Origin of the sequence: Kutzneria sp. NPDC052558 (genome assembly GCF_044547355.1) — a bacterium.
In the GTDB taxonomy this organism is placed as follows: domain Bacteria; phylum Actinomycetota; class Actinomycetes; order Mycobacteriales; family Pseudonocardiaceae; genus Kutzneria.
The window spans coordinates 1-57671 of record NZ_JBIUAG010000006.1 but is presented as its reverse complement, the minus strand read 5'-3'; the positions used below and the strand labels follow the sequence as shown (position 1 = coordinate 57671).

General features: G+C 67.8%; 47 protein-coding genes and 4 pseudogenes (1 of these 51 running past the window's edge). 32 read left to right on the top strand and 19 right to left on the bottom strand.

Translation table 11 applies throughout. The features are described 5' to 3' along the window. The 4 genes from ACIG5F_RS13025 to ACIG5F_RS13010 all read left to right on the top strand — a co-directional run. Positions 1 to 866, top strand: partial view of a PA14 domain-containing protein gene (locus ACIG5F_RS13025; protein ID WP_396517834.1) — the 3' portion only. 5302 nt of this gene lie to the left of the window's left edge; the window shows 866 of its 6168 coding nt (coding positions 5303–6168); its start codon lies beyond the left edge, outside the window; its stop codon occupies positions 864 to 866. Positions 867 to 941: 75 nt separating this feature from the next. Beyond that, positions 942 to 1775, top strand: a complete 834-nt coding sequence (locus ACIG5F_RS13020; RefSeq protein WP_396517833.1) for a tetratricopeptide repeat protein — start codon at positions 942 to 944, stop codon at positions 1773 to 1775. A gap of 791 nt (positions 1776 to 2566) precedes the next feature. Further along, positions 2567 to 2914: a hypothetical protein gene (locus ACIG5F_RS13015; protein WP_396517832.1), complete on the top strand. Its 348-nt coding sequence runs from the start codon at positions 2567 to 2569 to the stop codon at positions 2912 to 2914. Positions 2915 to 3219: 305 nt separating this feature from the next. Beyond that, a protein-coding gene (locus ACIG5F_RS13010; protein WP_396518101.1) for an IS5 family transposase occupies positions 3220 to 4004 on the top strand; the annotation gives its coding sequence in 2 pieces (ribosomal slippage) (positions 3220 to 3550 and positions 3550 to 4004; 786 coding nt in all). Here the strand turns inward: ACIG5F_RS13010 and ACIG5F_RS13005 are convergent. Beyond that, positions 3964 to 4569 carry a hypothetical protein gene (locus ACIG5F_RS13005; RefSeq protein ID WP_396517831.1) on the bottom strand — a complete coding sequence of 202 codons (606 nt, stop codon included), beginning with the start codon at positions 4567 to 4569 and terminating at the stop codon, positions 3964 to 3966. The genes ACIG5F_RS13010 and ACIG5F_RS13005 overlap by 41 nt on opposite strands. 249 nt (positions 4570 to 4818) lie before the next feature. Here ACIG5F_RS13005 and ACIG5F_RS13000 point away from each other — a divergent pair, with 249 nt between their 5' ends. The 7 genes from ACIG5F_RS13000 to cas6e all read left to right on the top strand — a co-directional run bounded on the left by ACIG5F_RS13000 (position 4819) and on the right by cas6e (position 13154). Continuing rightward, entirely contained in the window at positions 4819 to 5037 is a 219-nt protein-coding gene (locus ACIG5F_RS13000; RefSeq protein WP_396517830.1) for a hypothetical protein, read from the top strand. Positions 5038 to 5652: 615 nt separating this feature from the next. Further along, entirely contained in the window at positions 5653 to 8022 is a 2370-nt protein-coding gene (gene cas3, locus ACIG5F_RS12995; protein ID WP_396518100.1) for a CRISPR-associated helicase Cas3', read from the top strand. Then, a complete protein-coding gene (casA, locus tag ACIG5F_RS12990) occupies positions 8019 to 10040 on the top strand; it encodes a type I-E CRISPR-associated protein Cse1/CasA (protein ID WP_396517829.1) in 2022 nt (673 codons plus the stop codon). Before cas3 ends, casA begins: the two co-directional genes overlap by 4 nt. Next, complete coding sequence (gene casB, locus ACIG5F_RS12985; RefSeq protein WP_396517827.1) at positions 10037 to 10639, top strand: type I-E CRISPR-associated protein Cse2/CasB; 603 nt, start codon at positions 10037 to 10039, stop codon at positions 10637 to 10639. Before casA ends, casB begins: the two co-directional genes overlap by 4 nt. Further along, positions 10636 to 11760 carry a type I-E CRISPR-associated protein Cas7/Cse4/CasC gene (gene cas7e, locus ACIG5F_RS12980; protein WP_396517826.1) on the top strand — a complete coding sequence of 375 codons (1125 nt, stop codon included), beginning with the start codon at positions 10636 to 10638 and terminating at the stop codon, positions 11758 to 11760. The genes casB and cas7e overlap by 4 nt, the downstream gene beginning before the upstream one ends. 15 nt (positions 11761 to 11775) lie before the next feature. After that, complete coding sequence (gene cas5e, locus ACIG5F_RS12975; RefSeq protein WP_396517825.1) at positions 11776 to 12501, top strand: type I-E CRISPR-associated protein Cas5/CasD; 726 nt, start codon at positions 11776 to 11778, stop codon at positions 12499 to 12501. After that, on the top strand, positions 12492 to 13154 hold the full coding sequence (gene cas6e, locus ACIG5F_RS12970) for a type I-E CRISPR-associated protein Cas6/Cse3/CasE (RefSeq protein ID WP_396517824.1): 663 nt from the start codon (positions 12492 to 12494) through the stop codon (positions 13152 to 13154). Before cas5e ends, cas6e begins: the two co-directional genes overlap by 10 nt. A gap of 335 nt (positions 13155 to 13489) precedes the next feature. Here the strand turns inward: cas6e and ACIG5F_RS12965 are convergent, their stop codons facing one another. The 3 genes from ACIG5F_RS12965 to ACIG5F_RS12955 are packed head-to-tail and all read right to left on the bottom strand — an operon-like array spanning position 13490 to position 18371. Beyond that, complete coding sequence (locus tag ACIG5F_RS12965) at positions 13490 to 15610, bottom strand: hypothetical protein (protein WP_396517823.1); 2121 nt, start codon at positions 15608 to 15610, stop codon at positions 13490 to 13492. A 35-nt stretch (positions 15611 to 15645) separates the two neighbouring features. Continuing rightward, positions 15646 to 17826, bottom strand: coding sequence for a hypothetical protein (locus tag ACIG5F_RS12960; protein WP_396517822.1), 2181 nt, complete (start codon positions 17824 to 17826; stop codon positions 15646 to 15648). Further along, entirely contained in the window at positions 17823 to 18371 is a 549-nt protein-coding gene (locus ACIG5F_RS12955) for a hypothetical protein (protein ID WP_396517821.1), read from the bottom strand. Before ACIG5F_RS12955 ends, ACIG5F_RS12960 begins: the two co-directional genes overlap by 4 nt. A gap of 678 nt (positions 18372 to 19049) precedes the next feature. Here ACIG5F_RS12955 and ACIG5F_RS12950 point away from each other — a divergent pair. After that, positions 19050 to 19556 carry a hypothetical protein gene (locus ACIG5F_RS12950; RefSeq protein WP_396517820.1) on the top strand — a complete coding sequence of 169 codons (507 nt, stop codon included), beginning with the start codon at positions 19050 to 19052 and terminating at the stop codon, positions 19554 to 19556. A 430-nt stretch (positions 19557 to 19986) separates the two neighbouring features. Continuing rightward, positions 19987 to 21084 carry a ThiF family adenylyltransferase gene (locus ACIG5F_RS12945; protein WP_396517819.1) on the top strand — a complete coding sequence of 366 codons (1098 nt, stop codon included), beginning with the start codon at positions 19987 to 19989 and terminating at the stop codon, positions 21082 to 21084. Between the two features lie 3 nt (positions 21085 to 21087). On the opposite strand, the gene ACIG5F_RS12940 is transcribed toward ACIG5F_RS12945, so the two are convergent. Then, on the bottom strand, positions 21088 to 23223 hold the full coding sequence (locus ACIG5F_RS12940; RefSeq protein WP_396517818.1) for an ATP-binding protein: 2136 nt from the start codon (positions 23221 to 23223) through the stop codon (positions 21088 to 21090). 187 nt (positions 23224 to 23410) lie between these two features. On the opposite strand from ACIG5F_RS12940, the gene ACIG5F_RS12935 reads away from it, so the two are divergent. Continuing rightward, positions 23411 to 28120, top strand: a complete 4710-nt coding sequence (locus ACIG5F_RS12935; protein ID WP_396517817.1) for a tetratricopeptide repeat protein — start codon at positions 23411 to 23413, stop codon at positions 28118 to 28120. A 243-nt stretch (positions 28121 to 28363) separates the two neighbouring features. On the opposite strand, the gene ACIG5F_RS12930 is transcribed toward ACIG5F_RS12935, so the two are convergent. Beyond that, positions 28364 to 28618, bottom strand: a complete 255-nt coding sequence (locus ACIG5F_RS12930; protein ID WP_396517816.1) for a hypothetical protein — start codon at positions 28616 to 28618, stop codon at positions 28364 to 28366. 460 nt (positions 28619 to 29078) lie between these two features. On the opposite strand from ACIG5F_RS12930, the gene ACIG5F_RS12925 reads away from it, so the two are divergent. After that, entirely contained in the window at positions 29079 to 32030 is a 2952-nt protein-coding gene (locus tag ACIG5F_RS12925) for an NACHT domain-containing protein (protein ID WP_396517815.1), read from the top strand. A gap of 127 nt (positions 32031 to 32157) precedes the next feature. Here the strand turns inward: ACIG5F_RS12925 and ACIG5F_RS12920 are convergent. Further along, a pseudogene (locus ACIG5F_RS12920) lies at positions 32158 to 32935 on the bottom strand (transposase family protein). 735 nt (positions 32936 to 33670) lie between these two features. Between ACIG5F_RS12920 and ACIG5F_RS12915 the strand changes: the two are divergent. Continuing rightward, positions 33671 to 33865, top strand: a complete 195-nt coding sequence (locus ACIG5F_RS12915) for a hypothetical protein (RefSeq protein ID WP_396517813.1) — start codon at positions 33671 to 33673, stop codon at positions 33863 to 33865. Between the two features lie 125 nt (positions 33866 to 33990). Here the strand turns inward: ACIG5F_RS12915 and ACIG5F_RS12910 are convergent, their stop codons facing one another. Then, complete coding sequence (locus ACIG5F_RS12910) at positions 33991 to 35064, bottom strand: hypothetical protein (protein WP_396517812.1); 1074 nt, start codon at positions 35062 to 35064, stop codon at positions 33991 to 33993. Positions 35065 to 35092: 28 nt separating this feature from the next. On the opposite strand from ACIG5F_RS12910, the gene ACIG5F_RS12905 reads away from it, so the two are divergent. Then, complete coding sequence (locus ACIG5F_RS12905) at positions 35093 to 35572, top strand: hypothetical protein (RefSeq protein WP_396517811.1); 480 nt, start codon at positions 35093 to 35095, stop codon at positions 35570 to 35572. Here ACIG5F_RS12905 and ACIG5F_RS12900 read toward each other — a convergent pair. Next, the gene (locus ACIG5F_RS12900) at positions 35544 to 36002 is read right to left on the bottom strand and encodes an NUDIX domain-containing protein (RefSeq protein WP_396517810.1); all 459 of its coding nucleotides are present in this window, start codon (positions 36000 to 36002) and stop codon (positions 35544 to 35546) included. The genes ACIG5F_RS12905 and ACIG5F_RS12900 overlap by 29 nt on opposite strands. Before the next feature lie 123 nt (positions 36003 to 36125). Here ACIG5F_RS12900 and ACIG5F_RS12895 point away from each other — a divergent pair, with 123 nt between their 5' ends. Next, positions 36126 to 36560, top strand: a complete 435-nt coding sequence (locus tag ACIG5F_RS12895; protein ID WP_396517809.1) for a hypothetical protein — start codon at positions 36126 to 36128, stop codon at positions 36558 to 36560. A gap of 89 nt (positions 36561 to 36649) precedes the next feature. Further along, positions 36650 to 37315, top strand: coding sequence for a hypothetical protein (locus ACIG5F_RS12890; protein ID WP_396517808.1), 666 nt, complete (start codon positions 36650 to 36652; stop codon positions 37313 to 37315). Between the two features lie 169 nt (positions 37316 to 37484). Here ACIG5F_RS12890 and ACIG5F_RS12885 read toward each other — a convergent pair whose 3' ends face one another. Beyond that, positions 37485 to 39464 carry a HEAT repeat domain-containing protein gene (locus ACIG5F_RS12885; protein ID WP_396517807.1) on the bottom strand — a complete coding sequence of 660 codons (1980 nt, stop codon included), beginning with the start codon at positions 39462 to 39464 and terminating at the stop codon, positions 37485 to 37487. Positions 39465 to 39595: 131 nt separating this feature from the next. Between ACIG5F_RS12885 and ACIG5F_RS12880 the strand changes: the two genes are divergently transcribed. Next, positions 39596 to 41035 (top strand): HEAT repeat domain-containing protein, encoded by a 1440-nt coding sequence (locus ACIG5F_RS12880; protein WP_396517806.1) that lies wholly within the window; start codon positions 39596 to 39598, stop codon positions 41033 to 41035. 307 nt (positions 41036 to 41342) lie between these two features. Here the strand turns inward: ACIG5F_RS12880 and ACIG5F_RS12875 are convergent, their stop codons facing one another. After that, complete coding sequence (locus tag ACIG5F_RS12875; RefSeq protein WP_396517805.1) at positions 41343 to 41564, bottom strand: hypothetical protein; 222 nt, start codon at positions 41562 to 41564, stop codon at positions 41343 to 41345. A gap of 262 nt (positions 41565 to 41826) precedes the next feature. Here ACIG5F_RS12875 and ACIG5F_RS12870 point away from each other — a divergent pair, with 262 nt between their 5' ends. Beyond that, the gene (locus ACIG5F_RS12870) at positions 41827 to 42123 is read left to right on the top strand and encodes a response regulator transcription factor (protein ID WP_396517804.1); all 297 of its coding nucleotides are present in this window, start codon (positions 41827 to 41829) and stop codon (positions 42121 to 42123) included. Between the two features lie 164 nt (positions 42124 to 42287). After that, positions 42288 to 43400 carry a GDSL-type esterase/lipase family protein gene (locus ACIG5F_RS12865; protein ID WP_396517803.1) on the top strand — a complete coding sequence of 371 codons (1113 nt, stop codon included), beginning with the start codon at positions 42288 to 42290 and terminating at the stop codon, positions 43398 to 43400. Positions 43401 to 43453: 53 nt separating this feature from the next. On the opposite strand, the gene ACIG5F_RS12860 is transcribed toward ACIG5F_RS12865, so the two are convergent. Beyond that, a complete protein-coding gene (locus ACIG5F_RS12860) occupies positions 43454 to 43879 on the bottom strand; it encodes an ester cyclase (RefSeq protein WP_396517802.1) in 426 nt (141 codons plus the stop codon). A gap of 137 nt (positions 43880 to 44016) precedes the next feature. Further along, positions 44017 to 44754: a hypothetical protein gene (locus ACIG5F_RS12855; protein ID WP_396517801.1), complete on the bottom strand. Its 738-nt coding sequence runs from the start codon at positions 44752 to 44754 to the stop codon at positions 44017 to 44019. A gap of 226 nt (positions 44755 to 44980) precedes the next feature. Here ACIG5F_RS12855 and ACIG5F_RS12850 point away from each other — a divergent pair, with 226 nt between their 5' ends. Next, a complete protein-coding gene (locus tag ACIG5F_RS12850; protein ID WP_396517800.1) occupies positions 44981 to 45703 on the top strand; it encodes a hypothetical protein in 723 nt (240 codons plus the stop codon). Positions 45704 to 45760: 57 nt separating this feature from the next. Then, positions 45761 to 46678 carry a catalase family peroxidase gene (locus ACIG5F_RS12845; protein ID WP_396517799.1) on the top strand — a complete coding sequence of 306 codons (918 nt, stop codon included), beginning with the start codon at positions 45761 to 45763 and terminating at the stop codon, positions 46676 to 46678. A gap of 485 nt (positions 46679 to 47163) precedes the next feature. Here the strand turns inward: ACIG5F_RS12845 and ACIG5F_RS12840 are convergent. Further along, a pseudogene (locus ACIG5F_RS12840) lies at positions 47164 to 47337 on the bottom strand (LuxR C-terminal-related transcriptional regulator); the annotation flags it as partial. A 70-nt stretch (positions 47338 to 47407) separates the two neighbouring features. On the opposite strand from ACIG5F_RS12840, the gene ACIG5F_RS12835 reads away from it, so the two are divergent. The 3 genes from ACIG5F_RS12835 to ACIG5F_RS12825 all read left to right on the top strand — a co-directional run bounded on the left by ACIG5F_RS12835 (position 47408) and on the right by ACIG5F_RS12825 (position 49611). Further along, a complete protein-coding gene (locus ACIG5F_RS12835) occupies positions 47408 to 47812 on the top strand; it encodes a hypothetical protein (protein ID WP_396517798.1) in 405 nt (134 codons plus the stop codon). 615 nt (positions 47813 to 48427) lie between these two features. After that, complete coding sequence (locus ACIG5F_RS12830) at positions 48428 to 48964, top strand: VOC family protein (protein WP_396517797.1); 537 nt, start codon at positions 48428 to 48430, stop codon at positions 48962 to 48964. Continuing rightward, on the top strand, positions 48961 to 49611 hold the full coding sequence (locus ACIG5F_RS12825) for an alpha/beta hydrolase (RefSeq protein WP_396517796.1): 651 nt from the start codon (positions 48961 to 48963) through the stop codon (positions 49609 to 49611). Before ACIG5F_RS12830 ends, ACIG5F_RS12825 begins: the two co-directional genes overlap by 4 nt. A gap of 14 nt (positions 49612 to 49625) precedes the next feature. Here the strand turns inward: ACIG5F_RS12825 and ACIG5F_RS12820 are convergent, their stop codons facing one another. Next, positions 49626 to 50192 (bottom strand): SDR family oxidoreductase, encoded by a 567-nt coding sequence (locus ACIG5F_RS12820; protein WP_396517795.1) that lies wholly within the window; start codon positions 50190 to 50192, stop codon positions 49626 to 49628. 156 nt (positions 50193 to 50348) lie between these two features. Here ACIG5F_RS12820 and ACIG5F_RS12815 point away from each other — a divergent pair, with 156 nt between their 5' ends. After that, positions 50349 to 51191, top strand: a complete 843-nt coding sequence (locus ACIG5F_RS12815; protein ID WP_396517794.1) for an alpha/beta fold hydrolase — start codon at positions 50349 to 50351, stop codon at positions 51189 to 51191. A 78-nt stretch (positions 51192 to 51269) separates the two neighbouring features. Here ACIG5F_RS12815 and ACIG5F_RS12810 read toward each other — a convergent pair whose 3' ends face one another. Further along, positions 51270 to 52061, bottom strand: a complete 792-nt coding sequence (locus ACIG5F_RS12810) for a VOC family protein (protein WP_396517793.1) — start codon at positions 52059 to 52061, stop codon at positions 51270 to 51272. A gap of 358 nt (positions 52062 to 52419) precedes the next feature. Here ACIG5F_RS12810 and ACIG5F_RS12805 point away from each other — a divergent pair, with 358 nt between their 5' ends. Both ACIG5F_RS12805 and ACIG5F_RS12800 read left to right on the top strand, forming a co-directional pair. Further along, complete coding sequence (locus ACIG5F_RS12805; RefSeq protein WP_396517792.1) at positions 52420 to 53313, top strand: MBL fold metallo-hydrolase; 894 nt, start codon at positions 52420 to 52422, stop codon at positions 53311 to 53313. 303 nt (positions 53314 to 53616) lie between these two features. Continuing rightward, a pseudogene (locus ACIG5F_RS12800) lies at positions 53617 to 53781 on the top strand (IS701 family transposase); the annotation flags it as partial. Positions 53782 to 54363: 582 nt separating this feature from the next. Here ACIG5F_RS12800 and ACIG5F_RS12795 read toward each other — a convergent pair. Continuing rightward, positions 54364 to 54546, bottom strand: a pseudogene (locus ACIG5F_RS12795) (helix-turn-helix domain-containing protein); the annotation flags it as partial. Positions 54547 to 54680: 134 nt separating this feature from the next. Continuing rightward, positions 54681 to 55154, bottom strand: a complete 474-nt coding sequence (locus ACIG5F_RS12790) for a hypothetical protein (RefSeq protein ID WP_396517790.1) — start codon at positions 55152 to 55154, stop codon at positions 54681 to 54683. Between the two features lie 975 nt (positions 55155 to 56129). Here ACIG5F_RS12790 and ACIG5F_RS12785 point away from each other — a divergent pair. Then, a complete protein-coding gene (locus ACIG5F_RS12785) occupies positions 56130 to 56702 on the top strand; it encodes an HhH-GPD-type base excision DNA repair protein (protein WP_396517789.1) in 573 nt (190 codons plus the stop codon). Between the two features lie 131 nt (positions 56703 to 56833). On the opposite strand, the gene ACIG5F_RS12780 is transcribed toward ACIG5F_RS12785, so the two are convergent. Continuing rightward, the gene (locus ACIG5F_RS12780) at positions 56834 to 57088 is read right to left on the bottom strand and encodes a histone-like nucleoid-structuring protein Lsr2 (RefSeq protein ID WP_396517788.1); all 255 of its coding nucleotides are present in this window, start codon (positions 57086 to 57088) and stop codon (positions 56834 to 56836) included. Positions 57089 to 57178: 90 nt separating this feature from the next. Here ACIG5F_RS12780 and ACIG5F_RS12775 point away from each other — a divergent pair. Then, a partial coding sequence (locus ACIG5F_RS12775; protein WP_396517787.1) for a transposase family protein occupies positions 57179 to 57671 on the top strand: 493 nt, incomplete at its 3' end.

Sequence of the window (57671 nt, the reverse complement as noted above, 5' to 3'; positions counted from 1 at the left end):
CGTTGTCGCTGCCCGGCGGGGTGTTGTACAACACCACCTCGACCGGCGCGACGTTCGACCACCCATCGGTGCGCGGCGATCTGGTGCTGACCACCGACGCCGCTGGGCACCAGGTCGGCGACCTGCGCACGTTCGACCCGTTCGGCCAGCCGCTGGTCGGCGTGCCGGACAACTCGCCGGGGTCGATGGACTACGGCTGGCTGGGCCAGTACCAGCGCCCCTACGAGCACGGCGGCTCGCTGTCGCTGGTGCAGATGGGCGCGCGGCCCTACAGCCCGCTGCTGGGCCGTTTCCTCGCCGTCGACCCGGTCGAAGGCGGCTCCGCCAACGACTACGACTACGTCTCCGGCGATCCGATCAACGCGCTGGATCTGGACGGGCACTCGTGGTTCAGCTCGCTGGTGTCGGTCGTGACCAAGGTCGCGCAGGTCGTGTCGTGGGTGCCCGGTCCGATCGGCGCGGTGGCCAGCGGTGTCGCCGCGGTCGGCAACGCAATCCAGGGCAACTGGGGCGCGGCCGCGATGTACGCCGCCGGGGCCGTCACGATGGGCGCGGCCAAGTACGTGGCCGCCGCTGTGTGTATCGCGAAGGTCGTCACCCGGGTGGGTCGGGTGGCGAGTCGGGTCGCGCCCAAGCTGGCCGGCCGCGCCAGGCAGGCCATCGGCCCGCTGCGCATGGCCTTCGCCAAGAAGAAGAGGGATCTGCCGCTCAACCAGGCGGGGCGTAAACCGCACGAGAGCGGCAAGAGTAAGGCGACTGAGGGCAAACACCAGAAGGCGGCCTCGCACGGTGGGCGGCGGAATATTCCACTGAACCCGAACAAGCGCCACAATCAGGGGCAGATCCGCTACGGCTGGGCCTGGTAGGAATCGTTGACTGGAGGTGGGTCGGCGACATGCTGGCCCACCTCTTGTTAGCATCGCGGGGAATCAAGAGGTTGGATGACCACTGTGTACGAGGACGAGCCGCTGACCGGACGCGCGGCCGCATTGCGCGACGAGGACCGGCACGACGAGGCCATCGCCCTGCTGCGCGACGCAGTCGCAGCCGGAGAGCCCTCGGCGCCCGAGGTGCTGGCGTACGCGTTGATGGGCAGTGATCGACCCCGCGATGCGCTCAAGGTTCTGAAGAAGGTGATCAAGCGCGGCCGGACCGATCTGTTCAGCCTCCTCGGGTCCTTGGCCTCGGAGCTCGGGGCAGCCAGGACCGCTGACCGCGCCTATCGGGAAGCGATTGCCAACGGGGACCTCTCAGCGCTTAACGACTACGGGCTTTTCCTTAGGCTTGAAGGGCGTTTCGCTGAAGCCATCAGCGTGCTGTCTCGGTCGGCCGAGTTTGGGGACGACTTGGCTCCCGGCAACCTGATGGCCTTGTATCTCGACAAACTCGACGATCCCCGCGCGGCGCTGGAGATCGGCGAGAAGTACCTGGACCCGGACAAGCCCGCCATCTATCCCGCGCTCGCCGACGTGTACGCCACCTTGGGCCGGCTTGACGACGCCGAGGAGCTCTTCCATCGGGGCGTCGAACTGGATGCGCCTCGCATCCACCAGCAGTACGCCTGGTTCCTGTGGCTGCATCGCCACGACCTCGCCGCAGCCGAGCGCGAGTTCTGGGCGGCCTGGGACAACGACGAGTCCGGGTGGGGTTACGCCCTGGGCTACTTCCTCCTCGACCAGGGGCGCACCGAGGAAGCCAAGGCCATCCTGGAGCGCGGTGCAACCTGGGGCGACCTCAACGCCCGCCAACTATTGGAAGAGCTGGATAGGAAATAGCAGCCGCTGTCGGGTGTCCAAGGGATATTTGACCGTTCAGGGGCTCGATCGGACGATACTGCATCGCCTTGTCCACGATCTGCTCATCGGTGAGACTCTCGTTGTCCATGACGGGAGAGAAGGTCAGATTGCCGGTATGGAGGCTGGCAGTGACTGCTCCAGCCGGGGGATCCACTCGCTGACTTCCGCGGAGGACGACGAACGCATGGGGGAAGCCCAGCAGGATGCCGAGGAACAGCCCCGCCTGCGCGGGGACGACGGGTCGGGGTGGATGCCGAGCATCTTGGCCAGGACGGCGGCGGGCAGGTCTGTAGCCAGTTGGAACAGGGCTGTGGATCGTGCTTGTCCTGGTTGCAGTCCGAGTTGGCGGAGTCGATGGCCCAGTTGGTAGGAGCTGATGGGTCGGCCAGGTTGGCCGCCGGGGAACAGCCAGGGCGAGGCTCCTTTGTCGCCGATCGCGGCGTGACCGCGACGGGAAGCGACGAGCTGCAGAGTGAGTCCGGCAAGGGGCTCGGGCAGCACGACTGGTTCACGGCCGAGCTGCAACCGCACTTCGTGTCCTCGTGTTCGACGTGTTCCAGGGTGAGGCGACTTATGGCCGACGGCCACTGGGCGTAGAGCAAGATCAGCAGACCGGCTACACGGTCTTCCGGTTCGACGGAGCGGTCGTTCAACAACCAGCGGGCCTGTTCCCGGCGCGTTTCGGTGTCGATGACGCGTGCCGGTCCGCCCAATCTGACTGCGGGATAGGTTAGCCGGGTCAGCTTCTGCGCCTTGGCCCATCGGACGAAATGCCCGGCCTCGTCCCGGTGTGTGGCGTTATCGTCGGTGAGCCAGCGATCGAGATCGGGTTGCCCGCAGGTAGCAAGCGTCAGATCGTGCAAGGCCAGCCAGTCGAGGAAGACCATCGCGCCGCGAAGGTGCTGACGAGCCGTTGCAAGCTGGTTGTGGGTGGTATCGGTGCCCCTGACTCGGTGGCGCAGCCGTCGGAGCAGGTGCCAGATTCCGTAGCTGCGCAGCAGTTGCTGCTGGACGGGGTCCGAGCGCTCGGCGACGGCCTGGGTGATACAGCGCTCGAGCCGGGACATCTGCTCATTACGGTGAGGAAGCGCGCCGGCCGCGACCAGCACGCTGCGTAGGTGCTCCAGCGGTTTGCCGGGTGGCAGACCGTCCAGCGCCTCGTGGCTAAGGTCGGCGAGCGAGCGCAACTCCCGAAGGATTGCAGGTGTCGTCCTTCTATTGAGCCAGCTTTCCACTGTGGACGGACGAACTGTGGCGGTCACGGTCCGATAGAACACCTGCAGGTGCTCGGGTATCTGTCCGTCGTCAGTAGCGAGGAGATCCCGCAGCCGACGACTTAGAACACCTAACAAAATCGATCATGGAATAGCTCGATCATCTGGGTTGTTGATCAGGACGTGAGGAAGGGCGGCAGCCACCGTGGATCGTGTCCGACGAGTTGTGGGCACGTATCGAGCCGCTGCTGGTCGTCCAGCACGATCCCCGACACCCCGGTCGTCCTCGACTGGATGACCGCAACGTCCTGTGCGGCATCCTGTTCGTGCTGTACACGGCCATCCCGTGGGAGTTTCTGCCCCAGGAGTTGGGCTTCGGCTCGGGCATGACCTGCTGGCGGCGCTTGCGGGACTGGAACGAGGCCGGGGTCTGGCAGCGGCTGCACGAGTCGCTGCTGGCCGAGTTGAACGCTGCCGGTGAGCTGGACTGGTCCAAGGCGGTGATCGACGGCTCACACCTGCGGGCCATGAAGGGCGGCCCAAAACAGGACCGAGCCCGGTCGACCGTGCCCGAACTGGCTCCAAGCATCATCTGATCACCGAAGGGCGCGGCATTCCGCTGGCGGTCTCGCTGACCGGCGGCAATCGGCACGATGTCACCCAGTTGATGCCGTTGATCGAGAAGGTGCCGCCGGTCCGCGGCCTGCGCCGGCGACCGGACGAGCTGTATGCCGACCGGGCGTATGACTACGACAAGTACCGCGATCTGGTGCGGGCCAAGGGGATCGTCCCTGTCATCGCCCGCAAGGGCGTCCAGCACGGCTTCGGGTTGGGCGTGCACCGGTGGGTGGTCGAGCAGACCATCGCGCTGCTGCATTGGTTCCGCAGGCTGCGCGTCCGTTGGGAGGTCCGTGACGACATCCATGAGGCGTTCCTCCGCTTGGCGTGCGGCATCATCTGCTTCCGCCGACTGGTCCACCTGCAACTGTGTTAGGAGCTCTTATAGTGCACCGGGCGCAGCGGCCGGCGTGGATCCGGCCAGGTTGCCCGCAGACCGGGCGGCTGCGCCAGAAGTCGGCGTCCGGACGGGTGCAGGTCGAACACAGTGGTTCCGCGAGCGTCCCGCCGCGAAGCTGAGCGGTCTCACCGCAACCGGCGGAGGTGATCCACCGCTGCTTGCAGGATCGGCACCATGGCTTGCCCGTGGTCTTGGAGATGAGCCCAGGACCTTTGCGTCCGCAGATCTCGCAAGTCACGGTCTTCCAGGGACGGCAGCTCTCGCAGAGCGGTCCCTCCGGGGTCCGGATGCCGACACGTCGCCGCCGACCGCATCCCATGCAGTCCTGGAGATTGGCGGGTTCACTGACGTAGCAGGTCGGACACAACGGGCGTCCGTCTTCATCACGGGCAGCCGGCTCGCGAACATCCCCGCAGCGGGCGCAGGGGTGCGCGCGGGTGAAGTCTTGGCGATCGATCCAGGCACGGCGTTCGACGAGGTCGCGTTGCATGTAGCCGACGGTGGCGATCGGGCCGTCGAACCCGATGGCGCCCAGCCGCAAGAAATACCCCGCGCACGCAGCAGGCGCACGGCGTCGGTCTGGCCGTGCGGCACACAATCGATAGCCGGCAGGACCGCGCGTAAAGGTCGCCGTCGCGGACGACCCAAATCGGCACCGAGCGACGCCGGATTCCGTCGCCGCGCTGGGGCGCGATCTCCAGTTCGCACCATCGCCCGGGTGCGGAACGGCTCCAGCGGCACCATCGGATGCGCAAACTGCGCCTGGACCACGACGAACGTGGCCAACGCGATGACGGCGAGCACGAAGGCCACCAGCATCTCGGGGTCGGTGAACCCGGCCCGGCTGGCTTCGATCGCCCCGAACACCAGCGCGGCCATCGCGAGCGCCCCGGTGATCTGCCCAGTCCAGTGGAGCGGCACGCGACGCCGCGCCGACGGCGAGGTCCGCGCCAGCAGGAGCATCATCACCGCCGCCCCTGGGCGATGTAGAAGTAGGGCAACTGTCTAGCTGTAGGCGCACCGCCCCTGCCAGCTGCCACCTTTGTTGCGCAGCTCACAGATGGTAGTCTCCTGGCGTGCTCCGCAGGCTCATCGTGAACGGTGGTAACGCGGAGATGACCCATGTCTCGCTGCGGAGATGGGATTTGCCCCGGCTTTCCGGGGAGCGCGAGTCACCGAGTTGGTGATCCGCGGTGAAGGGTGGGGGCGACCGGGTCGTCCGTCCAGATGGCGGGCGGCCCCCCACTGCACGGGAGGCCGCCCCTGCTTCCAGGCGTACACACGACCTAGAAAGCGATGTACATGGTAAACGATCCTGGAAACGGGTGCATTGGCCCTCGGCCGCTCTCCGTTCGCAGCATTGTGATCTTCTTGGTGTCCTCGGTGGCCGCCGTGTGCGCCGCCGAGAGCGTCCAGGCGGCGATCGGACATGTGCTGACAAGCGTGGGCGGCCCCGCGGCACCTGAGGTGGCCGGTTTCGTTTCGGCGGGACCGGTGTTCTATTTCTGTGCCGAGTTCCTGCGACGGCTTATTCGGTGAGGCTGCTGGTGGCGCACCTCATTGGTGCGCCACCAGCGCCACAGAATGCTGTCGTGTGGCGGCGAGGGAGTTGGGTGTGGAGGCCATGGTTCCTCCGGTCGCAGCGGCGTGGGCGAAGGCCCGTGGCCGGGATCTGCTTCACCCGTTGGTCTGTCATGTTCTGGATACGGCGGCGGTGGCCGAGCGGCTGTGGCCGTTCATGCTCGGCCCGGCGGCGCGGAACGAGATCGAGGCGGGTCTGCAACCACTCGGCGCGGTGGTTGAGTGGTCGTCCGTTTTGATCGGTCTGCACGATCTGGGAAAGTATGCGCCGGCCTTCCAAGCTCTTCGAGCTGATCTTGCGGCGTCGCGGTTGGGGGCGACGGCAGAGGCGGACCTACGTTACGTGCAGCGGGAAACGGGGGTACGGCGACTGGACACACCCCATGGTGTGGTCACGGCGATCGAGTTGAAGCGGTTGCTGTCCTCCTGGGGTGCGCTGCCTGTGGTGGCGGATCTGCTTGCCGTTGCGGTGGGCGGCCACCACGGGTATTTCCCTGGGGCGCAGGAGCTTCGGCAGGCCCGTGCGGCGCTTAACGATCACGGTCGGTCCGTCTGGGAGGCGTGGCGGGAGGATCTGGTCCAACAGGTGGTGGCGGCGCGGGGTTTGCCGGAGCCGAGCAGCCTGCCCTGGGGCGAGGTGCATCTGAGTGTCGCGTCGGCGCTACAACTGGCCGGATTGGCGTCGGTGAGCGATTGGATAGCGTCGGACGTCACGAGTTTCCCGCCGGTTGGTGAAGTGGCGGATGTTGCTCGATACGCGAGGGAGAGTGCCGTCTTAGCGCGCTCGGCAGTGGACAGGGTCGGGTTCGCGGGGTGGGAGCCGCCTGCCGACACCGGGTTCAGCACGCTGTTTCCCGCTATCGGCGTGCCGCGGGGGGTGCAGTCGGTGGTTGAGGATGTTCTCGCCGACCGGACGGGGCCGACGTTGCTGGTGGTGGAAGCACCTACGGGCGAGGGCAAGACGAAGGCCGCGTTGCAGGCGGCCGCGGCGTTGGCCAAGACGCTGGGGGCAGCGGGACTGTATGTGGCCATGCCGACCCGCGCGACGAGCAATCAGATGTTCGACGAGATCGCGGCGTTGCTGGCCGACCAGGAGTCTACGGTTGTGCCGCGCCGCAATTACAGTGGCGCGGCGGACATCCAGGATGTGCGGGTGGTTCCCTCCGGAGTCGGGGAAGACGAAATGGAGGACGGCGACGTTGCCGCGCAGGACTGGTTCGTGAGCAAACGCAGCCTGCTGGCCAGCATCGGTGTCGGCACCGTCGACCAGTTGCTGAAATCAGGAATTAGGTCCGGCCATGTGTTCGTGCGGCTGGCCGCGCTAGGTAACAAGATTGTCGTCATTGACGAGGTGCACGCCTACGACACGTATATGTCCGGGTTGTTGGATCGTTTGCTGATGTGGTTGGGGCGGACCGGCGTGTCTGTGGTGATGTTGTCCGCGACCTTGCCCGCGAAGCGTCGGCAGGACCTGGTCGCGGCGTGGCAGTCGGGCCAGATGCGTTGCCTGCCACGGGAATTGCCGAATCCTCCGATGGTTGAGTGCTATCCGCGGGTCACGGTCGTGGGCCAGGGGACGGTGGTGGTGCGGGCGGCGGATGTGTCGGAGGTGAACCGCGACCGCACCATTGTTCTGGAACGGGTGTCCGACGATGAGGTGGTCGACTGGGTGCTAGGGCGGGTGCGTGATGGTGGTTCGGTCGCGGTGGTGCACAACCTAGTGCGGCGCGCGGTGTGGACGGCGACCGAACTGGAAAAGCGAATCGCGGCGTTGCCCGAGGATCAGCGTCCGGAGCTGATCATGATCAATGGCCAGCTGTCGTCGGAGCGCCGCCGGGGGATTGAGGAGGAGCTGCGAGGCAAGTTCGGCCCGGGGGGAACACGGCCTCGGGCGATCGTCGTGGGCACCCAGGTGCTGGAGCACAGCCTCGACCTGGATTTTGACGCGATGCTCAGCGACGTGGCGCCCGTGGATTCGCTGATTCAGCGTGCCGGACGGCTCCATCGCCATCGTCGCGGTCCGGACCGCGGGGTACCGGTCCTAGGGCTTACCGGGGTCGTCGAGGAACCGGGCGGTCCACGGTTCTCGCAGTACCTACACACGGTGTACTCGACGTGGGTCTTGTTGCGGACCTGGGCGTTGCTGCGTGACCGCGCGGTGCTGGCCCTGCCGCAGCAGGCTCCGGCGCTGGTGGACGCCGTCTACGGGCCACCCGCGGCGGTGCCCTGCCCGGCAGGCTGGGAAGAGGCGTGGGACTCAGCGCAAGCCGTACACCAAAGCGCGGTGGAGAAGATCGAGCACGAGGCTCGGCTGCTGCACCTGCCGATGCCGACCGCAGTCAGCCAACTCGCCGAGTTGACCGTGCGGCCGAAAGATCCGCGTCGCACGCGGCGGGGTGGACGGCGGTCGTGACAGTGTTCAACGGGGAGCCGACCGGGCCCGTGGAGCAGTCGCTCGAGGTCGTGGTGCTGCGACGGCTGCCGGATGGCCGCTACGTCACCCTAGACGGTGAGACCGTCGTGCTGCTGACGGATCAGGCGCCGCCGCCCCGGGCCGTCCTGGACGGTCTCCTGGCCTCGCGGCGCACGCTGTGGGCACCCAGCGACGTGCCCGCAGAGGTTGTCGCGGTAGTCGAGGAGAGTCCGGTTCCGGCAGTGTTCCATTCGGTTCCCGGTCTGTACGAGCACCGGGTCCTGGTGTTCGACGGCGATCGGTGTCGCCTAGCGGGCCGTAACCTGCGTCTGCATCCGGTGCTGGGGATCTACGCCGAAGCCGCGCCCGGCGAAGACGGAGCGGAACCGGCTCTGGCGGTATCGGCAGCCGCGGACAGCGCCGTGACGGCCTGGGCCGAGGCAGGGTTTGACCTGCGTAGCCGGCCATGGTTGCCGGTCGTCACGTTGGAGGGCGAACACGAACTGGTAGGGCTGGAACAGGTCCTGTGCGAGGCGCACCGGTTCCGACGTCTGACCGGCGAGTCACCCACGATGACCGCGGCGCTGTACCGGTTGCTGCTGGCGCTGCTGCACCGGATTTATGGTCCTCCCACGCAGCGTGCCTGGGCGCACCTGTGGCGGGTCCCGGCCCTGCCCCCCGAATCCGCGCACGCCTACCTGACCACGTTCGGTGACCGGTTCGATCTGTTGCACCCACAACGACCGTTTCTGCAGTGCCGTGCGCTCGCGGCGCTGCCGGCGGCGTCACCGGCCAAACTGATCCCCTACCGCGCGGTTGGCAACAACGTCACCCTGTTTGACCACACCACCGCCAGTGACCAGCTCTGCCTTGACCCGGGCGAGGCCGCACGGTGGTTGGTCACCGTGCAGGCATTCGACCCCGGTGGGATGAAGACCCCTTTCACCAAGGACAAATCCTCCGAGCGTGCCCCGTGCAACTTCTTCGGTGTCGTCCTGGTGGAGGGTGCGTCGCTGAAAGACACCCTGTTGCTCAACGCGCTGGTGTACGACCCGGACCACGGCGTTCCGGAGTCGACCAGCGACCGGGACCGGCCGGCGTGGGAGGAGCCAGACGACCCGACACCCGAACCGGACCATCGAGCCCCGCGTGGCTGGACCGACCTGCTGACCTGGCCCGCGCGCCGGGTACTGCTCACCGGCGCCGCCACCGGAGTGGACGGGGTCGTGATCACCCCCGGCACCCGGTTGAACGGCAGCCTCCCCGACGACGAACTCATGGCCGCCTTCCGTAAACCCCGCACTCCCGGCGGAGCCCCGAAGAAGGACGCGCCCTTGCTACCAGTCCGCTTGCACCCTCTGCGCGGCGTGTGGCGGCACAGCGCCGAACTGCTGATGACCGACGTCCGCGCGGAGGGACCGACCCGGCAGCGGCCTCGCGCACTGAGCCACCTGGCGGAGCTGGCCGAATACGGCCACATCCCCATCGACGCGGTCTACACCCTGCGGGTATTCGGGCAGCAGTTGGACTCGAAAGCCTCCGTGGTGGAGACCTGGCTGGAAGAACAGGTCTCCGCTCCGGTCGCGCTGCTGCGGGCACGCGATGAAACCACCGGTGCGCTCATCGGCCGGGCCGTCGCCCTGGCCGACGAAGCGGGCGCAGCCCTACGCGCCCTGCAAGACCGCTACCGCGCCGAACTGCGCGCCAGCCCAGCCTCCACCATCGACATCGACTACTGGCCCCGGCTAACCGCGCCGTTCAACACCTTCCTCGTCGCGATCGGCGCCGCGTACGTGCAGCGCACACCGCAAACACCCGCGATCACCGAGTGGGCCACCCAGGTACTCCGGCACGCCGACGAGGTCGCGCGACGCTGGATCCAGAACACCGGGCCGGGAACGCGGTCCCTGCTGGCGGCCGGCCAGCAGCACGATGTGTTCCTCCGCCGCCTTGCCTCCGCGGTCGCCGAATTTCGCGCCACCGCCGCCACCCACACCATCACCAGGGACGCCTCGTGACCACACCCGCCGTCAACCGGCGATACGACTTCATCGCCGACCTCTACCAGTTGGGCGCCGACCTGACCTCACCCGTGCCCAGACGAACGCCCGAGGCCCGCCGGACGCTGGCGCACCTTCGCCGTGGCCTGGCCGGCGACCGGCAACACGTAGCCGCCTACGAGTACATCTTCCGACACAACCCATCCGACAACGAAGCCGAGACCTGGATGCTGATCGCCGGGCTGTTCGCACTCCACCCGAAACCGACGAAGATCAGCGCGAACACCAGCCTTGGCGCCGCGATGGGAGTGCTCGCCCGCACACGCAAGGACTCCGTCACCCGCCGCTTCACCCAACTACTCGGCCAGAATTCCGACGCATTACCGCATTACCTGCGGCAGTGCGTGCAGCTCCTCGCGCACGGCGAGCAACCTGTGGACTATCGGCGGCTACTGGAAGACGTCCTGATCCTGACCAGTCCCGAACACTGCGGCCCCCGCGCGCAGGACCTGCGCCTGCTGTGGATCCGCGAGTTCCACCGCCACGCCAATCCCGACCGCCCCCGTGCCGGCCCTACCCCTCATGCCGCCGCCGATTCCGAGGAGACCACCAAATGATCATCGAGCTTCACCTGTTGCAATCCTTCCCGGTCAGCAATCTCAACCGGGACGACATCAACCAGCCGAAAAGCGCAACTTTCGGCGGATATACCCGGGGACGTATCTCCAGCCAATGCCTCAAACGTTCCGCCCGCCTGCTGTTCCGCGACTACGGACTGGCCGCCGACCAAACCGGCGTCCGAACGAAGCGGCTGCTCACCCAGGTCGTCGACGTGCTGGTCGACGCCGGCCGAGACGCCGGCGAAGCCACTGGCGTCGTCCAAGCCGCCCTGCACAGCCTTGGCTTCGGCGTCGACGACACCACCCACCTGACTCAGTACCTGCTCTACGTCGGCAGGAGCACCATCGACCTGCTTGCTGACTACAGCCAGAGCCACTGGGACGACCTCGCCGCCGTCACCGCGGCGAGGGGCTCCGCGCGTGCCACCAAGGTCAAGCCGGACAAAGCCACCCTGGCTGAGGCCAAACGAATCCTCGACGCCAGCCGCGCCGCCGACGTCGCCCTGTTCGGCCGCATGATCGCTGACAACAAGGACTTCAACGTCACCGCCGCCTCCCAGGTCGCCCACGCACTCTCCACCCACGCTGTGACGAACGAGTTTGACTTCTACACCGCCGTCGACGACCTCAGACCAGACTCCGAATCCGGTGCCGACATGCTCGGCACCATCGACTTCAACGCAGCCTGCTACTACCGCTACACCAATGTCGATCTCACGCAGCTCGCCACCAACCTTGACGGCGACATCGAACTGGTGGCCCGTACCGCCCGCGCCTGGCTGCACGCGTTCATCAACGCTGTCCCCAGCGGCAAACAGAACGCCATGGCCGCCCGGACCATGCCCGAAACACTACTCGGCGTGGTACGTGAGCACGGTGCCTGGAACCTCGCCAACGCCTTCCTCAACCCCATCACCCCTGGCGAGGACGTCATGGCGGCCTCCACGAACGCGCTGATCAACCACTTCGACCGGCTGTGCGACTTCTACGGCCACGACGGCATCAGAACAGCCACCGCAGCCAACCTGAACAACAACCTTCCCGCCATGGAACACGTCACGGCGACCCGCAACGTCACCACCTTCGTCGACCATCTCCTAGCTGCCACAGCAGCCTGACCACCGCCAACAATCATGAACGCAATCCTGAAGTTGTGCTTCGACGCGCCGATGCAGTCCTGGGGCACCCGCTCCCACGGCATCATCCGCGACACCGCAACCGAACCCACCAAATCCGGGGTCCTCGGCCTGCTCGGCGCGGCCATGGGCATCGACCGCACCGACGACGCCAGCCTGGCCGAACTGGCCCGCCTGAGCATGGGCGTCCGGGTCGACCGGCAAGGCATCCTGGAACGCGACTACCAGACGGCCCAGAACGTGCCCACCACCACCGGCTCGGGCCACCGGACCGTCGTCAGCGAACGCTACTACCTCGCCGACGCCCTCTTCCTCGTCATACTCGAAGGGGACGCAGGCCTGCTCGCCCGTGTGGCCGACGCCGTGCGCCGCCCACGGTGGCGCCTCTACCTCGGCCGTCGCGCCTTTGTCCCGACGCGACCCATCCTCATCGAACCGGGCCTGCTCACCGGACAGACACTCCATGATGCGCTCACAACGCATCCCTGGCTAGTTGAGCCAGACTCAGTGCGGTGCGCCGAGCGCGCCAAATCTGCCGATGACCGGGCGCCGCTCCGGTTGATCGTCGACTGTCCGCCCACCCTGCCGGAAGCCGAAATACGCAACGATCACCCCATCTCGTTCGCGCCAGACCGCCGTCGCTTCGCGACCCGTTCTGTGTTGCTGAACCACACACCCTTGACCAACGCCATGCTGAACGTCGAGGTGCCCTCATGTTCTTGACCAAACTCAGCCTCAACCCCCGATCGAGCGCTGTTCGGCGGGACCTGGACGACATCAACGACATGCACCGCACTCTCATGTCGGCCTACCCCGAGTTGGCGTCGCGCGACAACTTCCGACAAACCCACGGTGTCCTATGGAGAATCGACACTCTCTGCGGCGGACTGATTCAGTACATCCAGAGTCATACCGAACCGGCCTGGAGTCGTCTCGCGGCCGATTACCTCACCCGCCCCGCTGAAGTCCGTACTCTGGCCCCTGTGTTGGACTCGGTCCGGCCAGGCCGCAAGTACGCCTTCCGTCTCGTCGGTAACCCGACACGCTGCATTCACAATGACGCGAACCTCGCCATCCGCCGCCATGTCCCCCTCGGGTCAGAACACCACCTCGACTGGCTGGTCAACAAGGGCAGCCAACACGGATTCATCATCCCCGCTGCCCACGGCGGCCATCCTGACGTCGCGTGCACTGGTCTGCCCCGCCTCACCGGCAAACGCGGCAAGCCCGCCAGGGTCACCATCACCCCAGTGCGCTTCGACGGACATCTGGTCGTCACCGACCCCGACGCCTTCAAAGCCGCCCTCGTCACCGGCATCGGCCGTGCCAAGCCCTATGGCTGCGGACTCCTCACTCTCGCCCGGACCCAGAATTGACAACTCCATCACATGTTCGCCGGAACAACTGGTGCGCATGACCGACCGCGAGAAGGACATCGAGATCCTCGCCCTACGCCACCAAATCACGGTCTTGCAGAGACAACTCGGCGCGCGGCGCTACTCGCGCCACTGTCCCGCACAACGCTGCGCCGACTCCGACTGCTGGTCAGCTCAGACACGGTGCTGCGATGGCATCGCAACCTGGCGAAGCACCGCCACGCCCGTGGAAGCGAGCACCGTAGGCCCGGGCGTCCACGCACCATCGCCTCGATCCGGCCCGCCTGCGGCCGGACCTGCCGCGACCAGTTCTACCAGCTGGGAACGAACCGGCCCTACTTCATGTCCGACGGTTTGGTCCGGCTGCCAGGAACGCCTACGGTGACGATGTGCCTCGGGACCGCGTCGCCTGGCACATCGAACACCGTATGTCCGATGAGCGCGCTCAGGTGTGGCGGGGCCCCGGTGGGATCGAACGCCTTGTGGCGCAGTGAAACCAGGAATCCGATTCGGATATCCGTGGTCTGATATGTGACCGCCTGCTTGAGGTATGCCCGCTTGTCGCTCAAGGGCTGCTTCATCGAATCGACCTTCATCTCGATGCAGATGCTGAATCCGCTGAACTTGAGTCGCAGGTCGATTCGCCCGCCGCCGACGTGCTGGACCTCGAACTCGGCGATCGCGCCGAGGCTACTGGACTTCAAGTAGTCAAGAAGGTCCTTGTGGATGTGGCCTTCGACGGCCTTCGGGTCGAACAGGTACGGATACAGGTCCGATTGGGCATTGGCCCGTGAGCTGACGAACTGGATGATCAGCCGAAGAACGTCGTCCACTGCATCCTTCGGCTCCCTGACGTAGTCGGGGCTCGTCTCCAGACACGATCGGATCGCGGAGTACACCTCTGCCTCGATCAGGTTGAGGCTGTGCTTGCCGATGGTTCTGTCGCTGACCGCTTTGGCGAGTTCAGCGAGGGTCTCGGGCGACACTTTCTCGGCAAGTTCGATCGCTGCCGCGGATCCTGGCAGGACAAGTTGGTTGAGGGGTTGCGGCAGCGACGCGGTCGCCGTGCCGCTACCGCCTTTTCCCGGCCCTGCACCGGCCAATGCTTGCGCCTTCGCCGCTTGAAGGACCGTCTGCGCGGCGGCGAGCTTCTCGGTGACCTCACGTTCACGGTCGCCCGCCGCGGTCGCGGCTTCCTGTTCCAAGGCGTGGGTGTGATCTTCGAGGTTGCACAGCAGGCCCGCCGTCCTGGCGAACCCCGACTCGATGACCGGCTGAACGAGCCTGAGCAGGCCGCCAATGTCCTCCTCGTGAGAGACGACAGCCGCGGAACGCGAGCCCAGGTAGATCTGGAGTAGGTCGTCGACAACGACCTCGGCCTTGTAGAGGCTATCCCGCTCAAACTCTTCCCGGAGCCTGCCCAGGTCGTCAGCCAGTTGTGACCACGCCAGCAGCGCTGCTCGCTTCGGATCCCCATACCAATGATTCAGACCCATGGACGTCACGTTGATCCGGCGAACCCGCTCAGACAGGTCGGCCAGTGCGCGTGGTTCGAGCCGAGATGTCGACAGGGCCGCCACCTGCGGCCTCGCCGAGGACTCGTCGAGAAGCGCGCACAGCACTTCCACCACGGTCAGAAGGACGCTGGCGTCCTCACGCTCGTAGGTGTCCCAGGCGACCTGCAAGTACCGTGCGGAGGCTTCCAGGTTGTGCAGCATGAGCGGCAGGTCCGCGGCGCGGAGTGCGCTGACCAGTTCGATACCCGCCAGCACCCACGCGGCGTCGGAGGCGACGTCCTCGGGGTCGGAATCTGGACGCAACCGGCCGGCCGGGGGGTCGATCCCCGCGACGATGCGGACAACACTGGCGAGGCTCGCGGCGTGCGGCCAGTGGTCGACGGCGACACCGACGGCGCGGACAACCGCGGTGCCGAGCGGCTTGGGCATCGGTGCATCGAAACGTTCCAGAAGAGCTAGCAACGCGAATGGTGATCCGATCCCGCACAGGGCAAGTCGGGTGCGGGCCTCCAGTGCGCTTGCTGTTCTCAGGGCGGCGCGGCTGTCCGGGTCCGGTAAGTCGAGGAATTTCTGGACAGCATCCTCCAGGGCCTTGGCCAGAACCCCGCCGACCTCGTTCAGCGCTGGTCCACTGGTGAGCAGAGCCTCCAAGCTGTCGGTGAGGATGGCCGGACTCGTGGAGGATGTGACCGCAGCTGATACGCGGCGCATGGCTGCCGGATAGCTGTCGGTCCGGCCGCCGGAGTTGGCTGCCTCGTGCGCGACCAGATGGACGAGCGGCGGAAGCACCGGGCTGTCGGCGAGATCAGCAGCTTCCCGAGCCAATCGCTCCCAGCCACCAAGCGTCGCGAAAGCGCCCTCGACTGGCGGGCCACCCGCGCTCGCCGAAAGGAGCGCGGTGAGATCCCCCTCCAGCTCGACGGCCGCACTGCCGCTCATGGCGTTCCTCTCGTCAGCAATTACCGTGCAGCTTCTCACCAAACGTAGGCGTTACCCTCCGCGACAACCCGATTGGCTTGCGGAAGTAGATCAACGAGCGGGGCGGCGTTGCGGGTGGCGACGAAGATCTGCATCTCGGCCTCGCCCGCGACGTCCCGCAAAGCCCTGACCATGGTGGCGAGGTCCTCCTCCGGCATCTCCTCGGCGGACGGCGAGTCCAGGACGAGGAAACCGGGGTGTCGACCGATCCCCTCGACGTAACCGTGCTGGATGAGCGCGATGGCGGTCGCGATCTTGACCCGCAGCTTCTCGCCGGCTGTAAGCCCGGAGTAGGTCTGCTTGACGCCGTTCTCTCGGAGCATCATGTTCGCTCCGCCGCTGAGAGCGAAGCCGCTGAGGTTGTCGGCGCCGAAGCTCTGAGTCAGGCGTTCGATGTCAGCGGAGATCTGGACCAGCATCGGGTCCTGGTCGTTCTTCACCCACTTCTTGAGCACCTGCTCGGCTGCTTCCACGACGGCGAGGTGCACCGGATCGACCGGGTCAACCGTCGCCGGGTCGCTCGACCGGGTCAGCGCCCCCAGAGCACCTTCGGCGCGGGCCAAATCCAGTTCGAGCACACGACGCTCACTCGCGGCCGATAGAAGTGCGCTCCCCACTTCTACTCGCGCCGCCGCCTCGTCCCGTTCCGTCGTCAGCGTCGCGATCTCGGCAGTCAGCTCCGCCACCGCGGCTTCGGCCGCGGCCACTGCGGCCTGCGCCGCTTCAACCTCGTCCAGGGGCCCTTCTTCAGCATCCGGATCCTCGCCGTCACTTCCGGACGTCCTTGCGACCAGGCCGGCCACGAGCTCGTCCGGTACCGATGCGGCCACGATGACATCGGACTGGAGAGCCTTCAGATTCAGTTCACTGGTGCACACCGAACACTCGTGTTTGTCCGGTTCCGCAGCCTGCCGTTCCGGAGTGACCTGCGCAGCGCAGCGTGGGCACACCGACGGACGCATGTGATGGAAGAACCTAGCCGCGAGCGCGTCCTCGTAGCTGGTATGCACGCGGGCCTTCACTGCCTTGAGCTGTTGACGTGCTGTTCCAGCGAGCGACGTCTGCGCGATCAGCTTCGCCTCAAGCTTGTGAACCTCTCGCGCGAGGTCGGATGCGCGGGTCGCGGCGTCGAGCACCAGCTGCATGTCCGGTGTCTCGGCCGGTAGCTTCCCGATCTTCGTCCGAACGTCCTGGACCTGCTTCTCCGCCGCGCGTCGGCTTGCCTCCACCGCCTCGCCAGCCGCCTGGGCCTTGTCCTTCGCGGCGTCTCGTGCCGTATCCATGCCGCGCCGCGCCGTCATTGCGGCAGCCTGCACCGGTGCCCAGTCCGTACCGATGAACATCTGCATCATCCGCAGGCCAATGGTCTGCTCGTTGCCAACGATCGGATCGAGCTGGTTTGCGCGGACCACAAACGAACTGGAGTACGCGGGCCACGCGTGCACCCGAGCCGCCGTGTCCGTCCAGACCGGGATGTTTTCCAACCTCAACCGAGTCATCATCAGCGAGCCCATGACGCCCTCGAAGTCCGCGCCGTCGAACTGCCCGAGGATCGTAGATCTAGTGTCCGAGTCCGCCTCCATGATCCTGATCACTTGTCCGGTGGCCACCCCGTCCACCGCATCGAACGCGACCCGCAGCCGCTCGGCGCCCACCTTCCAATCGACTTCGACATGCTCGATCCAGCTGCGGACGTCGTTCTGGAACTGCGGACACCGGCCGGTCAGTGACCACATGAGAACGTTCAAGAGGGTTGACTTGCCGCGTAGGTTCCGACCCGAGCCAATCCCGTTGACACCGGGCTGGGGCGACCATTCGAAGTGAAATGGGACCCGCGCCCTTGGTCCTGCCTGCTCATCGGCCTCCGATGCCTCACCACCTCCGGCCGAGGCCGCTCCGGGCGAGCGCTTGTCAACGACCGGTCGGATCCACTCAGGGAGGTCGGCTACATCGACCAGCTCGTGTCCATGGGCATCGGGGCGATCCGGTTTGAGCCACTTCGTCCCACTGAAGTACATCCGTGTCGCGCGCAGCGGCACTGGAACCGCCTTGGTGCCGCCGAGCGGGACGCCGAGTCCGCTGAGGATCTTGTCGACCTCGTCGACAGTGAGGCTGAGCGGACCGCCTGTCCGCCGCCTGGCCAGGACGTCCACAACCTCCTTGCCGAGAGCACTCACGTCTGGTCCCCTTCCTGACCGGCTTCTCCAGCAGCCGATACCGATGCGGCGGCGCTCAGCGCGTCCAGCCGTTCGCGCACCCGCGGCGCGATTGGCGCGATGGCCACCCCCAGCTCGGTCCCTGCGTACGTGGCCTGCCGGTATTGCCGGTCCTTCAGGGCCTGCCCACCGTCGTCCCCTGCGACCAACGCGACCAGCTTCACCTGCTTGGCGTACCAGCCCAGAGTCGGATCCTTCGCGAGCTCAGCGACCGCGGCGGCCCCTGCCTGCGTCAGGAAGAACTGGTTGCGCTTGCTCTTTTTGCCTGGCTGCCCGGTACGGCGCAACGTGGCGAGGCCATACGTTTCGAGGATGGAGAACGCGTCATCGAGCTGCTCGTAGGCACCGAAGAACCAGCGCGGCATCGGGTACCAGCGCAGGTCCGGTTCTAGATCGTCCAAGAGCGACCGCGCTGTGTTCAGGTGACCAGCGTCGGCCGTGCCAGCTTCCACCATCGACACCAGCTCGTCGGCGAGGTAGTCCGGGTTTCGCAGCCAGAAGTCCATCGCCTGGAGCCGCAGCTCGCTTCGTACCGACTTGACCGTTCCGGGCGGATCTCCATCCACGGTCGGCGTACCGCATCCATCGAGCAGAACTAGCAATCGAATGGCGTGCTGAGTTCGCGTCGCAGCAGGGCGGCCCTCTGTACCTGCGGACTCTGCACCGGTAGCCATCTCGTCCAACCTGGCATTCCCCCCCCCAGAAGCACCGCTACTCGACCGGACGACCTTCACCAGAACTGCCGCCAGGTGATCACGGGCCCAAGGTTGCGGCCCGTGATCACGTCGCCAACCACGTCGTGCCGGCGCGACCGCCCGTTACGCCCGAGACCCTCTGTGACCGATGTGGTACGTAACGGATGCTGGATAGCAACTGGAACAGATCCGCCGTCTGCGGAGTCGTGCTGTCGGCGACGTCGGTGAACTGCGTGCGCAGGCGGACGCAGGCAACTGGCGGCCGGCGGAACGGCTGGCGCGGGTGCTGGCCGAGCAGGCGAGTTCGACGAGCTCGGCACCCGCGCGGCGGCCAGTGACTGGTACGCGGGCGTTTGGCTGACCGTGCGGGGCATACCTCATCTGTGGCCGAAGGTCGGCCAGGTTCACCGCGGCGATCCACTTCCGGTCCTGCCGTCGTGCCAGCCGGACCCGCCCGCGCCGGTCACCGAGGCTGGCCATCCGGTCGGAGTGCTGAAGCTGATGTGGTGCCTGGGCCCGTACCACTCGACGAACCCCAGGCGGTTCTTGTTCCTCGCCTGCGTCTCCGTCGGGGTCGTGATCGGTGCGGCCTTGGGGGATCTCAGAGCAGCCGGTGCCGTGGTCGCCGATGTCCTGGCTGCCGCGGTGCTCGCGTGGCTGGTGCCGCTCCTGCGTCAGGAGACGGCGGCCTGGGCCATGCTGATATGGCGTGCTGCCCCGAAACGCATTCGTTCCGCCGCTTTGACCGTTCCGATCGTCGTCGTGCCCGCGTTGTGCGCGGCCGGTCTCGCGCTTTCGGCGCCGCTGGACGCCGTCGTGCTCGCGGTGGTGTTCTCGGCCTACTTCGTGGTTGTCCTGGCTGCGCTCGAAGCCGTTCCCCCCGCCAGGACAGGCGTTACCAGGTCAGCCGCCCGGTGTCTGCCTGAAGCCGAGGAACCGTGGCAGGGGCTAGCGCTACGTGAACAACATCGCCAGCTGACGCTGGCGCGCTGGTGACCTGGCCGGCGCGCTACCCGCATTCGAGGAGGTGCTCGCCGACAGGCTACGGGTGCTGGGCCCGAGCCACGCCCACACCCTGACCACCCGATCCAAACGTCCGCTTCTGCCGCAGGTCGGAGCCTCCCAGCAAAACTCCCACATGACCTCCCACTCGGCCTTCCTGCCGCTCTACCAGATGGGCGGCCGATGCTTGGTACAGCACGACCGAGGAGCCAGAGATGATCCGCGAACGGAGGGATGTCATGACACCGCCGGCCTTCCACGACCAGGTGCCGGGATGCGAGCCGCAAGGGTGTCTCCCTGCATCCTGCCGCCAGCCCAAGAGCGAGAGGAGGTTGGCGCGATGATCGAGTTCCAGGAGATCGAGCCGCGGATGACGTTCAGCCCGAGGGCCAACGCGTGAAGTGATCACTGAGGAGGAGTTTCCATGTATCGCCCGCGAATCAAGTGGGAACACCGGCCTGTGCGGATCGGGGCGAGGTTGGTGCGGATCGGCGGCACGGTGCCGAAGATCGCGGCGAATGTCACCGACCCCGACGGGTGGGTGTGGGCGCTGCTGGGAGCCCTGGACGGTATGAGGACGGTGGATCAGATCATCACCGAGCTGGTCCACCGGTTCCCTGGCCGGTCGGCCGCGGACGTACTCGAAGATCTCGGCGCGCTGGTGCGCGCCGGCTATGTCGAGAACGCGGCCGAGCCGCCGCCGGCGGGACTGACCATCAGAGAGCAGGAGCGGTACAGCCGCAGCCGGGCTCTGTGGCAGTGGATGGACCGCACTCCGCGACAGTCCAGTTGGGACACCCAGCTGTTGTTGCGGCAGGCGCGAGTGACGGTGGTAGGAGTTGGCGGCGCGGGGAGCACCGCAGCCCTATCGCTGGCGATGTCCGGTGTCGGAACGCTGCATCTCGTCGAGCCGGACCGGGTCGACCTGTCCAATCTCAACCGGCAGATCCTCTACACCGAGCAGGACATCGGCGAGCCCAAGCTCGACGTCGCCCTGCGCCGGCTGCGCGCGCACAACTCGGACATTACCGTCACGGGCGAGGCACTGACGATCACCGGCCCATCAGCGTTGGCGGCGCTCGCCGCAGGATGCGACGTACTGGTGCTGACGGCGGACTCCCCGGCGCAGATCCGCTCCTGGACCAACGAGTCCTGCCTGCGCACGGGCACGAACTGGGTACATAGCGGCTACCACGGGCCCCAGATCAACCTAGGGCTGTACAGACCCGGCGGCGGCCCGTGCTACGACTGCGCTTACGTGGCCGCACGCGAACGTGAGAGTGGCTTGCCCACAACGACGTGGCCGCCGACCGGGCCGGCAGACGAACTGGCGGCGAGCAGTGCCGTCTCCGCGGGGATCGCCGGTCACCTGGTCGCCCACGCCGCGATGAGCCTGATCACCGGCGCGCCCCGTCTTCCGGCCAACCGTGAATATGGACTCAACCTCGTCACCTTGGACGACAGCGTGGTGCTTGGCCTGACCAAACCCCGAGCGGACTGTCCCGCGTGCGCTACGAAGTGACCTTCATTGGCGTTCTAGCTCTGCGGCCCGTTGCAGCGCCTCGTCCACGCGGGGATCGTCCAATGCAGTAAGCACCTCGGCTGCGTCGCACCATGCCTGCACCGCGGCGCGCGGATCGCCGAGGTGTTCCGACGACGTAGCACGCGTCAACAACACCGAGGCAAGGCCACCGTCGACATGGCCCAACGACCGGTACACCTCGGCCGCGCGGTTGCACACGGACACTGCCGTCTCGTGCTCGCCGAGCCCCTGCCAAGCCACCGCCGCTACGAGGAAGGCGTATGCCTCACCGATGCGGTCGCCGGCTGCTTGGCGCAACGCCAGGCCACGATCGGCGTGCACGAGAGCCTGCCGGAAATCGCCGCGCCGGGTGCAGATGTCGCTCAGATTGCAGTGCACCACTGCTTCGGTGCGGGTCAGGCCCAAGCCTGTGGCCAAGGTCAACGTGCGGTGGTAGCACTCGGTCGCCTCGTCGAGGCGTCCCTGGTCCAGTCGCACGAGGCCCAACCCGAGAAGGCACGCGATCTGGCTCGGCGCGTCGGCGAGTCCGTCGGCGATGACCATGGCCTTGGCGAGGTCGGCATCGGCATCCTGGAGTTTGCCCAGATACCACCAGGTTTCCGCCCGCATGCTCAGCAGGAGTGCTTCGGCATGGAGATTGCCGGCCTGGTGCGCGGCGGCGATTCCCACAGCAGTGATCTCCAGATGCTGCGCCGACCACGCGCGCTCTCTGGCGATCAGGAATCGGCTGTACACGGCCAACGCGATGGCGGAATCGTGGACGCCGAGCGCGCCGGCCTGGCGGACCGCGGCGACGACGTTGGGGCGCTCGGCGAAGAACCATGACATCGCCTCGGCCCGGTCAGCAAACGAGACTGTCGGGGCGACGGCCGGCACTTCCGGCGTGTGGCCGACAAAGGCGGGAAAGGCGGTCTGGTCGGCATACTGGGCTGTGCCCGCGTACCACCCCAACACCCGCCTGGTCGCCTGTTGCCGGTCGGCCGGCGCGTCGTCGAGTTCCACGCGCCGCGCGGCGTAGAAGTGCAGCAGGTCGTGCGTCGCGTAGCGACGGCGGCCGGCCGGCTCGACCAAGTGCAGTTCGGCGAGCGCTTCCAGGCACCGATAGGCCGTGCCTGTGCCAAGACCGGTGATCGCCGCCACCGCGCGCACGTCGAATTCGGGACCCGGGTGCAAACCCAGCAGGCGGAACACCCGGGCCTGGTCGTCAGGCAAGCGCGCGTAGGACCAGTCGAACACCGACTGCACGGCCGCGTCGACGTCGCTCGCTCCGCCGGACATGGCGTCGTCATGAAGTCGACGGCCGTCGGTGATGTCGGCGACGACATCGGCGACCAGGAGGTGCGGCCGCCCGGCCAGCCGCGTGGCCGCGACGCGGACCGCCAATGGCAGACCCGCGCAGATCCGCACGAGATCAGTTACGGCATCCGGCTCGGCATCGCACCGGCCGGACCCGATCAGGCCACGGAGCATGCCGTGCGACTCGTCCGTCGAGAAGAGGTCGAGCCGCACGCGCTTGGCGGCGTCGATGATCACCAGCTCGGTCAGGCTGTCTCGGCTGGTCACCATGGCCATGCAGCCGGCGCCGCCCGGCAGAATCGGCCGCACCTGTGCCGCGTTTGCCGCGTTGTCCAGCACGACGAGCACCCGGCGGGTGGCCAGGGCCGATCGGTACATGCCGGCCAGCGCGTCCAAGTCGATGGGCAGCCGGGCCGCCGGAATCCCCAGCGCGGTTAGAAAGGCGGTCAGCACCAGGGCTGGGTCCAGGGGAGCACTGGGGCCGTATCCCCGCAGGTTCACGAAGAGCGTGCCGTCCGGGAACCTGTCCTGGACGTGGTGCGCCCAGTGCACGACGAGACTGGTCTTGCCGGCTCCGCCGGCACCGTCGATCACGGCGACCGCCGCCGTGCAGTCGGCGGTCGGCAGCAGTGCGTCCAACGCCGCCACCTGCCCGTCGCGGCCGGTGAAATCCCGTACCGCCGCGGGCAACTGCCGCGGCACCGGCGCGGGCGCGGTGTGCTCGCCGGCGTGGACGATCACCTTGTTGATGGTGCCGGCCTGGATGACGGACCCCACCGCGTCACTGGTGACCGCGTTGCTGACATCGTCCGGAACCGCCATGGTTGACAGTCTGTCCGGCGCGCACTCGATGCCGAGAGCTATGCGGGCGCACTTCCACTCTGATGGAGCACCTTCCCGTACTAGCCTGGTCCCGATCACCCGAACGCGGCGTCGAGCCGCCCGTATGAGTCGGAGAGATCTGGTTAGGTGAACCTTTCCGGCTGCGCGGGACAGTCGAGGGGACCCGATGGAACTTCGCGTTCTGGGGCCGGTGCAGGCCTTCGACGACGACGGCGGCCTCGTGCCCATGGTGCCGAAGGTCCGCGCGATCCTGGCGCTGCTGCTGCTCAACTTGAACAAGCCGGTCAGCAACGACGCGATCATGGGCTGGCTGTGGGGCGGGGAGCAGCGCGACCGCGCCACCCTGTACCGCTACGTCAGCGATCTCCGGTCCACGCTGCAATCGGCCCTTGGCACCGAGATGCAGCACATCAACAGCACCCAGCGCCTGGCAGTCGACCCCGAGCACGTCGACTACCACCGGTTCCTCGGCCACCTCGCGGCGGCCAAGGCCGCTACCGACTCCACGGTGCTGCTGCGGGAGCTCGGCGCCGCGATGAGCGAGTTCCGCGGCGAACCGCTCGCCGGGCTCAAGGGCGGCCGGCTGGCCAACCTCCGCACCGATCTGGACAACCAGTGGCGTGACACGTGTCTGCGGCACGCCACGGCGCGGCTTGCCCTCGACCAGCGCGACACCGCACTGACTGAGCTCGATCAGCACACTCGGCGCTGGCCGCACGACGAACGCCTGTACGCGCTGCGGATCGAGGCGATGGCCACGCTCGGACGGCACGCGGAGATCGCGGACTACCTGGACCACCTGCCTGACAGGCACCGCCCCACCGAATGGTTGCGCGACCGGGTCCGGCAGATGCTCGCACTGCGAGACCGCGCCCCGCGCGGCAGCGCACTCCCAGTCGCGGCGTCGTTCGCCTACCCGTTGAGCGCCGGTCCGCGAACTCCTGAGCCAGCCACGCCGCGCTGGCACCCCACCCAGCCGGTCCGATTCGGCGTCGTGCCCGCTCGCGCCGGATGCTTCCAACAACGTGACGCCGCGCGCCTGCTGGCCGACAGCGTCCCGCGCTCGGGAACCGTGGTGTTGACCGGATTAGCAGCCGCGAACACGCGGGTGCTGTCCGGACTGGGCGGGGTCGGGAAGACCCAGCTGGCCGCCGACTTCGCCCATACCCTGTGGGACGCGGGCGACCTCGACGTGCTGGCCTGGATCACCGCGGGCAGCCGCGACGCGATCACCTCCGGCTACGCCCGCCTGGCTACCGAACTTGTTGGCGCCGACGACTCCGACGTCGAGCAGGGCGCGCAGCGGTTGCTGAGCTGGCTGGCGGTGACCACAACGCGCTGGCTGCTCGTCCTCGACGACCTGCGCTCACCAGCGGACATGCGCGGACTCTGGCCGCCGCACACCGGCACCGGCCGCGTCGTGGTGACTACCCGACGGCGGGACGCCGCACTCCGGGGAGACCGGCGGCAGCTTCTGGAAGTCGACTCGTTCACTCCGGAACAGTCCGTGGCTTACCTGACCGCCAAGCTGGCCGAGCGACCGGCTCAAGCCGCAGGGGCCGCCGAGCTGGCGACGGCCATGGGCCACCTGCCGCTCGCCCTGGCGCAGGCCGCGGCCTACATCGCCGATCGAGGCGCGATGACCTGCGCCGAGTACCAGGACCGGTTCGACGACCGCCGCCGCACCCTCGCCGACGTGCTGCCCGACCTCGAAGCGCTGCCCGACGACCACCACAGCACCCTGACCGCGACCTGGTCCCTGTCGATCACCCACGCCAACCAGCTCACGCCAGCCGGGCTGGCTGCGCCCGCGCTGGAGCTGGCCTCGGTGCTGGACCCGAACGGCATCCCGCTCGCGTTGTTCGCGACACCGACCGCGCTGGCCTATCTCACGCGGGCGGCCGGGTGTGAGGTGGACGCGGCCGCCGCGACCGAGTCGCTGTCCTGCCTGCATCGGCTCAACCTGATCACTCTGGATCCCGACGCCCCGCACCGTGAGATCCGTGTGCACGCCCTGGTGCAGCGCGTCGCCAGTGAGAGCCTGCCGGCCGCGCAGCTGGCCGTCACCGCACGGACCGCCGGCACTGCCTTGTTCGAGATGTGGCCGTGGGACATCGAGCGTGACCGTGCGCTGGCCGCTGTCCTGCGGGCCAACAGCGACGCCCTGCACGCTCGGACCGGCAGCTTGCTGTGGTCGGACACCGGTCCCGCGGTCCTCTACCGGGCCGGGCGCAGTCTCGGCGACACCGGCCAGCTCCACACCACCGTCGAGTACTACGCGCGGTTGCGCGACGAGGCCATCGAGATGCTCGGCCCCGAGCACGTCGACACGCTCACCGCCCGCACCAACCACGCGCGCTGGACCGGGGAGTCCGGCGACCCGCACGCCGCGATCGCGCAGTTCCGGGACCTGCTGGCCGACCACCGGCGGCTGCATGGGCCGGACCACGCGGCAACGCTGCGTACCCGCTACAACCTGGCGAAATGGATTGGGGATGCCGGAGATCCGGCCGCGGCGGTGACCGAGCTGGAGTCACTGCTTGCCGACCAGTTGCGCGTGCTGGGACTGCACCACATCGACACCATGGCCACCCGCCGGGCGCTCGCGTACTGGCGGGGTGAGGCGGGGGACGCGACTGGCGCCAGCGAGGAGTACACCGCGCTGCTGACCGACCGGCTGGCGCTGCTGCCTGCCGACCACGTCGACGTGCTGTCCGACCGGCACGGGCAGGCGTACGCGCGGGGGCTGGCCGGTGATCCCGCCGGTGCGGCCGCGCTGCTCGAACGCCTCATACCGGACCAGCTTCGGGTGCTTGGCCCCGATCACCGCAACACCCTGCTCTCACGGCACAACCTGGCCAAGTTCGTCGGCAAGGCCGGCGACCCGCGCCGGGCGCTGCGCCAGTTCGCGGCGCTGCTGGAGGATCGCGTTCGCGTGCAGGGGCCGGACCATCCGGAGACGTTGATAACGCGGAGCGAAGTGGCCTACTCGCGGGGAGACGCCGGCGATCCCGCCGGCGCGGCCCGGGACTGCGCCGAGCTGCTCCATGACCGCTTGCGAATCCTGGGGCCTGAACATCCGCGCACCCTCATCACCCGCCACGATCACGCCTACTGGTGTGGAGAATCCGGAGACCCGGCCGGCGCTGTCACCCAGTTCGAGGCGGTTCTCGCCGAGCGCCTGCGGATCCTGGGGCCCGAGCATCCGCGGACCCTCATCACCCGTCATTTTCTCGCCCGCGCCCGCGGCAAAGCGGGCAAGCATGTTCAGGCAGTGGAGGAACTTCAGGCGCTGCTGGCGGATCGCCTCCGGCTGCTGGGCAGCAGCCACCCACATACCTTGATGACCCGCGGCGAGCTGGCCCACTGGCGCGGTGCCGCCGGTGCGCCCCTACCTGCGGTCGCCGAGCTCGCCGCGTTGTTGGCCGACCGGTTGCGGATCCTCGGCCCCGACCATCCGGCCACCTTGGTCACGCGCCGCGATTTGGCGCACTGGCGGGCCAAATCCGGCGACCCGTTCCGCGCCGTCGGGGAACTGTCCGATCTGTTGGCCGACAGCCAGCGCGTGGTAGGCGCGGATCATCGCGACACCCTGATCATTCGCAGTCACCTGGCGTACTGGCGCGGCGAGCTGGGCGATCCGCGTGGCGCGCTCACCGAATTCACCGCGCTGCTCGGGGATCAACGCCGGCTGTTGGCACCGCACCATCCGCGTACGTTGCAGACTCGCCACGACTTGGCACGGTTCACCGGCAAGGCGGGGGATGCGCGGGAGGCGGTCACGATGCTGGCCGGCCTGCTGGCCGATCGGCCGACTGCGCCGCGCGGCTTGGCCGTTCGCCATGACCTTGCCCGCTACACCGGCAAGGCCGGTGACGTGCCGGGTGCGATCGCGATGTTCACCGATCTGCTGACTGATCGACTCGCCGTGCTGGGGCCGCACCACGCCGACACGCTGTCCACCCGTGATCACCTCGCGCGCTGGCGCGGGGAGTCTGGCGACGCCGCGGGCGCGGTGAACGAACTCGAGTCCGTACTGGCCGACCGTTTGCGTGTGCTTGGCCCGGACCATCCCCACAGCTTGATCAGTCGGGGAATCCTCGCGCGCTGGTGCGGCGAAGCCGGCGACCCGATCGGTGCGCTCGGGCAGTTTGAAGCACTGCTGTCGGATCGGCTCCGGCTGCTCGGGCCGGACCATCCGCACACGCTCATCACTCGCTGCGATCGCGCCTACTGGTGTGGGGAAGCGGGCTACTACGCCGCCGCGGTCGACCTGTTCGAGTCCGTGCTGGCCGACCGCATGCTCCTGCTCGGCCCGCGCCATCCGCACACCCTGGCCACCCGCCACCACCTGGCTCGCGCCCGTGGCGAGGCCGGCGATGCCGCCAGCGCCGCCGCCGAATTTACCGAGCTGCTCGCCGACCGCCTCGCTATTCTCGCCCCCGACCATCCACAGACCCTCATCACCCGCGGCGACGTGGCCCACTGGATCGGCCGTAGCGGCGATCATGTGACGGCCCTCGGCTTGTGCGAAGAACTTCTTGTTGACAGGCTGCGGGTGTTCGGGCCAGACCACCCTCGCAGTTTGATCACCCGTGGCAACATCGCGCACTGGTTGGGCAACACTGGCGAGTTCGACGCCGCGGTTCAGCAACTCGAAGCCCTGCTGGCCGACAGCCTCCGGGTGCTGAGCGCGGCTCATCCCCGCATCCTCGCCACCCGGTACGACCTCGCCACGTTCACCGCCCGTGCGGGCCGGGCCGCCGAGGCGGCCGCCCAGTTCCGGCTGTTGGCTGCGGAGTATCAGCGCACGTTGGGGGACGACCATCCGATCACCGAGCGGACCCGCCGCTCGCTGGCTCAGTGGGATCGTTGACGCAAGGGAATGGGGAGACGGCGGTGGCCGTCTTCCCGTCCGTTGTGCGGTGGACAATCAGCGGGTCAGCCGCAGGCCGGGTCGCCGTCCTGAGCCGGGACACTGATGGCGTCCCAGGCGGCCTTTACCGCGTTGAACTCGGTGTAGCTGCTGGGGAACAGGTTCTTGGCCACGGTGAGCGCCCAGGTCCGGCTGTGCCAAAAGTCGATGCGGAGGCGGTGACCATGGGTTTTGCTTGTCAGCTCAGGCTGCCCGCCGGTACTTGTTGATCACCCCGCCGAGGATCCTTCGGCGTGTTCGTTGGGGTTGCCGGCGCCGGTGTTCGAACGCGCAGCCGCCGGCGCAGCGCTGGTGGGTGTTGTAGAGCGGGCCGGGTGGGCTGCCCCACCAGTCGTCGGGGGTGGTCCGCCGGTAGGGCAGGGTGTTGCCTGGGTTGGCCTCGCGGCCGATGGCCCGGGTCAGCGTGAAGCTGCCGATCGGAGTCGCGGACAGGCTCACGCTGGGGTGCGTGATCAGCCCTGTCCGAGCCGATGCTGGCCGGAATGCCCGCGCTGACCTTTGCCAGCCGCCTGTGGCCTTAGTCGATTCCGCAACTGGGCCGTGGTGGCGGATGCGCTCCTCGCGACGATGGTGATCACCTGGGACACGGAGCCCGTGTCGGCCGGTCAACGGCAGGGCTGACCTGCGGGCGTCGGTGCATTGGTCGTCGGGCTCGGTGACGTCGTCGTGCTGACGCTGCTCGCTGGAGTGTTGATTGGCCAGACCGCCGCACGGACGACAGGCGGCCCGCTCGTGGTGCATTGAGCCGATGCCGTCACCAACAGCCCGGCCGGCACGCACCGTAGCAGGTATCGCATACGCCCACCTTTCACGTTCGGCGGGTCATCCGACCTCTCCAACCGTTGCGGTGGAAGGAAAATGTCGCCCTGCCGTGACCCGTCGATGGGAAAGTAGGGAGATGGACGTTGCCATCACGCCCACCATCGCGAGAACTGCGGGAGGGGCCGTTGCGAAGGTGCTCGGTGGGCTGGCTCCCGAACTGCTGCGTGAGGTTCGCCGCAAACGGAAGGTGCGGCGGTCGATCCAGGCTCTGCTGGAGCGGCCAGCCACCGGCCTCGACCAACCTGCCGAGCGCTTGGCGCCGGTTGAGGTCTCCCGGTTGGTCGCGTACGTCCGGCTCCCCGACTTCGAGCAGGTCGCGATCGCGCTCACCGGCCTGGTGCTGGAACACAAACAGCCGGACAAGTATGTCGCCGACCTGCGTTCCGGACTGACTCGCTCGCTCCGACTGCACGGTGTCGTGTCCGGCCCCGACGTCGACGCCATCGCGACGGCGCTGTTCGACGAGCTGTGGTCCGCTGTGGTACTGACGGTTGGCCAGGCCGGCGACCCGACGCATGTCGCGGCGATACCGGGGATGGCGGTGACGGTCAGCATGCGCGCCGCCGCTGCGGCGCGGAACTGCCAACTGCTCGAGCGACTGCGCACGATCGACGACACGCAGGCGTTTGTTCGCGCGCTGCGCTCCCAGATCGGCCGCGTGGAGGGGTTTGTCCGGCTGCAACACACCGAATCCGGCCGGCGGGTGCCGCTGGCCAGTATCTACGTGGAGCCGCAGCTGGAGAAGCACAGCGCGGAGGCCATGGTCAAGGAGCCGGAACGCATCGCCTCGAAGGATGTCCTGACGCGATGTCTGCGCGCGGTGGTGCTGGGTGAGCCCGGCTGTGGGAAGTCCACGCTGGCAGCCATGATCACGTGTCGCATCGCCCGGGCCACCGAGGCCCGGCTACGTGGCACGGTGCCGTTTCTAGTGGTGATGCGGGACTACGCCGGGTTCGTCGAGCGGGAGCAGCTCTCCGTCGCCCGCTACCTGCAGGCGATGGTGGGGGCGCGCTACCAAATCGAGCCGCCGCCCGACTGCGTGGAGTACCTGCTGCTCAACGGGTGCGGTGTGGTGATCTTCGACGGTCTGGACGAGTTGCTCGACACGTCACTCCGACGCAAGATCGTCGAAGCGGTCGAGGCCTTCGCCTACGCCTACCCGACAGCCACCGTCGTGGTGACGTCCCGGCTGGTGGGCTACGAGCAGGCACCGCTCGATTCGGCGCTGTTCGCGCACCTGCGCCTGGCCGACTTCGACGACGCCCAGGTCGAGGATTACGCCGGCAAATGGTTCGGGCTGGACCGGGATCTGTCCCAGCCTAAACGGCGGGAGTTGGCCAAGGCGTTCGTCCTCGAGTCGGCCTACGCCCCCGACCTTCGCCGCAATGCTTTGATGCTCTCGCTCATGTGCGCGCTGTACCGGGGCGAGGGATACATTCCGCGCAACCGGCTCGACCTCTACGAACGCTGCTCGGTGCTGTTGTTCGAACGGTGGGACCGTCAGCGAGGAATCGAGGTTTCGCTGCCGTTCCAACAGCACGTGCGTCCGGTGCTGTGGTTTCTGGCCGAATGGATGTTCACCAACGGGAACACCAAGCCGGCGGTGACCCAATGGGAGCTCACCGCCGCCGCGCAGCGGTTCCTGCTTAGAAAGCGCTTCGAGGATTCGGACGAGGCGGAGGCGGCAGCCACGGCTTTCGTCGAATACTGCCGGGGCCGGGCCTGGGTGCTCACCGAAGTCGGCACGACAAGCGACGGCGAACCGTTGTTCGCGTTCACCCATCGCACTTTTCTCGAGTTCTTTACGGCAAACCAGCTGGTGCGGACTCATCCGGGGGCGAGGAACCTCCTGGATGTCCTCCTGCCACATATTCGCAACGAGGAGTGGGACGTTGTCACCGAACTCGCCGTGCTCCTGCTCGACCGGCACATCGATGACGGAGCCGACGACTTCCTCGAACTGCTTCTCCGCGACGCCGATGCCCGCCCGCTCGATGACCGCGTGCCAATCCTGACATTCGCGGCGAAGCTGCTGTCCAGCTTCGTTCCCACACCGCGCCTTCGCCATCGGGTTTTCGACGCCTGCTGGGAGCTGGCCAGCTCCATGGACGGCGATGCCGCACGTGTGGATCCGACCCCGTGGCGGCGCAAGTCGCCCCTTGGCTGGCTCCTGGTCGCATCCCCCGAGAACCGGGGTCCGATCGCCACGATGATCGCGGAGCATGCCCGGGCCGAGAACCCGGCCGGGATCTCGGCGGCGCTGGCCGTGGCACTGGATCAGCTCCTCCTCGGCATTCCGCCGACCCTGTGGCGTTCGCTCAGAGATTTCTGGTACGGCGAGTCGGTCACTAACGCGGTGACCCTCCGTCCCGTCTTCAGGAAGCTGGCGAGTAAGCGCGCGTGGGCGGCGGTCGAGGCTGTCTTCGGCGGAGACCTGTCGATTGTCGAAGCGATCGAGTTGCACGGGGCGGCTGCGGTGTGTGAGGGCTCGCCGTTATGGGGAACCAGTTACCGTCGGGCACCGATAATCCAGCAGCAGGTCCTGCTCGACCACGACCTCGAATGGCGCCCAGAGTTCCCGTGGGTCGTCGATCCGCTAGCCGGCACCTGGGCCGAGGAGTTGGCGGCTACGCTGACGGCCGCCCCGACACCCTGGGTGCGGCTGTCGAGGTTGCCCTGGTGGGACATGGACGTGGAAGACGCACCGAATACCACGCCGACCGGCACCGCCGCCTTCGACACGATGGTGTTGTGTGCCTGCCTGCTCTGGGAGGCGCGCGCGGCCGCTCGTGACCGGCTACCGTCCGAGCTCGGCCCGGAGCCCCTGCCGAGCTGGCTCAGGCAGCCGCCGACGCATCCCCTGTCGGTGCTGATGACCAATGCCGGCGAAGTGCGTTATGGCGGGAAGACCGCGCTGTTGACGGACGCCGCGCGAGAGTGGCTTTCGCCTGTGGTTCACGCGTTTGTCTCACGGTGGGCGGCCGGCGGCATAGATCTGGTGCTTGTCGACGCCGCGACGATTTATTAGCGTTCGTCGATGCTTGACAGGTCGGACGGTGCTGGCCCGGGATGCACGTGCCCGGCTCCCCGGGTCGCGCGGGTCATCCCGACGTACAAGTCGTTGTGTCCTCATGGCTCGTCTCAGTGAGCCTTTTTCATCCTGCGGCGAGTTCGCGTGCCTGTAGTACGTGGATGGCTTTGGCCAGGCACCGGCGCGGTGCGGGCTGCACCGCAGCTTGCGGAGAATCCGCCAGGTCTTGAGCTGGGCGCCTGCGCGTTCACCGGGTCCGCGCAGGCGGGCGTGGGCGCGGTTGGCCTCCTTGCGGGACTCGGGCTTGTTGCGGCCTTTGTGCGGGGTCCGAACCCGCTGACCGGTCGGGTCGTAGCGGTGGTAGCCGTTGTCGCCCAGCGCGATCAAGCCGGCCTCGTGCAACGCGACCAGCACGTTCCAGATCCGGGCGGCGGCGGTGTCGTGCGTGCTGCCCGGCAACTGGCCTGACACCCACAGGATTGTGCCGTCCGGCGAGGCGATCACCTGCAGGTTCACTCCGTGTCTCTTGTGCTTGCCCGAGTAGAGGGGCCGATCTGCCGCCACGCGGTCGATCGGGATCAGGGTGCCGTCGATGTTCACGTAGGCCATGCCCTGCCGCTTCGCCTTCCGCAGTGCGGTCCGTAGTTTCGGGGCCCGCTGGGCGAGCAACTCGACGGTCTCGTTGACGTAGCGCCAGCAGGTGGTGTCGACACCGCGAACCCGGCGGCGACCTCGGCGAAGGGCTCGCCCTTGCGCAGGTGCACCAGCACCAGCAGGGCCTGCTGTCCTGGGTTGAGCGTGCGCCAGACCGAGCCCAGTTGCTTGCGGTGGGTTCGGATGAGGCCGGACACGAAGGTCAGGGTCTGATGTGACAACGGCAGCGCGGCACGGTAGAACAGCATGCGAAGCCTTCGGTGGTATGGACTGATCTTGGTCGACAGCCCTCCTACCGGAGGCTTCATCCGTGTCGCGCCGACACGCCGACGATCCTCAGTTCCTGATCTGCATCCCTTGCCTCCCAGGACATCCGGACCAGGATGAAAAAGGTTCACTATGTCGAGACAGTTCAGGCCCGGCAAAGGTTTTGCGATCGGCAGCGCCAGACTGGACACTTCAGCACAACACCAGCAGCTGTCAAAGGAGCACGTGGTGGCATTAGTCAGGAAGGGGTCCCGGCGCATCGTCGTGGACGGCGACACCTATCGGTGGCGCATACGCCACAAGCCGAGCTACAGCCAAGGCAATGGCTGGACCCCACTGACGTTCGCAGTGGAGAACGCGGCAGGCACTGGAACGGTACTCGTCGTCCGGACCAACCAGCCCCACCCCGGGAACTGGCTCGGCCTGCTGTCAAAGCCAATTCTTCCAACCGACGTCGCACGCGCCATACGAGCCGCACGCGCCCAAGGCTGGGCGCCATCCGCCAGCGGCTCCCCGTTCCACCTCGATCTCCCCAGCGCGCCGGGCGACCCCTTGGCATAGTCGCGGTCTCGGCATAGATCGACCTATGCGGACATTCACATAGATAGACGAATTCGGTCCGCTGAACCTGCAGGCCCTGCAAGGAAAGTCTGGCGGCGAGCGGGAAAACCACAGCGTCAGTGAGCCACGTACAACCGCTATGAGGCGTGATGCACATGCTCGCCGCCTTGGATCTGGCCACCGGCAAGCTCCTCTACCGGATCCGGGACCGCAAACGCCACCGCGAGTTCCCCGGTCTGCTCAAGGCCTTGCGCGCCTGGTGGCCTGGGGAGAAGTTGTACGTCGTGGCCGACAACGGCTCGCGGGCAAATCATGCCACCGCGACGACCGCTCACGCCGCTGGCCGGTAGCTCAGCACGTAACCCGTACCTGCAAAGTGCCAACTTCACGGAGAAACCAGCGTTGTCGGCCTCAGAGTGTGCGGGCGGCGGGCCCTGATGCGCTGCCGGCCGCAAGCTCAGATGCTGGTCGTGGCTCATCGCGACACCAACTCTCGGTGAATCGACGCGAAGGCGGGGGCAGTCATGGCGCGCTTGAACTCGGCCTGCGCGTCCGAGACGTCGATGCGGGTGAAGGGTGGTCTGGCGGTCACTGGGGCCTGGTGCAGGGTGAGCTTCGTAGTCGGCTCGCCGGGGATCCCGGTCACGATGACCGTCACGAAATCGGCCCCCATCGGGGTGACGTGGAACCGTCCTCCGGCTAGACCGGCCAGTGGGTGCACGAGCGCGGCGGCGACCTTCGCCGGGGAGCGGCCACCGGCCCAGTCCAGACGCAGACCTTCGGGACCGTCGGGACGGACGGTCAGCCAGTACGTGCTGCCCAGGATTGGCAAGCGGCGCAACACTCCGCTGGCCAGTGCGGCCGGGACAGGAACTCGGCAGCCAGTGCGGATCGCGGACCGCTCGGCCCAGTTGAGACGGCGCTCCAGGTCAGGGAGTTGCTCGGAGCCGATGACCTTCCGTGTGAAGGCCAGCGCGGCCACCCAGTGGCGAATGCCCGTGTTCGACAGCGCGACTTTTCGGGTCGGGCCGGCATCGGCAAGGTGAAGTTGGACCTGTCGGCGCTTCACGGTCGCGCGCAGGCCGGCGAGCCCTTGTAGGCTTCCGTCGACGACACGGGGCGTCAAGGCGGCCATCATCGGGGCCAGGACCCCGTGGCACAGATGCAGAATTGTCTCGTCGGGAGCCAGGCCTGGTTCGACGATGCGGGATAGGGGCATCGGGGACGCAACCTCGGTTGCGGGCCACCGATAGGGCGCGGTCTGTCCGAGCGCGAACAGTATTCCGGCTTCCAGTTGCTGTTGGACGGTGTCGGTGGTGTCGGGCAGGAGCGCCTCGCGGAACCGGTGGTTCACCGCGGGTATCGAGCTTTCACCGAGCAGCCGGGTCTCGTACCCTTCGTTGAGAATCTCGTGCATCCTGGCGCGCTCATCCCCGGACAACGTCTTCAGGGCGCGGCCCACGGCCGGCAGGAGAGTGGAGTCGGTTTCGCCGGTGTAGGGCCGCCGCAGCGCGGCGAGGCGGCGCGTCAGTGACAGACGGTGGGGCATTACGAGGTGCTCCAGTGGGGATTCAGGGATGGTGTGCCAGCGCGGCGAAGGCGAGCGACTGGGCGGGGTGGCCGACATCGACCTGGTGGTCGGGTTGCCATTCCGCTGTATAGACCACGCCGGGCCAGACCATGTGCTTGAGGGGGGCGAGCATCGCGGTGATCTCTGCCCGAGATCGCAGGTACACCACCTCAGCATCACCGTGCGCCACGACGACCGGGAAATCGAGATCAACCAGTGCGCCCGCTGGCTCAGGGGTTTCTTCCCCAGTCTTGCGAAGACCCCCGCCACCCGGGCCAGCCTCGCCGACTTCGGCCCGCAGAGCTGCGAACAACTCGCCAAGGCCGTCATCCACGCGGCCTGCGATCGGTACGGGGCCGACCGCGCGATCACCTGCATCGTCCTGGAAGACGGCTTGCAGGGTGCCACCGTGATCTGGACGCCCGATCCGACTGCCAGCCAGGACCAGGCGACCACCGCTATCGAGTCGGAACTACTACGCGCGTGAGATGGCTGGTCATGGTGATATCCGCGGCCGTCAGCATCGCGTCGATCTCGTCGGTCGAGTAGGCGGCGACCCCGGCGTCGACCAGCATGCGCATCACCGTCGGATGCGGACGCACCTCGGCCGGATCGGCCTGGAACACCGCGCTCACGTGGTGCCCTTCGAATCCGTCCGGGACCGCGGCCTCTTCAGCCAGGAACACCGAGGTCACCCAGTGGTAGCCCCCGCTCGGGCTGCGGATCTCGTAGATCCCCACCAGCTCAAGCCGTTCGACCACGCACCCGGACTCTTCCTGTGCCTCCCGGGCCGCAGCCTCGGCCAGGCCTTCACCGAACTCGGTCTTGCCGCCCGGCAGCAACACCTCGCCCGCGTACGGGCCGCGCTGCTGACGGATGAACGTCACCGTCGCCCCCGGCCCCGGCACGATCGCCAACGCACACACCACCGGACAAGACACCACACGCTCCGTTCCCGATCAGGTCGCCACGCAGGGGACTCCCGCACCGTACCGGCACCTCCACGTCTCCGGCGTACGCCTGCTGAGAAAGGCGATTTCGTGTCGCTCCTACTGCTCGCCCCCATCGACCTCTTCTATCGGGCACCGACGCGTGACGACCCCTTCGTACTGGTCCAGCCACACGCTGACCGTCAAGCACTGGACGGCCCCGACGCGGTCAACCCGAACACGGTGATCATCCGTTGGGCGACGCTCGGACTCTGCACGCTCATCGCCCGCACGCTCACACCGACACCTGCAATGACCACGGTCCTGGACGGCGGTGCCCTGTTCACGGGGCTCCGCCCCGACCCTGTGATAAATGCCTTCGTCCGCAACGCTGTCGACTGCCCGACCGCTGGCCTCACACCGCTCCTGTTCGCCCACCGTGCGGGTGACCAATGGGTGGTGTACGCCAGATCGCGTCATCACACCGAGGACGTGTTGTTCCTGCACCTGACCACGCTGCCGCTTCCACCGACAAGAACGACCTGACCTGGCTCCCTGCTGCCCTCGCCGAACTACGTCCCCACGCGGAGTTCCTCACCAGCCACGAGACGGGCTACCGCAAACATCAGCCCGGCGTGGAACTCGAACACAAGATCACCCTGAGATCCACGACGCCCCTGGACACCGTGTGGGATCTGGCGACGACCGTCGACCACCACCTCACGGCCGGACAGATCCCTGGGTTCACGCACCGATTCCGCGACCCGTTCCAGACCTGGGACTTCCTCAACCACTTGTTCCAGGTCACCAAGCCTGAATCCGAGCGGGGCTACATCTCCTTCATCCCCACCACCACCACCACCGGCAACGACCGGTACATGGTCAAACGCAAGCACTTCAGCCGCGACGCGCCTGCACGCCGGGAACAGATCATCCCCGACGTCCACATCCGCGGCCGGCTGGAGACCTACATCGCGAGAACCCTCGGCGATGTCGTCGCCCGGTGCCTGCCGACCTTCCGGCGGGTCCGTTACGACAACAACGTCGAATCCCTGCGTACTGGCAACACCTTCGGTGTGATGTTCGACCGCTGCCACCTCATCGACCGCCCGTCCATCGCTCTCGTCCAGTGCGAAGTCGAGTACGTCGGCACACGCTCCCTCGCGCCGCCCCAGCCGCAAGCCATCCACGCTGAGCTCGGCACCCTGACCGCCTGGATCGCCGACCTCACCGCTCCACACCACGACAGCGCCGCCCCGGCCCACTACTCCAAACTCGCCTGGCTGACACGGCAGACCTAGCTGTCCGTGCCCACGAGAAACACGCCTCACCGCCCAGTAACCGCGTTACTCGGCAGGCGCCATCGCGGATCCCGCACTGCCGCCACGCGTGGCACTGCGTATCCATCATGTTAGTGGGCATCGTCGGTATAGCTTTGAGTTGGACCGTGTAGGCATCACTGAGAGGCCATCAATCAAGCAGTGTCGCCGCGCTGGAGCGGACCGCCTCATCTTCCGTGAACGCCCGCCACCCGCCATGGCACCCGCATCTCTTCGGACTGTCCACAATGGTTCGCGCGATGCCTCGAGCGCGTGCGTCGGGTGCCCCGATGTCAGCGAGGCGCCGCAGCGCAACCATGCTCGCCGGCGAGCACTTCCCTTGGGCGAACGGTTCCATGAGATCGGTCAGGAGCGCTACGGGCCGTTCGCCGGTGATCCGCCAGAGCGCGTGGGCGGCCTCAATCCTGATTAGGGCGTCGGTGGACTCGGTCAATCCCAGGACGGCATCGACGCTTCCGGCGGCTGCGGGCCCGAGATCGGCCAACAATGCGATCGTCCGACTGCTGGGCGTGCCGTCGACCACGTGACGGGTCAGCTCGGCGATGCCGAGATCGGCATCTGCGCCTGTGCGCCACAGCGCCCAGGCTGCGGCTGGCTCGGATGTGTTTGCCCGCAACGCATCCGCGGCGGTCGCCGCGTCCGGTCCGAGGGCGCCGACCGCTTTTGCCGCCAGGGGGCGGAGCTTCGTGTCGGCCAGCAGATCGACGATGGCCGGCAGGGCCGCTATGGCGATCGGCCCCCACACGGCGACCACCTCGCACAGTTGAGAGGCGAAGGGACGGTCCTGTCGGGCGAGGAGTGGTCCGAGGAGGACATCGGCGTGCCGACGCAGCGGAATCAGCACGTCGCTGATCGCTGGCTGGGCCAGCCGGTGCATGTCCCGCGAGAAGTACAGGTGGGTGACGTCGAAGCCGAGCCGGTCGCCACTGAGCCGCTCCCGCAGTCCCGGCAGACAACCGGGGTGGTCCTGGCGGGCCAGCGCCCACACTGCGGCATCGCCGACGGTGATGCCCTTCCAGGAGTCATACGGGGCTGGATCGGTGGCGAGGGCCAGCAGTCGGTCGGTGTAAGGCGCGGCCGTCGGACCCAGGCAGGCCAACAGGGCCGCCGCGCGATAGCGGATCGCTGGATCCTCGTCGTCGAGCTGATCGGCCACCAGCGGCACCACCGCGTCGGCCTCGCGCCACTGGCTCAACAGCCGCACGGCGTTGGTCAGGGTTGCCGTCCGAGCGGCGACATCGGGCGCGGTCTCCGGAGGACCGGCCACTTCCTGGGCCCGCGCGAAGTCCTCCGCGCGCCGGGCGTCTCGGCGGTCGAAGGCGGATTTCAGAACATGCGCGGCGGCGGGGTCGTTGGCCAACAGGCGGTGCGTCTCTTTGATCATCACGACCGGCTCGCCGTCGATCCACTCGGACAGCGCCCACAGCGCCACGCCCGCATCCATCAAGGCCTTCACGAGGGACTCGATATGCGTGGACGCGATGCTCGGGTCGGTAGCGGCCAGCGCGTGCACGGCGGCCAGCCGGTATTGGAGATCTTCGTCAGCCAGCAGTGCGACGAGGTCGGCGTGCGCGCCCTCATCCCCGGACCACGTGTAGGCCGCGCCGAGGGCGAGCACGACGTCGGCTTTGGTCACGCGATCGTTCTCCACCGCCAACCGATGCCGCAGCGCGGCGATCGCCTCCGGGTGGTGAATGCCGTCGGCCACCAGCAGCGTGGCCTTCCGCCGCATGACCGGATCCCAGTCGTCCAACAGCCGTAGCAACGTCGGTCGCGCTGCGTCCAGCGCCGGCCACCAGCCCTCGTCCACCATCGCCGCGGGCGACTCCATGGCGGCCCGAGCCTGCAGTTCCAGCAGTTCCACGACACGGCGCCGGTGGCGGGTCGTGGAGCTGGTCGCGAGATCGGCCAGCCACTGCAACGCCGCCGGCGCCGCCGAGGTCACCTCCCAGCCCTCGTAGTGCAGCCGGTCGTGGACCTTTCCGATCGCGGACGCCGCGATGTCGGGGTTCGGGCTCGCGCATGCCCGGAGCAGATCCGGGAGATCCGACGCGTTGCTGTTGAGGTGTCTCAGCTTCGGCCAGTCGACACTGTCGAGGATGTCCCCCATACCGTTACTCTACGGCCCGTGAGGCAGGCGAATGCGGCAAGATCGACCTGCCGTCGGGGTCAGCCCGCCGCCGCGCCGCTCTCGTGTCGATCCGGCGAATCTCGGTGGTGGGGCCGGGCACACTGAACGTCATGCACAAGCATCGGGATTCGGACATCGGTATCGGGGACGCTCTGGTCGCCCGGCTGGTCGACCTCGAACCGATCAAGCCAGCAGGCTGGTCGCAGGCGCGCGTCGAGGCGCACAGGGCGCTCTCCCAGCACGCGCACGCGGTTATGTCCGACCCGACCGGTCCGGCCTGGCTGGCCACCCTGGCGACCCACCCGAACGACATGGTCCGCGCCATCGCGGTCAGAGCCCTCGGATCCGGCCACGATCCCGCCTACCAGCCGATCCTCGTGCGGGCCCTGTCCGATCCGGCCGCCATGGTCGTCCAGGCGGCGCTGGAGGGTCTCACCCCGCAGACCGCGGACGAGGTGTTCGACCTGCTGGTCACGCTGCTGAACGAGGCGAACCGCGATCGGCGCTGGGTCGGTCGCCACGCCGCCCTGCGCATCGCCGAGACCAGCGACCCGAGGCGGCTGGACGTGCTGGCCGACGCATTGGGGCAGACCCGTCACCTCGCCGCACCCGAAATCACCCGCGCGCTGAGCCGGGCCGACGACCGCCGGGTCGCGCCGGTGCTGATCGGCCACCTCCGCCACCGCCGCCCGGGCCGCTTCGCGGCGGCGGAAGTGCTCGGCAACCTACGCGTCGCCGAGGCGACCGGCCCGCTCATCGACATCCTGCGCGAATCCGATACCACCATGGCGTTGCCCGTGATGGACGCGCTGGGCAAGCTGGAAGCCCTGGAGGCCGCGCCGGCGATCGCGCCGCTGCTCGACCACAGCTCGTCCTACGTTCGCGAGTCCGCACTGCTGGCCCTGAACCGGATCGGCGGGCCGTTGGCGACTCCCACCGCCCTCAAGGCCACCGACGACGTCCATCCCGCCGTCCGCGCACGGGCCTTCCGCGTGTTGGCCAAGCACGGCGACCACCGCGCTCTCGGCCGGTTGGCCGCCGCCTGCGACGGCCAGCACGTCTACACCGCCCTCACCGGCCTGGCTCGCCTGGCCGACGACTCGGTCGCGCCCACCGTGGCGCAGGTCCTGCGGACCACCGGCGAGCGACGTGTCCGCAAGCTCGCCGGACAGATCCTCGCCCGCACCGGCCCGCTTCATCACCTGCACGGCCACGACCCCGACCCCCTCGTCCGCCGCGTCATCGTCTGGGTCATCGGCCAGCGAGCCGACCCGGACTACCTATGGGCGCTGACCAAGGCGCTCAAGGACGAGGACGAGCTGGTCCGATCCCGCGCCGCCGCGGCACTCGGGCGAATCACCCACAAGGAGACGCTCCCGCTGCTGACCGAGGCTCTTCGCGACCGCAGGCCACGCGTCCGGGCCAACGCCGCGACCGCCCTGGGCCGAACCGCTCCTGACGGCTTGCGTTCTCTGCTCTCCGAGGCCCTGGCCGACCCGCACCCGGCCGTCCGGTCGGCGGCCGCTGCGGCACTGCGCGCGACCGGCTGACCGTCCTCTATGGACAAGGAGCTCAGCCGCCTGCGCTGACCACCGCTGGCTGTGCATGTCGAACGGGACGCCGACCTGATCGACCGGATCAACGAGGACGATGCTGCAGGTGTGTCCGATCAGGTGAAGACGTTGATCACCGCCCCCGGCACTGCGTCGGTTCTTTCACGAGGCGGGGATGACGCCGACACAGTTCTGTTCCTCCTGCGATGGCCAGTTCGGCTAGGGACAGACCGGCCGACGACGATCCCGTCGAACGGAACACGCTCATCACGGGCTTTCCTCAGGACATACGGGCCGTACAAGGTCAGTTCTTCTTGGCGCGCCTGATCGTGAGGACCGCGCCGATGGTGGACGCCGCCCCCGCGCCGAAGATCCCCGCACCCTGCGTGGCCGCGCCCTGGTCCGCGAAGTGCATCGCAGTCACGCCCATCACCACCACCGAGCCCGCGCCGGCCAGCAGCCCGAGTGTCCGCAGCACGACCTCGGCCCAGTCCATCCGGCGGTCATGGCGTTCCGCCCGCTCCACGCCAGCCATAATCCGGTCAAAGGCACCCGGGCTGACCTGCTCCCACTTGCGCGCCTGGTCCGCGGCTGGCAGATCCGCCCGCCGCGACACCTGCGCCGGAGCCCCGTCGGTCTTGGTCTCCGCTCATTGCACTGCCCCGCCTTCAGGCGCCTCGTCGGGCGAACCAAGACTGTTGTAACGATCACGGAGTCTGGCCAGGATCCGTTCCCCTGGCGGCGTCCGGCGTTGCCTCTACCGGGACGTCGGCGCCATTGGGCCGTTGATGGCGTTGCAGGACGCCATGCGGCACGCGGGCCTGCGTCGATCCCACTGGCTCACGGGTGCACCGCGCCCGGCCACCGGCTGGGCGGCGTTGACGCAGTCGGAGCTGAAGGTCGCCCGGCTTGTCGGCTCCGGGTACACGAACAAGGCCGCGGGCGAGGAGCTGGGAGTGTCGGTGAACACCGTCGGGACTCACCTGCGGGGCGTGTTCACCAAGCTCGGCGTCCGCTCCCGGGTCCAGCTCACCAATGTCATGCACGAGCAGGATCCGGAGCGTTCCTCAGGCAGGCCGTCCTGACGATCCGGGGGCGATCATCGTCTGCCCATGTGAGCGGGCCCCTTCTCGCCTGGTCAGGTGGTGTCCTCGAACCAGTCGTGCTTCGCTGTCCTCATCGGAACTCGTCTTGCCGCTGTGCTCGGAGGAGTCGGATGTCTTGGCGCACAGTCTGGAACTGCCGCCCAATGGCCCGTGCGGCCGCGGAGAGCGATGATCTGCGGCAACGGCTCGTCCTGACGAGCAACATCGGCGGTGACCGGGTGCGGGTGCGACTCTCCAACACCGACGTCGGCGCCTCAATGATCGACGGGTTGCGCGTGGCGGTGGAGGAAGGCGCTGCGCCCGAGCCTGTGCTCGTGCACGGGAAGGCTACGATCGTCCTGGCGCCGGGTGAGGAGGTGTACTCCGATCCGGTGCCGCTGCACGTCCGGCCGGGCGACTCGCTCGAGATCTCGTCATGGTCGGTGGGGCGGCAGTCCGCGGCGGCGTTGTCAATGGTCCTCGCGGGCAGCCAGGCCTGGCTCGAGGTCAGCGGTGCACTGCGTACGACCGGGCCGATGGCCGAGCCGCTGCGGAAGCTGCTCGGGCAGCCCGGGTTTGGGATGGTCAGCGGCATCACCTCGGTCGAGGTGGACGCCCGCGAACCGGTCGCGGGTATCGCGCTGTTCGGCGACTCCATGACGCAGATGGGCTTCTGGCCGGCTGCGCTGGAGGCACGACTACGCTCTGAGCTGCCCGGCCGCACGTCCGTGCGGAACCTGGGCATCGCCGGGAACCGGGTACTGCACGACGCCCCCGCCTCGATGCCGAGCTTCGGCGCCGCCGGCATCCGGCGGTTCGAGCGGGAGGTGTTCGGGTCCGAGCCCGTCGACGTCGTCGTCGTGTTCATGGGGGTCAACGATCTGATCCACCCGGTGACGGTGCCCGACGTCGCGGACCAGGTCGTCGAGCCCGGCGCGCTGATGGCGGCGCTGGAAACGTTCTCGGCTATGGCCCACGAGCACGGCGCACCCGCCGTTGCCTGCACGATCCCGCCGTTCTACGGCTACGAAGGCTGGACGCCGGAGGTCGAGACGGTCAGAGCGGAGGTGAACAAGCGGCTGCGTACCGCGGCCTCGTTCGACGCCGTGGTGGATCTCGAACCGATGCTTGCTTCCGAGTCCGTCCCGCCGGGTCTTCGGGGAGGCCTCGATCTCGGCGACCATCTGCACCCGGGGCCGGCCGGCGGCGCCGTCATCGCCGCGGCGGTCATGCCCGAACTCCGGAAGTTGCTGACGGAACGGGTCTTAACGGCGTGATTCGCGGTGGTGTGGTCCCTCGTGACCGACGCAGCCGGCCGCCGGCGAACCCCTCAGGCTCGGAGCTGCTCGATGGCGGAGGCCCAGTTCTCCACGTGGTAGCAGGTGGCCAGCTTGCCGTCCCGCACAGTGAAGATGTCGATGGCCATGGTGTCGAAGCTCTTGCCGGTGGGCTCGACGCCGAAGAACGGGGCGACGGGGGTGCCGGTGGCCTTGCCGCGCACGATGACGCGGTCGCCGGTGACGATGAGGTCCTGGACGCTCCAGGCCAGGTCCGGAACAGCGCCGCCCATGGCGCTGAACAGGTCAGCGAGTTCCTCCCGGCCCATCCAGTTCTCGTTGGTGCCATAGGACTTGTAGTCGGGCACGGCGGCCTGGGCGAGCAGCGCGTGGGTGTCCTTCTCGGCTGGGCGGTTGAGAGCGTCGTAGAACGGCGCGACGATCCGGCGTGCTTCCTCGACGGTCAGCGTAGTGGTCATGTCCCCTGACTCCTCGGACCCGCTTGGGTACCTGGTACGAAATGCAGCAATTCTCATGTCTGTCCGGCTTGGCTGCGGGGCAGGCATTCCTGAAGTGGATCCAGCTCACAGCCGCGCCCTTGAGCCGGTCCTGCCCGTCAGCCGTTGTAGCCGGTGATCTCCCAGAGTTGGCCCCCGTTGAGCGCCACAGACGTCTTGTCCACGCCCAGCCCGAAGTCGAACAGGTCGTCGGTGGCGCCGAGACGAATGTCAGGGGACACCCGCCCGGTGGCGGTGTCGATGGCGTGCAGCGTGCCGCCGGCGGCGAAGTACACCACGCCGTTCGTGGCCACCTGGACGGCCTGAGGCTCGTACTGGTCGGACGCGAGGACGTGGACCGCGCCGGTCATCGGGTCGACGCGGGACACGGTGCCGATGAACGACGACTCGTAGATTTCGCCGTCCTCGGCGACCGCGAGGTCCGAGGTCCAACCGTCGCCGTCGACCACCTTGTGCGGCGTGTCGGTGATGTCCCACGGGCCGGATTCGCTGCCGGCGTACAGGTGTCCGTTCCCGTAGGCCAGCCCCAGCAGACCTTCGCCCAGACCGAATGCGAACTTCCGGTGCGCCCCCGTGACGCCGTCGACCTCGATGACCGAGCCGCCGAAGTCGGCGACGTAGACGTTGCCGGCGCCGTCCGTGGTCACGCCGCGGAGGTTGCCGAGGCCGGAGGCCACCGTAGTGCGTCGGCCGGTGGCCAGCTCTATCCGGTCCAGCTGCCCCGCCGAGTGACTGACGAACACCGCGCCGCGGCCGTCGAGCGCGATGGAGTAGGCGTCCTGGAAGCCCGAGACCAGGACTCTGCACGACGCGGACGGGCATGTGGGCGGTGACACGATCGCGGCGTTCGCCGTTGCGGGCAAGGCGAGAACGCCGACGACAGCCGCGGCGATTATGCCGGCACGTCGAACTGGGGAGATGGTCACATCGGTTCCTTTCGTGTGCGACGCGCCCAGTCTGCGACCGCCGGTCGGTGCCGATCACTCACCTGTTCATGTGAGCCGCGACTTCACATGAACAGGTGATGGACCGGCAGGGCCACGGCCTACAGGCTCACGTGCCATGACAGCACCGGTCAGCGAGCCGACCGACCTCGCCCTTCGGGCGGCCCTCGACGCCCACGGCGGCCTGGCGCGGTGGCGCCAGATCGCGTTCATCACGGCCAACGTCGCCTTCGACGGCGTGGTGTGGGACGCCAAGACGCGCGACCACCCGCTGACTTCAGCTCGGGTCACCGTCGAGACGGGACAACAGCGGACCTACCTGACGCCGTTTCACGGTGATGAACGTCGAAGCTCCTACAGCCCCGACCTCGCCGCGGTCGTCGGCAATGACGGGCGGGTCGAGGCCGCGCGGTCCCACCCCCGCGCAGTGTTCGCGTCGGACACTGAGGAGTCGGCCTGGGACGAGCTCCAGGTCGCGTACTTCACGGGTTTCGCCTTCTGGAACTATCTGAACCTGCCGTTCCTGGCCGCCTGGCCGGGTTTCACCGTCGACGAGGTGTCCACGGTCGGCGCGTGGCAGCGGATCGGGTACTCCTTCCCACCGGAGATCGCCACCCACAACCGGGCGCAGGCGATGTACTTCGACGACCGGCACATCCTGCGGCGTCTGGACTACAACTCGGAGATCTTCGGCGGCCAGCCGACCTCGCACTTGCTGTCGGACTACGTGACGGTGGCGGGAATCCCGTTCGCGAGGAGGCGGGTGATCGTGCCGCGGGACGCCGACGAGCCGGTGCTGATCGGGATGACCTTCGCCGGCATCGAGGTCGTGGACGGCTGACCGGATCACGCGTTCATGTGATGGCTGCTGGTATTCGCCCGATGACACAGTGCTGGCATGAACCACGCCTTCAACAAGACGATGATCGACGCCATGGAGGGGCTGGCCGGCCGGCATCCCGGCTACCGCCGGGCGCACGCGCGGGGCTTCATCCTCGACGCGGTCTTCAAACCCAACGGGGCGGCCGCCCCACTCACGACAGCGCCCCACCTCCAACGGGAAAGTGTGCCCGCGGTCGTCAGGTTCTCGCACACCAGCGGCGATCCGTCGGCTCCGGACGCCGCCCCGACGGTTCGAGGCCTGGCGGTGAAGTTCTTGATCCCCGGGTCCGGCGAGGCGGACATCGTCGCGGTCAATGTGCCCGCGTTCGTGGCGTCTACGCCGCCGAACTTCCTCGAACTGGTGGAGCGGCTGACCGACGCCGGTCCCGAGCGGCAGGCCGCCGTCGCGGCGTTCGTCTCAGCGCACCCCGAATCCATGCGGGCATTCACGTTCGCGAGCGCGATCGCCATCCCTGTCAGCTACGCCACGAGCCAGTTCTGGGCCACGCATTCCTTCGGCTGGGTCGGGCCCGGCGGCGAGCGCCGGTTCGTTCGCTACACCTGGGAGCCCGCGCTGGGCGTGCAGACGGTCGAGCCCGCCGTGGCCATCTCCTGGACGCCCACCCATCACACCGAGGAACTGCTCGAGCGGCTCAAGTCCGGGCCGGTGCGGTTCACGCTGCGAGTCCAGTTCGCCGGCCCGGGCGACCCGATCGACGACTCCACCCAGCTGTGGCCCGAAGATAGGCCGCAACTCGACGTGGGCACACTGGAGATCACCCATCCATCCGCGGACGCGGCCGCCTGGGACGCGACAACTTTCGACCCGACGCGCGTTGGTCCCGGGATCGAGGTTTCGGCCGATCCGGTGCTGCTGGCCAGGAGCGCGCTCTACGACGAGTCGCAGGCCCGGCGGCGGCGCGAACGCCAGTGACGCCAGGTGGTGGTCCACGGCCTTTGTGGACCACCACTTGCCGCTCGTCGCCGACGACGCTCCAAGCGATGACCGTGAGGTTCTCCGCGAGGACAATGCCGTGGCCGCCGATTCGTGATCTGGCGCGCGGGGCGGTGCTGGAGAACAAGACCTGGTGACGACCACGCGTACCGCAATCGCATGTTTGGCTGACGCCGGTGTCCGCAGCGGTATTCTCTTGGCGAACAGTCCTTGCGAGTCAAGAGATGCCATGTTGTCCACCGGAATGTGAGGTCGTCCTGGCACGGGATGCGCCCCGTGAGTTCGGCATCCCGAGCGGCGGCCTGAGCTCGACCATGCTGCAGATGGATGGCGGGCAGGCAAGTTGTACGCACGCGGTTCCATTCTTGGGTGGTCGCTGGGAGCAGCATGTCCCGCTCGCGCATCACGTTGGTGAGCTGGACGCAGGAGCAGACGCCCAGTTTGGCGAAAACCGAGGACAGGTACGTCCCGACCGTGTTCACCGACACGCCGAGTTCCTCGGCCGCGGCCTTGTTGGTGTGTCCGGAGCCGATCAGCCGGGCGACCTTGAGCTCCGACGGGGTCAGAGCGTCCCAGCCAGTGGCCGAGCGGGGCTCGACCGTGAGCCACGTGGCGCGGCGTACACCGGCTTGCCGCATGGCGTTTTGGGACGTCCACCAACGGCCCTGTCGCGCCGACGCGCCGGAAGATCTCCCAGGCTCGGTCGAGTTGTTCGACGCCTTCGCGGGTGCGTTTCTGACGCAGCAGCTCAAGGCCGAGATCTTGGTAGGCGCTCGCCCGCATCAGGGGTCGTGGGCTGCGAGCCAAGAGCACGGCGCCGCGCGCCAGCAGTCCCACGTCCTTGCCCGCCAGTCCGCGCAGGTGCAGCGCCGTTCCGGTGAAGGTGGCCACCTCGGGATTCCGGTCGGCCCCCAGCTCGGCCAGTGCGAGCACCACATCGGTGAACTTGCGGTCTCCCGCCCTGAGACCGATGTGGGCGAGCAGACGCAGCCAGCCCGGCTGCCACGGCCATGGGTCGCGTTCCTCCCGGCCGGAGAACAGCAGCGGAGACAGCAGCGCAGCTGCCTCGCCAGCGTTGCCTTCGACCGCGGTGACCCAACCACGGACGAGTAGGAACGACGGGATGCGGAACTCGTCCGCTCCGGCACGGCCGAAGCCCGCCATCAGCCGCCGCCGGGCCTCGGCCACATCGCCCCGTTGCAGCGACACCAGGCTCAGCAGTGAGGCGGCCTCGATGCCGTAGGAAGAACTGCCCCGTTCCAGTGCGAGGTCCAGCAGTGTTCGGGCGCCTGTCTCGACGTCGTCGAGCCGGGCCAGGTTGTAGTCGCCCCAGATCTGTGTGTAGATCAGCGACAAGAAGACCGGGCCCTGGTCGGGGCCCAGCTCCCGGCGGGCCTTGCGCAGCATCAGTTCAGCGTCGTGGAACCGGTCGAGATACTGCAGTTCCTGGAACTCCTGGCCGGCATGGAGCGGGCCGGACACCGCGCGCACGACCTTCGGCACGCCCACCTCCGTTGTCGTCACCGTGCATTGGTGGTGCCGATCAGCGGCACGGTATGACGCGCGGATGTGGTTCGAGACGGATCTTGGCCGCGCGGGCATCAGGATCGGCCCGTTCTTGCTGTGCCGCGTTCATTGGGTGGAACGCCCAGGCCGCTGACCAGCAGGTAGGTCAGCTCCTGCCTCCGCGCCGTTCGGCGACGAGGACCGCGACGCGCTCACCGCCGAGTGGTGTGGCCCGTAGCATCGCCTCGTTCGACCGGACCGCCGCGTCCGTGGCCAAGCGGCGCCGACGGCATCCCGGAACCGTGCGCGCGGGTTGGTGCCGCTGCTCAGGCCGCACTGGACAGCGATCTGCTCCACTCACAGTCACCTCACCTGTTTGTGCTGTGTCGCGGTGTCGCGGGCCGATGGTTTGCTTCGACCGTGAGCGTTGTCTTGGGTATCAGCCTCGAATGTGCCAACGCGGCGTTGGTCACACGGTTCTGGGCACGGGCCCTCTGCACTGAGCTCGGGACCGGTGATCCGATGGTGCTGCATTCGGGATCGCTACGCCTGACCTTCCTGGAAACCAAGGAGGGCAAGTACGTCCGCAACCGCGTTCGGCTGCACCTGGTCACCCACGACTTCGAGTTCGAGACCGCGCGGCTGCTGTCGCTCGGCGCAGTCCGACTGACCGACGTCGCGCGCGGCGGCCGCCGCTGGACCACCTTCGCCGATGTCGAGGGCAACGAGTTCGACCTCATCGACGGGGAGTCCCGGTGACCGGCACCCATGTGATCGTCCTGCCCGGCGGCGGTTACGCCACCCACGCTCCGCACGAGGCCGAGCCGATCGTCGACTGGCTGGCCAAGATCGGCGTGCGGGCCAGCGTGTTCCGGTATCCGCTCAACGTCCGGCATCCCCTGCCGCTGCTGGCCTTACGCGCGGAGATCCGCCGGCTGCGGGCAGACGGCGCGGTCCGAGTCGGGGTGGTGGGGTTCTCCGCGGGCGGCCACCTGGCCGGGCTGGCCGCGCTCGCGCCCGGCGCCGAGCCCGTGGAGACGGTTCAGTTCGCCGTGCTCGGCTACGCCATCACGTCGATGGAGACCGAGACCTACCGCCCGTCCCGGCTGATCCTGCTCGGCGAGGACGCGAGCCCGCAGCTGCGCCGGTCGACGTCGCTGGACGCCCTGGTCACGCCGGACTCACCGCCGTTTTTCATCTGGCACACCGCCGAAGACCCGTACGTGCCGCCGGAGCACACCTATCGGCTGGCAGCTTCCCTTGCTGCCCAGCAGGTTCCCCACGAGGTGCACGTCTTCGCGCACGGCCCGCACAGCCTCGGCCTCGCCGACGGGGCCGGCACTGCCGAGACCTGGACGACGTTCGCGGCGGTCTGGATCCATGAACAAGAGGTCGCCCGTGTCTGAGGTGTTTGTCGGCTTCAGCGGGTCTGCCCGGACGACAGCACCGGCACTGCCGGCAGGCTCACCCGCGCAGGTCGGCTCACCGCGAACAGCACGACCTCGGCGATGTCGGCCGGCGTGAGCCACTCGATTCGGTCCCGGGTGTCAGACAGCCGCCGCCGTACGTCGGCGTCGGCGATCTGGTTCTGCAACTCGGTGTCGACGATGCCCGGCTCCACCGTCATCGCCCGGATGCCCTTCGGCGCCAACTCCTGCCGCAGGTTCGTGCCCAGGTGGGCCACGTAGGCCTTGGTCGCCCCGTACACCGGGAATCCCGGAAAGACGTCGAGGGCGGCGATGGAAGCTGTGGTCACCAGATCGGCGCAGCCCTGCTCTCCGGCGGCCGAAGCCAGGTCCTCGCTGCGGTTGTCGCCACCGGCGGTGGAGAAGGCCTCGGTGTCCAGCTCGTGCACGAACGCGGCGGTGTTGTCCAGGAACAACGGGATCTCCGGAACCTTCTCCCACCGCATGACGGTGCGGGCGAGGTTCTCCGCCAGCTTGTGCCGGTCGGCGATCAGACCTGTCGGCGCGTAGACGTCGATCATAGGCATAGCGTGGAACCTTTCGACGGCGTTGCTCGATTGGCACCCAGTCTGCGGCGGTCGGAGCCGCCGTTTCACTCACACGTTCATGTGATGGCGACCCGGTCTCACGTGTTCAGGTGATGGAGCCAATCAGGTTCGAGGTGGTGAGCTGCGCACGTGACCGCATACTTCGACGCCGAGACCGCGACCTCGCTCGGGTCCAACGGCATCAGCTACGCCTACCGACGGGTCGGTCCCGCCGGCGGCCGCCCGCTCGTGCTGCTCCAGCACTTCCGCGGCAACCTCGACAACTGGGATCCCCGCCTCATCGACGCACTCGCCACGGCGCACGACGTCATCACCTTCGACAACACCGGCGTGGGCGCCTCGACCGGCCGCACGCCCAGCACCATCGCGACGATGGCCGACGACGCGATCACCTTCCTCGAGTCGCTCGACCTGGCCGACGTCGACCTGCTGGGCTTCTCCATCGGCAGCTTCGTCGCGCAGGACATCGCGCTGACCAGGCCGTCGCTGGTGAACCGCCTCGTGCTCGCCTCCACCGCCCCACAGGGCGCGCCCGGCATGCACGGCTGGGCGCCCGACATCATCAAGGCGATCGGCGAGCCGCAAACCGACGCCGAAGGATTCCTGCACGGCTTCTTCACCGACTCCGAGGCCAGCCGCGCCGCCGGCATGGAGTTTCTGGGCCGCATCTTCGCCCGCACCGACGGCCGCGACGCCGAGACCACCTGGCAGACCCGCAACGCCCAGTACGACGCCGTGCTCAAGTGGGGCACGCCCAACTTTTCGCTGCTTCAGCGGCTGGCCGCCATCACCTCGCCGGTCCTGGTCGCCAACGGCGACGACGACCGGATGATCCTGCCCTGGTACTCCCACCTGGTGGCCAGCCTCGTGCCCAACGGCACCGTGAGGCTGTACCCCGACTCGGCGCACGGGTTCCTGTTCCAGCACGCCGAACGCTTCGCCCAGGACGTCATCGACTTCCTGGCCACGTGACGGCTACGGATCGGCGGCCCGACCTCGCCTTACTCGTCGGGCCGCCTGTCACAAGCCATGATCGAGTTGGACCGTCGGTCAGGCCTGCGACGGTCCGCCCGCGAGAACGGCGAAGGCGGCACCGGCCGGGTCGACGGCCTCCGCGAAGCGGCCCACGCCCGGGATGTCGGTCGGCGGCAACGTCAACGAGCCACTGAACTCCTGGATCTTCGCGGCCGTGGCGTCGGTGTCGTTGTCGGCTGAGCCGAAGTAGACGAGCCAGTGCGACGGCAGGTCAGCCGGCCATCGGTCGTCGAGCTCGGGCGCCATCCCGGCCACGGCGCGCTCGTTCACGTGGAAGGTCGTGTGTATGCCTGCCTCGCCCATGTCGTGGACTTCCGGTCGCCAGCCGAAGACCGCTTGGTAGAAGTGCACGGCCGCGTCGGCGTCGTGGGTCCGCAGCTCGATCCAGCTCAGCGCGCCGGGCTCGACGCTGACCTGCGCGCCGGGGAACGTGTTCTTCTGCCAGACGCCAAACACCACGCCCGTCGGGTCCATGAACACGGCCATACGGCCCTGGTCCGTGACGTCGAACGGGGCCACGAGGACTTTGCCGCCACGCCCTTCCACCTGCGTAGCGCTGGCGTCGGCATCGTCTGTGGCGATGTATGCCGACCAGGCTGGTGACTGGTCGGTGCCCTGCAACGGGCCGAGTCCCGCGGCCGCCGCGTCGCCCTTGTGGAACAGCGCATACCCGCCGGCCACGGGCGAAGGGGAAACCTGCGGATCCCAGCCGAACACACCTGTGTAGAACCGCATGGATGCGTCGATATCGGGCGAACTGAGGTCCGCCCAGCACGGCACGCCCGCCAGGTACCGCGTGACCTTCATGGTCTGCTCCCTTCCGTCGCGGGAATCCTGCGGTACGACGGTCCACAGCGACATCACACGATTGCGTTAGGTCGGCGGCCTTTGCCCGCTCAGGTCGGCCGGACCCTGACCAGGCGTCAGGACTGTTGCTGTCTGTATGGCGGCGAGCACTGACTGCGGTTGCGTCTCATGAAGATTGCTCGCGACGCGCGGACCCGACGTCCTCGCCGACATTGCCCAGCTGGGTTCACGCATTCACGTGATGTCGTGCACTGGCAGCCCGGCGCATGATCTCGCCTGCCATCGCGGTATCGCCCACGTAGGGCAGCGGGCCCGGTGCCAACGCCCCAGCAGCTGAAGTCCCGAGAGGATCATGATCATGAGCCCGTCCGGCGCACTCACGTACGACGTTTTCATCAACGACCCACCGCCGCAGGACAACGGCGTGCTGCCGAACGGCGAGCCGAGACTCTTCCCGCCGCTCGCCAGCACCCTGATCGCCGGCACCGACGACGCGGTGCTCGTCGACCCCGGCTTCACCACCGAGCAGGCCCGCGCGTTGGGCGACTGGATCGCCAGCAAGGGCCGGAACCTGACCGACATCTTCATCACCCACGGCCACGGCGACCACTGGTTCAACACGGCCCTGCTGGCCGAGCGGTTCGGCGCACGCGTCGTCGCCACCGCTGGCACGATCGGCCAGATGCACGCCAACGTCGGCGCGCGGCCTTTTGTCTGGGACAAGGTCTACCCAGGCATTCCCGAGTCCCCGGTGACCGCCGTGACCGTGCCCGACAACCGGTTCACGCTCGAAGGTCACGAGCTGGCCATCGTCGAAGTCGGCTACACCGACACGGACGCCAGCAGTGTCCTGCACGTCCCCGACATCGGACTGGTCGTGGCCGGCGACGTCATCTACAACAGCGCTCACCTGTACCTGAGCGAGACCTCGCTGGCCGGCCTCGACGCCTGGCGCGCCGCCATCGACCGTGTCGAATCCCTCGGCGCCCGCTCCATCGTCGCCGGCCACCAGGACTCCAAGCTCGACGACGACGCCACCCGGCTGATCGCCGAGACACGGGACTACCTCGACGCCGCCGAGGAAGTACTCCGCACCGAGAGCACCGCCGTCGACTACTTCAACGCGATGGTCAAGCGATACCCGGAGAAGCTGGGCCGCACGGTGCTGTGGTCGACGGCCCAAGCCGTGTACGGCATCCGCGCGCACCCCGGCGAGGACCCGACCAAGTTCATCGCCGGCGGCTGGCTCTGAACCCAAGCCGGGCCCCGTGCGGAGGTGGCGGCGACAACCGTTCCGGCCACCCCCGCGCAATTCCCGTTTACCGTGATGGCAACGAGTTCGACCTGACCAGCGACACGCCTGCCGGACGCCGCTGGCTTCACGCAGGCTAATACTCCGGCCGGAGTTCGTGATCTTGGCTGGTCAGGGGCACCGTGAACATGGGTGCGGCCACCACGCGATCATGAACGGTTTGTGAGGACTGCCCATGACGACGTGGTGGCCGCGAGCCATAGCGTAGACCCTGCCCGATGGCGGGCGATCTTTGACAGCCTGATGGCGCGGGTGGCCGGTCGGTTCACGCGGGTGGAACCACGCCGGCGGGCGCGGGCGTTCGTGCTGGGTCTGCTCGCGGACCTGCCCCGCAAGATCTGCTGGACGATCGCCGAACACGCTGGCGACCCTGGGCCGCATGGGATGCAGCACCTGCTGCGTGATGCCTTGCCCGTCCGGCGTTGTCGCCGGACGGGCAAGGTCAGGGCAGCGTGCCGATACACGAGTCCCACTCCGGCGCGGTCCCGGCGCATGAGCTGGCCCGTTTGAGCTCCAGACGCGTCTGCTCCGCGTCGGTCGCCGTCGCGGCGAGGAGTGCGAGACCTTCACCAACGAACGCGGGTCGTGTTGTCCGATCGTGATGCTGTCCTCGGCCGTGATGTCCACAGTGCCGTCACGGCTGCCGTCGGTTCGACAAAACAGGCTGAAGGGCGCGCAATCGACGAACGGGTGAAGCTGGACGACGACGCCCTCGCGCCGGCTCAGGCGGTAGAGCACCTCGACATCGCACAGCACCGGTCTCATCAGCACACGTCGGTCGGCGATGACGTGCAGCCGGGTGGACGTCTCGTGGTAGGCCTGCTCCACCAGGAACCGCGGTGGCGCGGCGAGCATGACGATCATGGCTGCTGATACGGGGCCCGTTGGCCGCCCGGGGCGGTGTTTGGCCCAGTGGGGCGTAGCGCCTGCTTCGTCACCGATGCGGATTCGCGACTCACGTTGGAGCCGCACGAAGTACTCGACCTGATCCGGCTCGGCGCCGTACAGCTCCAGCAGGGCGCGGAGATCGTGCTCCTCGATCCGGCCACTTACTCGTTCGAGACCAATGAGATAGCTGTCTGGTCTCCCGAGATGCCTGCAGGCATCTTTCACGGAGACGTTCGCCTCGGTGCGAACCCGTTTGAGCGCGGGACCCAGATAGTCCTGCGCCACCGTCTTCTTTCTCACAACCTGATCTCGGCCGTTTGGCCGGTTGTGCTTGACGTGTCAAACGAGTGAATGTCGGCTTCAAGACCACACCCGCATCAGCTGTCGGGTGGCGGAGGTCCCGCTGGCGAACGATTGGCTCAGGCCGCATGGGCCTCGGCAAGGCATTGCTGCAGGCGGGCTGGGTGTGGCAGCAGCGCCACGCGTCTGCCCTTGCTGCGTGAGGTGGTCGTCGCGATGATGGCCGCCAGCACCGTGCCGGGCTTCACCGACGTGCATGAACCTCCGAACGGTTGAGACCATCGTGCTGTGGCGCTTGCGAGTCGCAAGGCTTGCCGGCTCGGCGTCATCCGGGCGCTGCTGCGGTCGCGGGGGTCCGTGGTCATCTTTGCCACATAGCCGTCCGCCTCGCCGCCGCCCGTGACCGTCTGGTTGGACGGCTGGTTCTGCTGTTCGACGTCGACGAGCACACCGGCAACTTCGGGGGCGCGAAGACCTTCTTCGCCGGCCCCGAGGCCCCCACCGACGTGGCCGGGGTGATGATCGGCTATCCGGGTATGGACAAGCTCGTCGTCGGCGACCGCGGTGTCCACCGCGCCCAGCTTCACGTGCACGGCGTCGCTTCGCATTCCGGAAGCGGGACGACCGCGGAACTGCCCGACGGCAAGCGCCCAGACTTCCCCACTGTCCGGCAAGCTCACCGTCACCGCCCTGCACGGCGGGCAGGGCTACTCGGTCACCCCCGACCTGTGCACAGTCAACGTCGACATCCGCGCCACACCTCGATTCGGAGACCACGCCGCTGCCCACCTGGCAGCCCAGGTCGTGGCCGAAATCTACCCGGCCTGGCCGGACACCCGCCCCACCCGCATCCAGGTGGACACCCGGTGGTCGGCCTACGCCCTTCCCGACAACGCTCCATTGCGCGCGACGTTGCTGGAAGCGGCCGCATCGCACCGACGAACGTATCCGCCTCGACTCCATCCCCGTCGTTCAGGCCACGTATCACTCTGCAATGACAAGCCTTATGAGCGCGTGACGAGGGCGTCGGCCTTTTGGTAGGGGTTGGCTTGCTCCTTCTGTGTTCGACGATCTCCTTTGATGTCGAATTTTCTCATGTTCTCTCCGTGTCTTATGTTTTCTGTTTACGGTGCTGTTTGGCGTGTAATATTGCGTCGTGGATGCCCTGTTGAGAAGTGGTTTGGCGGTCGCGAAAAGAGGGCTCTGTGTTTGTCGCACGGGTGATCGCGACTGTTTTTCGACCGTCGATCATAGCGGCCTCGTCGGTCCTGAGGCTGGATCCCGTCCGCTTGAGCGCGGTCCGTGCGCAGGGTTAGCCGAGAGCCTGTCGTTCGGACGTGCCTCGTGACGTCGCCGCGCACCCGGCATCAGGTCGATGACGCCGGCGCCGCGATGTGGGAGTGGGCCAGCCAGCAGGCGCTCGCCGCCCCGCCATGGACCGACGAACGGTGGAACCTAGTCAATGCGATCCTGGACGTTCGTCTCCGTGTCGACACGCCGCAAGACCAGCTGGGGGGTCATGATCGGCATGCCGATCCACTGCCGGATCATGTGCGACACTCTGCCGCGTGACCCGTAAGTTGTGCCTCGCGCAGGAGCCTGACGCCGACGCTCTGCTCTCCAGTGACTATCTGGCGGTCCTGTCCGGTATGTTGCTTGATCAACAGATAAATATGGAAAAGGCGTTCAAAGGGCCGAAAGTGATCCTGGATCGGATGGGTGCGTTCGATGTGCACCTGATCGCCGATGCCGACCCGGACGAGTTCGCCGCATTGGTGTCCACGCCGCCGGCGATTCACCGCTTCCCCGGGGCCATGGCCAAGCGTCTGCAGACCTTGGCACAGTTCCTGGTGGAGCACTACGACGGCAAGGTCGAGAGGATCTGGACGCAGGGCAAGCCGGACGGCGCCGAGGTGTTGAAGCGGCTGGTCGCGCTACCTGGCTTCGGTGACCAGAAGGCTCGAATTTTCCTGGCCCTGTTGGGCAAGCAGTTGGGGGTTCGCCCGTCCGGCTGGCGCGAAGCTGCCGGTGCCTATGGCGAGGATGGTTCACGGCGCAGCGTCGCCGACGTAGTGGATGCCCAGTCGCTGGGGGAGGTTCGGGCGTTCAAGAAGGCCGCGAAGGCTGCGGCCAAGGGATGACGCTAATTGCGGTCCAGCCTGCTTCGGCGGCGATACGGCTCTGACCGCACGGGCGACCGGAATGAGGACGCGGCCCGGGACCGCCTGGCATCCGCATGGAGGCTGAACGGTCCCGTCTGGCCGGGCCGGGATCAGGCGTGCGCGGCCTGAAACTCGACGATCAGGTCCGCCGGAATGCGCCCGCGGTCGGAGATCGGCTTGCCGTTCGACCGCGCCCACTCTCGGATCGCCTGCTTCTGAGCCTTGTCGCCGCCGGCCTTCACCGCGGTCTGGGTGACCCCGGCGCCGCGCTGCTTGCGACCGCCGACCCGGCGGCCATGGCGGCTCTTCGAACTTGATCGGGGTCTGATACCCGGAGCGGCTGCCTCGTAGGCGGCCCCTACCATCTGTCCGGTCCCCCGCGTGAGAGCCCGTGGCTCGCTCGATGATCATTCCTGTTGTCGAGGCAAGATGATCACAACAGAAGAGCCACGGGCATGCACAACGATACGACCCGGCTGCTGGGCCTGGCCGTCGTTCGGGTCGACGACGCACCACAGGATGGGCCGGTGGTGCACCTTTCCACCTCAGACGAGCAGGCCCGCACCTGCCCGGGATGCGCGGCACGGGCCACCCGGATGAAGGAATGGGTCACGACCAGCCCCCGGGATCTGCCTGTCGCCGGCCGGCGGGTCGACCTGCGGTGGCGCATGCGCCGGTGGCACTGTGACCAGCCCGAGTGCGGAAGGAAGACCTTCACCGAAGCCGTGAACGAGGTTCCCGCGCGGGCACGGCTGACTGATCGTCTGCGGCGGGCGGCCGGCGCGGCGGTCGCCGATGGCGGGCGCACTATCGTGCAGTCCGCTCGTGATCACGGCCTGTCCTGGCCGGTCGTGTCGGCCGCGTTCACCGCGCGCGCCGCGGCGGTGCTGCCCGAGCAGCCCGACCCGGTGGCGGTGTTGGGGATCGACGAGATCCGTCGAGGCCGTC

Excerpts from the sequence above, each read along its gene's own strand:
- ACIG5F_RS12780 (WP_396517788.1), bottom strand. The coding sequence starts at position 57,088 with ATGGTAGGGGCCGCCTACGAGGCAGCCGCTCCGGGTATCAGACCCCGA.
- ACIG5F_RS12965 (WP_396517823.1), bottom strand. The coding sequence starts at position 15,610 with ATGAGCGGCAGTGCGGCCGTCGAGCTGGAGGGGGATCTCACCGCGCTC.
- ACIG5F_RS12810 (WP_396517793.1), bottom strand. The coding sequence starts at position 52,061 with ATGAAGGTCACGCGGTACCTGGCGGGCGTGCCGTGCTGGGCGGACCTC.
- ACIG5F_RS13015 (WP_396517832.1), top strand. The coding sequence starts at position 2,567 with ATGCCCGGCCTCGTCCCGGTGTGTGGCGTTATCGTCGGTGAGCCAGCG.
- ACIG5F_RS12860 (WP_396517802.1), bottom strand. The coding sequence starts at position 43,879 with ATGACCACTACGCTGACCGTCGAGGAAGCACGCCGGATCGTCGCGCCG.
- ACIG5F_RS12885 (WP_396517807.1), bottom strand. The coding sequence starts at position 39,464 with ATGGGGGACATCCTCGACAGTGTCGACTGGCCGAAGCTGAGACACCTC.
- cas5e (WP_396517825.1), top strand. The coding sequence starts at position 11,776 with ATGAACGCAATCCTGAAGTTGTGCTTCGACGCGCCGATGCAGTCCTGG.
- ACIG5F_RS12805 (WP_396517792.1), top strand. The coding sequence starts at position 52,420 with ATGAGCCCGTCCGGCGCACTCACGTACGACGTTTTCATCAACGACCCA.
- cas7e (WP_396517826.1), top strand. The coding sequence starts at position 10,636 with ATGATCATCGAGCTTCACCTGTTGCAATCCTTCCCGGTCAGCAATCTC.
- ACIG5F_RS13000 (WP_396517830.1), top strand. The coding sequence starts at position 4,819 with ATGACGGCGAGCACGAAGGCCACCAGCATCTCGGGGTCGGTGAACCCG.
- cas6e (WP_396517824.1), top strand. The coding sequence starts at position 12,492 with ATGTTCTTGACCAAACTCAGCCTCAACCCCCGATCGAGCGCTGTTCGG.
- ACIG5F_RS12870 (WP_396517804.1), top strand. The coding sequence starts at position 41,827 with ATGGCGTTGCAGGACGCCATGCGGCACGCGGGCCTGCGTCGATCCCAC.
- ACIG5F_RS12880 (WP_396517806.1), top strand. The coding sequence starts at position 39,596 with ATGCACAAGCATCGGGATTCGGACATCGGTATCGGGGACGCTCTGGTC.
- ACIG5F_RS12850 (WP_396517800.1), top strand. The coding sequence starts at position 44,981 with ATGACAGCACCGGTCAGCGAGCCGACCGACCTCGCCCTTCGGGCGGCC.
- ACIG5F_RS12945 (WP_396517819.1), top strand. The coding sequence starts at position 19,987 with ATGTATCGCCCGCGAATCAAGTGGGAACACCGGCCTGTGCGGATCGGG.
- ACIG5F_RS12955 (WP_396517821.1), bottom strand. The coding sequence starts at position 18,371 with ATGGACTTCTGGCTGCGAAACCCGGACTACCTCGCCGACGAGCTGGTG.
- ACIG5F_RS13020 (WP_396517833.1), top strand. The coding sequence starts at position 942 with ATGACCACTGTGTACGAGGACGAGCCGCTGACCGGACGCGCGGCCGCA.
- ACIG5F_RS12865 (WP_396517803.1), top strand. The coding sequence starts at position 42,288 with ATGGCCCGTGCGGCCGCGGAGAGCGATGATCTGCGGCAACGGCTCGTC.
- ACIG5F_RS12820 (WP_396517795.1), bottom strand. The coding sequence starts at position 50,192 with ATGATCGACGTCTACGCGCCGACAGGTCTGATCGCCGACCGGCACAAG.
- ACIG5F_RS12935 (WP_396517817.1), top strand. The coding sequence starts at position 23,411 with ATGGAACTTCGCGTTCTGGGGCCGGTGCAGGCCTTCGACGACGACGGC.
- ACIG5F_RS12925 (WP_396517815.1), top strand. The coding sequence starts at position 29,079 with ATGGACGTTGCCATCACGCCCACCATCGCGAGAACTGCGGGAGGGGCC.
- ACIG5F_RS12905 (WP_396517811.1), top strand. The coding sequence starts at position 35,093 with ATGGTGTGCCAGCGCGGCGAAGGCGAGCGACTGGGCGGGGTGGCCGAC.
- cas3 (WP_396518100.1), top strand. The coding sequence starts at position 5,653 with ATGGTTCCTCCGGTCGCAGCGGCGTGGGCGAAGGCCCGTGGCCGGGAT.
- ACIG5F_RS12940 (WP_396517818.1), bottom strand. The coding sequence starts at position 23,223 with ATGGCGGTTCCGGACGATGTCAGCAACGCGGTCACCAGTGACGCGGTG.
- ACIG5F_RS12845 (WP_396517799.1), top strand. The coding sequence starts at position 45,761 with ATGAACCACGCCTTCAACAAGACGATGATCGACGCCATGGAGGGGCTG.
- ACIG5F_RS12910 (WP_396517812.1), bottom strand. The coding sequence starts at position 35,064 with ATGCCCCACCGTCTGTCACTGACGCGCCGCCTCGCCGCGCTGCGGCGG.
- ACIG5F_RS12915 (WP_396517813.1), top strand. The coding sequence starts at position 33,671 with ATGCTCGCCGCCTTGGATCTGGCCACCGGCAAGCTCCTCTACCGGATC.